Source organism: Flavobacterium chungbukense (genome assembly GCF_020805785.1).
GTDB classification, from domain to species: Bacteria; Bacteroidota; Bacteroidia; order Flavobacteriales; family Flavobacteriaceae; genus Flavobacterium; species Flavobacterium chungbukense.
This window is the reverse complement of sequence record NZ_JAJGZV010000012.1, coordinates 57,672-104,402: the sequence shown is the minus strand read 5'-3', so window position 1 is coordinate 104,402 and position 46,731 is coordinate 57,672. Positions and strand designations below refer to the sequence as shown.

The following is a 46,731-nucleotide window of genomic DNA, read 5'->3' as shown; positions in this document are numbered from 1 at the left end:
CAGAGAAGTTAAGCCCGCCTGCGCAGATGGTACTGCAGTTATGTGGGAGAGTATGTCGTCGCCTTTCTTTTTAGAATCCTTCCCGATTTGTCGGGAGGGATTTTTTGTTTTATAGTGATTTTGAAGATTTAGCTGACTGACTTGTCAGTTTTAGAGTGTATAATCTTAATAAAAAAAATAAGAATAAAAATCTTTAGTGTGGCATTTTTTAAGAATTAATCTATTTTACTCAAATAGCTTTTTTTACGTAATAATCTTTTAGCATTTAACATAAAAAATGTTTAATATTGCGTTTTTCATACTCATCCGTTTAATTAATGTCTGTTTATAGCAACTATGCTGATAATGTTTTACTAAATCTTCTTAAGGAAGATGATCAGTTGGCTTATACAGAAATTTTTGAAAGATATTCTAGAATTCTTGTGAATCATGCTTATAAAATTTTAGGCAGTAGTGATGAAGCAAATGATGCGGTTCAGGAAGTTTTTTTATCAATTTGGAATAAACGCCATGAATTAATTATTACGGGCTCTCTTTCTTCTTACTTGTATAAAGCAACAAAGAATAAAATACTTAATCATATCGCTCACGAAAAAGTGGTTTCACGATATGCTGAATCTATCTCAAGTTTTATCGAAAATGATTATGTTTTTGCCGATTCTAATTTGAGAGAAAAAGAATTAGAAGCCATTATTGCGAAAGAGATTGCTTTACTTCCAGAAAAAATGCGAGAAGTTTTTCTATTAAGAAAAGTTGAAGAGCTTTCTTATGATGAAATTGCACTTCAATTAAATATCACCGATAAAACAGCTAAACAACAAGTGTATAATTCACTTAAAATTCTTCGGGAAAAGCTTAAATCTATGGTGAATCTTTTCGTCTATTGAATTATTTTTATGCTTTTTGTTAATTTATTTAAAAATATTTTTGTTTTATAACTTATTCATTAGCAAATGGAAAGCTAAAATCTTGTCATATTTCTTAAAGATATAATAATGATTTTTTAATTTTTTTTTGTCACTGCCTATGACAAAAGTCCCTTTTAACTGTCTTACTTATATACAAGACAAAATTGCGTTATTGTTATTATGAATAAAACCCAAATCTCAGAATTACTTAAACAATATCAAGAAGGAACTTTATCTGATGAAGATAAAGATAAAGTTGATGCCTGGTATCTGCAAAAAGCTTTGGACAGCAAGTTACAACTTAACGAATATGAGCTGGAAGATAGTTACCAATATCTGAAATCTACATTACCAGTTCAGCACGAAAGAAAGGTCCTTAGTCTTTGGCCGCGTATAGCTGTGGCAGCATCTATTGCTTTATTATTAGGTTCAGGAATATTTTATTTTATCCAACCCAAAGAGCAAAACGTTCAGGTCACTGTAAAACCACAGGAAATTGCCCCTGGAGGAACTAGAGGTGTATTGACACTTTCAAATGGAAAACAAATTGTTCTTTCGGATATTTCAGCAAAAGATACTATTGCGAAGGAGGGTGAAGAAGACGAGGTTACGATTAAAATGAATGCCAATGGAGAAATTACCTATGTAATCAATCCAAATGCAGAAGGCTCTAAAGATGATAATTCTTTCAATACACTTTCGACACCAACAGGCGGACAATACAATATTATTTTGGCAGACGGAACCAAAGTCTATTTAAATGCTGTTTCATCTATTAAATACCCAACTCAGTTTAACGGAGATAAGAGAATTGTTGAATTGGATGGGGAAGCTTATTTTGAAGTAGCCAAAAATAAGAGCAAACCTTTCGTCGTAAAATCAGATAAGCAGTCTATTGAAGTATTGGGGACACATTTTAATGTTCATTCGTATAACAATGAATCGGTTATTAAAACTACTTTGTTAGAAGGAAGCGTAGCTGTTACTTACAAAAATCAAAAATCAATTTTGAAACCAGGACAGCAGTCTGATGTTTCTGATAATTTTTCTAAAATAAAAGTAAGAGAAGTAGATACTGAAGAAGCAGTTGCGTGGAAAAACGGTCGTTTTAAGTTTGATAACGCTGATTTAAAAAATGTAATGCGACAATTGGAACGCTGGTACGGAATAAAAGTTGAGTACCGAGGTGATGTCTCTGACGTTCGCTTTAATGGAGGTACGTTTAGAAATAAAAATTTATCTGAAGTATTAAAAGTACTTGAGCTTAGTAATATAAAATTTAAGGTCGAAGGAAAAACAGTTATTGTTTATCCGTGATTTTAAATTTACCTAAATATACTGATCTATAAACTAAAAAACCAGAAGCAGTTGCGATGCTTCTGGTTGTTATAAAAGTTTATAGCCAGTATAAGTTGTCCACCTATTGTTTAACTATAACCAATGTAAATGTATGAAATTAAATTTACAACCAAAAAAACCTTACAAAAATCTTGGGAAAAAGATTCCGAGATTTAATTTTTCTACTTATTTAAGTGTGTTTAGTGTATTGTTTATGCTGTTTTTCAGTTATTCGGCACAAGCACAAAATGTTACTATTAATTTTAAAGAGGCACCACTTGAAACGGTTCTGAAAGAAGTGGCGAAGCAGGCTAATTACGAAGTTTTGTACACTCAAAAAATGCTTAAAGATGCTAAACCAGTCACAATTAGCGTAAAAAATTCTTCTTTAAAAGAAACTTTAAATAAAATTTTTAACGGTCAAAATTTAAAGTACAATCTTGCTAACCAAACTATTGTTGTAACGTCATCTAAAGAAAAAGCAGAAAACTTGGGAAACGAGCTAATCCGCGTAAGCGGAAAAGTTACAAACAATAAAAATGAACCTTTCCCGGGTGTGACTGTAACTTTATCGGGTACTAATAAAACGAGTATTACTGATTTTGATGGAAGTTTTGTTTTTGAAAGCGTACCTTCTAATGGAATTTTAGAATGTTCTGGCTTAACAATCGAAACAAAATCTATTGGTATTAGCGGCCGAAATACATTAACCATTATAGTTGAAGACAAAGTTGCGGCTATGAAAGAAGTGGTAATTACTGGGTATCAAACTTTGGAAAGGAGTCATTCTACCGGAGCCATCGCTACTATCAACGAAAAAACTTTAAACGAAAACATCAATAGTGATTTATCCAGTGCATTAGAAGGTCGTGTGGCAGGTTTAATGTTTCAGAAAAATCCAAACGGATCATCGGCTGATAAACCGATTTTACGTGGTATGGGAACTTTTTCTAACAATATAGGATATAGCCCGCTTATTGTAATTGATGGTCTGCCAACAGAATTGGCTTTAGAAGATATCAATCCTTATGATGTGGAAAGCATTAACGTTCTTAAAGATGCCGCTGCAGCTTCTATTTATGGTTCAAGAGCGGCAAACGGAATCATTGTCATTGTTACTAAAAAAGGAAACGGTAAATTAAAAGTGAGTATCAACTCTGATTTTTTTGTTTCGACAAAACCTAATTTAAGAGACATGAACTATGCTTCAACAAGTGATTTGATTGATTTTGAGCAGGATGTTTATGATAGAGAAAGAGCTAGATTTGCTAATACAGCAACAATGTTCAGCAGTTATGGAGATATTGGAAACAGCAGTATGAAATACTACAGTCCGCTTTACCAATTAAACAGAAACTTAGAAGAAGGAAAAATCACCAGTACAGACTACGATAGTACAATAGCGCAGTGGAGAAAGAACGATTATTATAAAGATTATCGTGATAATGTATGGCAGAATGAGTTCAGACAGCGTTATAATGTTGCTTTTTCAGGAAGTACTAGTAAACAAAATACGTATGTGTCGCTTAATTATGACGAGTCTAAAAACCGAATTAAATTCAATCAAAGCAGATCCTTTAATTTGTATGCAAAAAGCAGTTTTCAAATTAATAACTGGTTAAATGCAACATTTGGAGTAAACGGAACTTACGATCAGGATGATGTTACAGATGGAGATTTTGGCAACTACGATATTCAAAAAAGATACGAACGTATCACAGATGACAACGGTAATTTAGTAATTTCTCCATTTGTTGGAATCAAAGACGGATTTACTTCAAGCGGTGTTATTAATCCTGCAGTAGCTCAGAAATTAGCTGGTTTAAGTGGTTTTAAACCAATGACTTTTAATGTGTTGAATGCACTTCAGGAAGGTATAACTAAAGAAGAGTCATTAAGTTTAAGAGCGTTTGCAAATCTTCGCGCTAAAATTTGGAGAGGATTAAGTGTAAGTTCACAATTTCAATACGAAGTTAGAAAAAATGATAATGAGCAGTATTACGATATTAACTCATACAAAATGCGTTATGCTATAAATGCTTTAACAGCTTACAACCCGACTACAAACGCTTATACTTATGTAGATGGTTTTTCTACAGGAGGACGTTACAAACAATTAAGCAGTCAGACAAGTAATTATTCTTTTAGAAATCAATTAGATTATAACGAAGAATTTGGCGGCGGAAAACACGCTATTAATGCTTTAGCAGGTTTTGAAATGCGCGAAACTTTTGTTCCAAGAACAATCGAACAATTAAGATATGGTTATGATCCTCTTACACTTACTTCTGCAGTAATAAACAGTTTGGCATTAAGCCAGACAGGGACAGCAAGTTATATGTTTGGAAATAACAGAACTTTAGGGGCTTTATCTAGAACACAGACAGAAATTCTACACCGTTATTTCTCTGTATTCAGTACAGTCGGTTATACTTTTTTATCTAAATATAACGTAACAGGAAGTTATAGAGTTGACCGAGCAGATTTATTTGGAGTAGATCCTAAATATAAAAATCGTCCTTTATGGTCTGCAGGTTTAGGATGGAATGCAAGTAACGAAGAATTCATGAAAGAATTTAAATGGATTACGGCATTAAAACTAAGAGCTACTTATGGTGTTAACGGAAATATCGATCAATCTACAACTCCATACATTACCGCTACAAGAAGAAACGATAACTTATATCAATCTTTACAATATACCAATATCACAGCACAACCAAATCCAATGTTAAGATGGGAAAAAACACAAAGTACCAACTTGGGAGTTGATTATAGCTTGTTTAGAGCTAAATTGAACGGTAGTATCGATATCTATCGTAAATACAGCAGCGATTTATTGGCGACAACCGACTTAGATCCGACTGTTGGAGCTTTATCTAGAAGAATTAATGCAGGAGCATTATTGAATAAAGGAGTTGAGTTTAGTATTGGCTCTGACTGGTACAACAACGGCAGTTTCCGTATTGGTTCAAATGTAATTTTAGGATTTAACAAAACAACTGTGAAAAAAGTTACTAGAGCACAATCTTCAGCTTCAGTATATGTTAGTTCGCCAATTGATTATTTCTTAGAAAATGAAACTTACAACAGTTTGTATGCTTATCAATATGGAGGAACAACAAACGGATATCCTTATGTTTTAGATGAAAATGGAAATCCTTCAATCACTTTTGATGCCAATGGAAATCCAGTAGCGACTACAATAAAAACCGTTACAAATCCTGATGCTTTAGTAAATATGGGAAGTTTAACTCCAACTTACACGGGTTCGTTATCACAGAGATTTTCATACAAACAATTCGATCTGAATCTGTTATTTGTTTTCTCAGGTGGAAATGTGATGCGTAAAGAAACTATTGACATGAGCTCAGATGCAGTAAATCTTTCAGGTATTACAGATCGTTATACAGATGCAAATCCAAACGGAAATACACGTTTATATGTAGATTTAGACGAAAGTGTTAGAAATTATGCAGCAACAATAAGCAGTCAATGGAGAAACTCAAGCGCCAATGTTGTAGATGGAGATTATATTAAACTAAGAAACATTTCATTAGGATATAATTTACCAAAAGCTTTCGCAAATAGAATGAATATATCATCGGCTAAATTTACTTTCCAGATGAATAATATCTGGTACTGGAGTGCTGCAGGAAACAGAATTGATCCAGAGGTTTATTCTGTTAATTCAGGTACACGTAATTTACCATTGCCAAAAACGTATTTATTTGGCTTTAATCTTACCCTTTAAACTATGAAAAAGTTATATATAACAATACTTTCACTAGTGATGTTTTCGGTAACATCTTGTGAAGATTATACAGACGTAACACCAAAAGGATCTTTAGTAATTGAAACTGCAGACCAGTTTTTAGAATTGGTATCGCTTCCTGGACGTGGTTACCCAATTAATAACTTTCAATACTTATCAGACGATCAATGGATGAGAGAGGCAAATGTAATTGGAAGAACTCCGAACATCGATATTCTTAATTTTACTTTTGACGAAACTGTTGATCGAGTTGCGTTGATGACAGGGTCAAGTTTTTATAATCAAGCTTATACTTATATTAATAGATGGAACACGATTATTTCATTAGTTGATAATAGTAAAGGAGATGAAAATACAAAACGAATAGCAAAAGCAGAAGCTAAAATTTACAGAGCTTACGATCACTTTTTATTAATAAATACTTATGCAAAAGGATATGATCCGAACACTGCGGCTACAGATGGAGGAATTTGTATTATGGATAAGTTTGATTTAGAAGCACAACCTTCGAAATCGACAGTTGCTCAGGTTTATGATTTTATTCAGAAAGATATAGAAGAAGCTTTACCGTATATTCAAGAAAAACCTGTTGATGTTTACCATCCATCATTAGCATTTGCTTACGCATTCAAAGCAAAAGTGCATTTGTTTAAACGTGAAATTGCTAAAGCACAAGAAGCAGCAGAAAAGTCATTAAGCTATAACAATCAAATATTTGATATGGTAGCTTATAACGCTCAAGGCGGACCAACAGCTGTTGCCGTTCCTGCAGCCAACAATGTAGAAGTATTAAGTTACATGTACATGACAGGATATAATGAAATGAACTTCGGGCAGCTTTATATCATAAGTCCAGAACTGAGAACTTTATTTGGTACTAATGATGCACGTTTTAATTTATTCTTCAATTCAACAAGCACAACCAATTTAGATCAAGGTTCCAATACTGCTTATTGGGGAACGCAATACACAAGATTTTTCTATCCAACTGTTGGTATGAAAACAACAGAAGTGTATTTAATGCAAGCAGAATGCTTGGCTAGACAGGAGAAATTGAATGAAGCAGTTGCTATTTTAAATACTTTAAGGGCAAAACGTATTCTTTCTGGTACTGTAAATTTAACCGTTCCAGCTACTAGAAAAGAAACAATGGCATTGGTTATTAATGAAAGAAGAAAAGAATTGCTTTTAGGCTTTAATCGTTTCTTTGATTTGAAGAGATTAAATACGGAAACCGACTACGCAAAAACGGTTACAAGAGTATTTCCATTGGTTAACAAAACCGTTCCTCAAAAAACGTATACTTTACAGCCAAACTCTAGATTATATATAATACCGTTTCCATTATCGGCTTTGCAGAAAAATCCGAAATTGACATTAAATACCGACGAAAAACTTCCATTTTAATTAGATGAAGAAATTATTTATTTTACTAATCATGCTGTCTTTCGGACAGCATGGTTTTGCTCAAACTCCAGAAAAAAAAGCCGATAGTACCAGCACACAGCCAAAAGGAATGCAGGCTTACAATAAAGTGATTTCAGACAAGGCCAAAAACAAGTCGGGTCTTTTTATGGTAAGTCAAGTCGATACAAAATACTATTTTCAGATTCCGGACAGTTTATTTAATAGATATATGCTGGTAGTAACCCGATATCTTTCAACTCCGGAAGGAATGGGAACATTTGGCGGTGAAAAGGCCAACGAGCAAACTATTTATTTTGAAAAAGGGGCAAATAATATCGTTTTTTTAAGATCGTTACAATACAGACAAGATGTTCGTTCTGCTGATTCTATGCTAGCAAAAGCATTGGCAGGAAGCAATGAAAATCCGATTGTGGCCGCTTTTCCAATCAAAACAACCAATCCAGATAATGGAAATGTTGTTATTGATGTAACTGATGTTTTTAAGAAGGATAATGCAATGTTTGCCATAGAAAGCAAAGAGAAAACTGAGAAAAAACTGACTTCTCTTGCCGACGATAAGTCTTTTATTGAAGCTATAGATACCTATCCGATTAATATAGAAGTCAAAACAACAAAAACATACACAAGTTCTACTGCAAGCAGCGGAACTATAACACTGCGATTAAATACTTCAATTGTATTGCTTCCAAAAACGCCAATGCGTAAACGTTTCTTTGATGAAAGAGTCGGTTATTTTGCCAATAAATATGTTTTGTTTGATGATGATGAACAAAGCGTGCAGAAAAAATTTATTGTACAGCGTTACCGTTTAGAGCCTAAAGGTAAAGACATCAAAAAATATCTAAGAGGAGAATTGGTTGAACCAAAACAACAAATCGTTTATTACATCGATCCTGCAACGCCAAAAAAATGGAGACCGTACTTAATTGCAGGAATCAACGATTGGCAGAAAGCTTTTGAAGCAGCTGGTTTTAAAAACGCTATTGTTGGTAAAGAATGGCCAGAAGACGATAAAACAATGAGTTTGGAAGATGCAAGATATTCTGTTGTACGATATCTCGCTTCTGAAACGCCAAATGCTTATGGTCCGAGAATTAGTGATCCAAGAAGCGGAGAGATTATGGAAAGCCATGTTGGCTGGTATCATAATGTGATGAAATTAGTACAAAGATGGTACATGATTCAGGCTGGACCTTTAGATGTAAGAGCCAGAAAAATGCATTTAGATGATGAATTAATGGGACAATTAATTCGTTTTGTTTCTTCGCATGAAATAGGGCACACAATCGGTTTGCGCCATAATATGGGAGCAAGCAGCGCAACACCTGTAGAAAAACTTCGCGATAAAAAATGGGTGGAAGAAAACGGACATACTGTTTCTATTATGGATTATGCACGTTTTAATTATGTAGCACAACCGGAAGATAATATTAGCCCAAAAGGAATTTACCCAAGAATTGGAGCATACGACAAATGGGCTGTAAAATGGGGTTATACCTATTATCCAAATGCTAAAGATGAGTTTGAAGAAGAAAAGACTCTTGCCAAATTAACAACAGATAGCTTAACAGCTAATCCTAAATTGTGGTTTGGTGGAGAAGGAAAAGATGAAGATCCACGCAGTCAATCTGAAGATTTGGGAGACGATTCAGTAAAGGCAAGTGATTACGGAATTAAAAATCTAAAAAGAGTAGTTCCAAATCTTATTCAATGGACTTATCAGCCGAATGATGCTTATGACAATCTATCGGATATGCATAAAGCAGTTGTATCGCAATATAGCCGCTATTTGTATCATGTATTGAAAAATATTGGTAATAACTATGTTACCAAAAGAACTGTTGACGAAAAAGGTATAGTGTATCAGCCAATTCCGAAAGCAAAAGTAAAAGCTGCGGTAGATTATGTTGGAAGACAGTTGTTTGTAGCGCCTTTATGGATGTATCCTAAAGAAATTGAGCAGCTTATTCCATTAAAAACTGCCGACCAAATAGCAGATCAGCAGAATCAGGTTTTAAATATGCTTTTGAGTTCTGGAATGCTTTATAACATAAACCTTAAATCAATACAATTTGAAGGATCGTATACCGTTCCTGAGTTTTTAGATGATTTACAGCAGACGGTTTGGGTAAAATTCAGCGGTGACGAAAAACAAGATTTTTACAGAAGAAGTTTGCAGCGCGGTTATGTTGAAAAATTAGGAATGCTTTTATTACCAAAAGAATTAGAGCCTGGAAAAGCAGCAAATGCGGCGCAACGAAGCGATGTGAGATTGTACGGCAAACAACATCTTTTAAAATTAAAAACTGATGTTGCAAAGCTTATGAATGGAACTACAGGCTTAAGCAAAGATCATTTCGAAAGCATTTTGATAGAAATAGATAAGATTATTACAAAATTAGATAAAGCAACAATATGAAAAAATTAGTAGTTCTAGCATTCCTTTTCTTAAGCAGTTTTGCACAAGCGCAACTAACATCAAAAGAGGAAGTAACTCCTGAATTGGTAGAAAAAAGAGAAGCGCAGAAAAAAGAGATAACTCAAAATTATCTGGCTTTAAAAAATAGTTTTTTACTTTCAGACAGTCTTGCTGTTGCTAAAAACGCAGAAGCATTGAAAAATTCCTTAAAGAATTTTAGATTTAAAAAATTGAGCCTTGAAAAAATGAACGAGGCAACAACATCTAGAAAACAAATTATAGAATTAGCCGATCAGCTTATATCAAATAAAAATATCAATAAACAGCGCAAAGTTTTTGAAACGCTTTCTGTGAAATATTGGGAGCAGGCATCAAAATTTAAAGCGGCCGATGCAACATTGTATTTACAGATTTGCCCAATGACAGGTGCCGTTTGGACAAGTGACAGCAAAGAAATTAAAAACCCATATTACCCAAAAAATATGCTGACTTGCGGTGAAGTAAAAGCAAGTTTATAAAAGTTAGAATTTGAATTAGTTTGATAAATACGGTATTCTGAGCAAGGAGCCGTATTTGTCATTTCTAATTGATTTTGATTAATACGTTAATTATGAATCAGAAAAAAAGCTGTCTAAAATAATAGACAGCTTTTTTTATATTTTGTCTTTAAGATTAGCATCGTTTCATATACTTTTGAGCTGATCTATTAAATTGTTTTTAAAATTCATTTTTATTTAGGATACCTATTTATATGAATTATCTTTTGGTTGAAGATATAAAAAATGTGGAAAAATTGAATCTTTTTCAGTTTCGTTTATTTTTTTTACCCACTGTGGAAATTTATAATTCACTTTTATAACAGAATCATTCACTAAAGTATACTCGCAAAAACTGTCTCCGTTTTTGGGATACTGTTTAATACCGTTTGATTGTTTTAAAAATTTCATGTCTAGTAAACAATCACTTTTATAAGTCCAAAGAAGTTCTATTTTGTCAGTTTTAGTATGATAATGATTGGTGAAAAAATAATATATGCATTGGCCATGAAATTGATAAACTGCAAATTCTTTCTGAAAAACTATTCTTATCCAATATTTAGCGGTGTCACTTTGTTTGGATGACCAAATAAAATCTTGCTCATCAGATACATAATTGCCAATTTTTTTAGGAGTTTGTTCTGGAGAACTTTCTTTAGGTTTTGGTTTTTCTACAACATTTTCTTTTCTGCAGCTTATTGAAAAAACGATAAGAAATAGGAGTACAATTTTTTTCATTTGAAATTGTTTAAGGTTGTCCGAATTCTTTCGCTATCGGCAGTTGTTTTTATTCATCTTTGATTCTGGTAGAATGTAACATTTCTAATTTCCATCCGTTTTTTGTTAAAATTGCGGTTGCACTTTCTAGCCAATACACTTTTTTAGTTCTTTTATCGTCAAATGAAAATACAGCTTGGTTTTTGTATGCAATCCAAGCCATTTTGTTTAAGATCTTAATTTCAATAACTTCAATGGAGTTCACTCGATTTGGAATCGGTTTTTCTAGTAAAGCCTTGTCTAAATAATTTGCTATAGAGTCATTGTTCCATATTTCTCCATTTTCTAAAAGAAGAAAATCTTTTGTGTAGTATTTATCAATATTTTTAGAATCTAATTTAGACCAAATTTCATCAAAAGATTCAGTAATTAATTGTTTTAGTTGCAATTTATCAGTCTTGGTTGCGCTTTGTCCAAATGATAATGTTGTAAAGCATATCATAAGAATTATGGTATTGAGTTTTTCCATTTTTTGTTCTTTTGGGTATTAATGATATCTGCTTTTTCTTATGTTAAGTGATAGATTATTAAGGTTTAGTTTTCTAATCTTAAATAACCCAATAATATTCCTTTCGGTTCTCCTTTGTCATAGTACATTATAGTTAAATCTACTTTCGTTTTTTCAAATAGGCTTTGAATTTTACTTTTACTTATTTCTAATTCGTTACTATTTTCATAATCAAATTGTATTAAAACTTTTTCTCCTTTCAATAATGTAATTTTTTGTTTTCCATATGATTTTGTATCACGGAAAAAAACAATTTTTAATGATTTAAAAGTATCGTTCTTTTTTAATACTCCAGTTAGTTTGTAACATTCATGCTCATTGCTACGAAATAACACTTTTGAATCTTTGAATATCTGCCAATTTGTAATCGTATCTATTTTTGTTTTTGCCCAAAAAAATTGAGAAAAAACAAATAAATAAAATAGTAGGAATGTTTTTATGTATTTCATCTAAACAATATTTGTTTGCATTATTACCTCGTATCTATTGCTCATGATTTTGTTTTTTCCGTTTTTATTGCTTTATTTTTTTAATTCTGTCACATAATCAAAGCCAAGTTTTCCTTTCAACAGACATAGTTTTATTTCTTCTCCCTCTTTGAAATTATTATATTTTGTTTTCCCTACAGAAAACCTTTCTTTATGACCATTTTCCATTTTCAAATAGAAAAAGTATTCAGTAGATCTACCACCGCTAATACTTTTGCTTTCTATTTTAAAATTTTTACAAAAAGTTGTTGGGTTAGCAAAATAATGGTTTACAAAACTTGCTAAAGCTGTAGCTATTAAAAAGAATCCTATAAAAAGTCCAAGATGAACAGTATATCTTCTTTTACTTTCATAATACACGCTTGGATTTGTTAATTTTAAGATTGTTGTTGTAATAATTGCTACCAGAATTCCGAAAACACCAGCTGTCCAAAAGAGTTTTGTTCCATGTATTGTGTTACCAAAATTCCTGATTTCAAACAAGAGAGCGATCAAGCTAATAAAAAAGAGTGTATTGGAGAAATAGTAAACTAATTTGTCAATTGGTTTAGTTTTTTTTTCGTAGGATATCTTTGGAGGAAAAAAGTCGTCTACAATAAACTGTGAAATTGCAACAATTTGTATTAATTGATACATTCCATATAGAAAGAATGGTAAAGGAACAAGTCTAAATGTTCCTTTATTGTCAGCAAATAAAACAATCGGAATTATGCATAATCCTATGATTATAAGTTTTTTGTAAAATTCTTTCCTTATAAAAGAAGCCTCTTTGTTTTTACGACTATGGTTGTTTTTCTTATTCAAAATTGAGGAAATAAGCGAAGGTTGTTTTTCTTTTGTTTTCTCAAATATATTTATTTTTTCTTACAATTTTAATTCACTAAACAAAAAAGCCATCCGAATAAGGACAGCTTTTTTTATTTCAATTTCTAAAAAAATAGTGTGATTAGATTTTGTCACCAATATATTTCGCCACTTCAGCAAGTCGGTTTGAGAATCCCCATTCGTTATCGTACCAAGTTGCAACAGAAAGTAAATTTCCTTCTTTTGCAGTAAGTGGCAAATCGATAATGGAAGAATGCGGGTCGGCTACAATTCTTGCCGATGTCCATTGCTCTTCTAGAACGTCTAAAACTCCTTTTAATTCGCCTTCTTTAGCTGCTTTTCTAAAAGCATCATTCACTTCTTGCACAGAACAATCTTTGGTGGTAACCAAATTTAATTCGGCAATACTTCCCGTTTTGGTCGGAACTCTGTATGCTTTTCCTGTAATTTTTAAATCATTCCAAATGAACTGCAATGCTTTTGCCGCTCCAGATGAAGACGGAATAATATTTTCTGCCGCCGCCCAAGAATCACGTCTGTCTTTCATAGGCTGATCAGTCAATGATTGTGTATTGGTATAAGAATGCACAGTAGAAAAAAGACCATATTCGATTCCGAAATTTTCTTTAATCACTTTTACCACAGAAGCTAATGCATTTGTAGTACAGCTTCCCATACTGATGATTTTATGGTTTGAAGCATCAAATTCATCTAAATTAATTCCTTTCAAAAGAACAGCATCGCAATCGGCTAGAGATTTACTTGGTGCGCTTACTAAAACATATTTTGCACCTTTATCAATGTGTTTTTGTGCAAAATCTCTTGTAGTAGCACGTCCTGTACAATCTACAACCAAATCAATTCCCAATGCTTTCCAATCTGGAATGTCTAGTTTTGAATTTTTGTACGGAATTTTTCTGTCTCCAATACTAAAATTTTCATCTGCTGTTTTTACTTCTTCGTGCCATCTTCCATAATTGGTGTCTACACTAAAAAGCGCTCCAAGCAAATCTATATCTTGAATGTCAGCAATGACTTCAGGAACAAAAAGATTGTTTTTTAAAGCCACGCGAAGAAATTGTCTCCCAATTCGGCCAAATCCGTATAATGCTATTTTTGCCATGATATATTAATTTAAATGATTATTTATTTGCAGAATGAAATTGGAGCACGTAAAAACATATTTTATAAATTTAATATTAAAATGTTGATTGTCAATTTTTTAACTTTAAATAATTTTTAAATGTTTCTACCTGCTCCAATATTTTATGAATTAGTTTATTTTAACCAAATGATCCTCGATAGCTTTTCTTTGTGATTCGTATTCTGCTGGAAGTTTTAAGTTTTTACCTAATTCTTCTAAGCTTTCATCAACTGTAAATCCAGGATTATCGGTTGCAATTTCAAATAAAACTCCGCCTGGTTCTCTGAAATAAAGAGAATGGAAATATTGTCTATCGATTTGTGGCGTAATGGACAATCCGTAATCTTCGATTTTTTCACGGAAGTGCATTAAAATTTCATCATTTTTTACTCGGAAAGCTACGTGGTGAACTGTTCCATTGGCATTTAAACCACGTTTCTCATCTGTTAATTCAACTAAGTCAACAATTGCGGCATTTTCTACTGCATCTGTTGCATAACGGTAACGGTTTACGTCTTGATCGATTAATTTGTAGCCAAATATTTCAGTTAAGATAGCAGCCGTTGGTTTAATATCGTTTAGAGTCAAAGTAATGTTATGAAAACCTTTTGTAGCAACATCTGCTTTTACTTCTTCAGTTTCCCAAGCTTTTCTGTTGTCGTCTGTTTTAGATTCGATTAACTCTAGTTTTAATCCGTCTGGATCTAAGAAAGTTAAATATTTCTCTCCGAATTTTTCAGCAGGTTTGTTGTAGATTACATTGTATTTGTCAAAACGTTTCTGCCAAAAATCTAAGCTTCCTTTAGGAACAGAATATCCAATTTCAGTTGCCATTCCAGAACCTTTTCTTCCTTGCTGAATTCCTTCTCCCCAAGGAAAAAATGTCAAAATTGTTCCTGCGCTTCCAACTTCATCACCAAAGTAAAAGTGGTATGTTCCAGGATCGTCAAAATTCACTGTTTTTTTGATGAATCGTAATCCTAATATGTTAGAGTAAAAGTTAAAATTACGTTTAGCGTCACCTGCGATTGCAGTAATATGGTGTAAGCCTAAAATTTTATTTTCCATGGTATTTGTTATATTAAATTGTTATTTGATTTTTCTTTTACAAATTTACGTCCGTTATGGCTGTGCATCGATTAACCTAGATTAAGAAATAAAAAACAGTTAATTTCTGGCGTGCCATGATATATCCAAATAATATTCCATTTAGGCTAATGTGTTGTTTAATAAGGGGGTTTGAAAGAAAATAACTTTTCGATTATACGATATATCGTAATTTTATGAATCTAATATCTCATATTTAGAAAATCGATAGTTATTTAATAAAGGCTATTTCTTAAATTTACGCTACCACGCATAAAAAATATCACAAGAATTACCATTATGGAAAAATCAACAGATAAAACTGCAATCCTGATGAAACGATTGCAGGAAACAGAACAAGAACAAATGTTGATTTTATCTATCTGTACGGCACTTTCTTCAATTGTAAATAAAGAGGAATTTGATGCTGTTGTAAACGGAACAGTAAAAGATAACTTTCTGTTTGATGATTTTATCTTGACTTCTTCAAATGAAGACGAATCGGAATATCAAATTTTCTATCAATCTTCAAATAAAAATACCGACTTAAAAGACTATGTTTTAAACGACGGATTTTTTAATCTCTGTTTGGATTCTGCCGATACGGTTTTTTTCGATTTGACTAAAGATCAAAAAAATCCAGATTACATTCAAAACATACATAAAAAAGGTTTTAAAAATGCCATCGGAATTTGTCTTCCTCATACTAAAGGAAACCGAAATGCACTTTTCCTTTTTTTTAAAAATGCCAAAACTTTTACCAGAGAATCCAATCGTGTTTTGAGAGGAATTGCAGCACAGCTTTCTATTACGATTAGAAATATTAAAATGACCGAAGAATATGAAAGTAATCTTGTTGAATTAAAAAAACTCAAAAGCAATTCTTCAACAAATAATCAAGATAGAACCGAAATTAAAAATGATGGTTTTTATGGAATTGTCGGAAACAGCGACGCAATGCAAGAAGTATACGAATTGATTTCGCAAGTAGCTTCTTCAAATGCCACGGTTTTAATTTTTGGTGAAACAGGAACAGGAAAAGAACTAGTAGCAAATGCAATTCATCATCTATCCCAAGTTTCTAATAATAGAATGGTGAAAGTAAATTGCGCTTCAATTCCAGAAAACTTAATTGAAAGCGAATTGTTCGGACATGAAAAAGGCGCTTTTACAGGAGCAACCGAACAAAGAATAGGTAAGTTTGAACAAGCAGAAAACAGCACTATTTTTTTAGATGAAATTGGAGAACTGCCTTTAGAATTGCAGGGAAAACTGCTTCGTGTTTTACAAGAAAAAGAAATTGAAAGAATTGGCGGAAATAAAAGCATTAAAATAAATGCAAGAGTAATTGCAGCAACCAATAAATCGCTTCACAAAGAAGTTGCCGAAGAACGATTTAGAAGTGATTTGTATTATCGTCTAAATGTTTATCCGATTCCGATTCCGGCTTTGCGCGACCGTAGAGGAGATATCGAGGTTCTGGGAAATTTTTTCTTAGAAAAACACTCAGAAAAAATTGGAAAGAAGATAAATGGTTTCTCTAAAAAAATACTAAACGAAATGATGGCAAACGCATGGCCGGGAAATGTTAGAGAGTTGGAAAATATGGTAGAAAGAAGTGTTTTGTTTGCAAAAGAAGATAGGATTAGAGAAATGACTTTTCCTGAGATTTTTATCAAAACATCGGAAACTTCCAAAACAGAATTTCAAATTAAAACGTTGCAAGAAGTGGAGAAAGCACATATTTTAAAAGTCATAAAAAAATGCAACGGAAGGATTTCTGGTCCGCAAGGAGCTGCCTTTTTACTGGGTTTGCCATCTACCACTTTAACATCTAGAATGCAAAAACTAGGAATAAAAAAAGAACATTTTTTAGACTAATTTAGTGTTGATTCATATTTATTTTTCCCGATGAAATAGCCCAGTAAATCAATAAAAGCATACTGATTGTTAAGGCAATAGCTGGGTATTGAAATGAGATTGCAAATGCAATTAAATAGGTTGGAAATCCGTATAAATAATTATTTCTAATTTTTTTGATTGCCGAATCTGTAATTTCTGGACGCAATAATTTCTTGTTATGACTGGCAATAAACCATAGTAAATTATAAGAAATATTAATCAGTACAAAAATTCCAGTATAAATCGCTACAGCAATAGTTGAAGCTTCACCTTCAAAAAAACGAGCCAATAAAGCTGTAGGATAAGAAACGGCTGTAACTAGAAAAAGAATCAATCCGTTTGAAAACATGATAGCGGTATTTCGGCTGTAAATCTGCTTAAAAATCTTGTGGTGGTTGACCCACATGATAAAAATACTGAAAAAAGAAAGCGTAAAAGCCAAATATGTTGTCCATTCACTTTTTAAAAATGCTAATAATTCTGTACCATTTTTTACTGTATTTATTTCTGGCGCATGAAGATCTAAAACCAAAAGTGTAATGGCAATGGCAAATACGGCATCGCTGAAGTTTTCTATTCTTACGGTTTCTTTTTCCATTTTTATGATTTTGTAATTGATGTTAATTGTTAACCGCAAAGCTCGCAAGGATTTACGCAAGGTTCGCAAAGTTTTTAAACAAAGCTTTGCGAACTTTATATTTAGAATGCTATAAATAGTATGAAAAAATCTTTGCATGCTTTGCGGTTAAATTTTTTCTTGATCTAGTATCTAAATTAAAATTTTATAAATATTGATTTTCGAAGTTTGGGCTCAATATTTTTTGTTTTGTGTCCTTTTCCTGTGGTGTCTTCAACCAATAAAATCGAACCAGTAGGGAATGTTCTTTTTTCTCCTAAAGAAGTTTCTATTTCTACACCGCCTTCCAATAAAACAATATATTGACGGTCTGGTGCATTATGAAAATCGTAATCATAAGAAGGACTAACTTCTCTAAAAACGATAGATTTGACAGGTTCATCATCAGATAAAAAACCGATATCGCCATTGTTTTTTAATGGAACTTCAAAATCTTCAAAATGACTTTCTCCGTTTTTATCGCTGTAAACTCGCGTTATCGTAATCATTATTTTTTATTGAAAACCAATGCATTTGCGCAATCTACCTCATCTTGACTGATGGTATGTCCCATATTTGGATAGATTTTTTTAGTTACATCTGCGCCTAATTTTGTCATCAGCGTTTCAGTGTCATTTACTCTTTCTACAGGAACATGAAAATCGGGATCACTGGTTCCGATAAAAACGGGAGTATTTTCGAAATTTCCAGAATAATGGTTTTCATAAACCTGATCACCAATTAATCCGCCTGTAAAAGCTACGATTCCGCCATATTTTGCCGCATTTCTTGATGTGAATTCCAAAGCAAGACATGCGCCTTGAGAAAATCCTAAGAAATAAATATTTTCTTTTTCGATACCATTTTGCTGAATAGCGACCACAACCTGATGAATTGCTTCAAGTGATTTTGAAAATGAAGGTTCATTTTCGTTAAGAGGCGCTAAAAACGAATATGGATACCAAGTTCTATTTTCTGCCTGAGGCGCAACCAAAGCAAAATCTTGTACCTTAAGATGTTTCGCAATCGAAAGAATATCATGTGCGCCCGCACCACGTCCGTGAATCATGATGAGTGCTTTTTTGGCTTCATTTAAAGGTAGGCCGTCTGTTATTATTTCTGTATTCATAATATATTTTTTTGAATGTCTTATAAAAGTTTTTTGTCACGCAGATTTCACACAATCTTGTCATTTCGACGAAGGAGAAATCTCCACGAGAAGCTCGACAAAGATTGGTGATTCTGCATGCGGAGTTTCTAGTGTGATTTCTCCTTCGTCGAAATGACAAACTTTGGAGAAATTCGGGGTCAAGAAAAATTATTTTTTCCAAATGTCTTCATATTCATCCGGATGCCTTTTGAATTGGGCATGCACATAAGGACAAAGTGTTAAAACTTTCAAATTATTAGCACGAACATACGCCACCATTTCTTCTAAAAGTTTTTTTGCATATCCTTTTCCTTCCGCTTCTGGTTCAACGCCAGTGTGGTAAACTGTTAGTAAATCGGGTTTTAGACTTACCGTCATTTCTCCTAGTTTTTTATCATCAACATAAAGATTGAATGCGCCGTGTTTTTTTTCGTCTAATTCTAATTTTATTGTTTCCATGTTTATTTTTTTATGTCTTGGTTTATAACCACAAAGTTCGTTAAACTAACAGTTAAGTCTACTTAATGTAGATTAATTATATCCTTGTTTTATACCTAATTTTTTCATTTTTGAATACAAAGTCTGTGGTTGCATTTTCAGCATTTCTGCAGCGCCGCCAAGACCAGAAACTTTTCCGTCACAAAGCTGCAGTGCATTCATAATATGTTCTTTTTCCATTTCTTCCATAGATTTCATTTTTCCTGTAGAAGCGACTTCAAACGGAGCAGAAGTATTTGACGGAAGATCAAAATTTTCAATTTCAGTTGTTTTCGCAAGCAGCACATTTCTTTCTATTAAATGTTCTAATTCACGAATATTTCCTGGCCAATCGTATTTTTTTAATTGTGCTAAAGCGTTTGGACTAATACTGTTGACATTTCTTTTTGAGCTTGCGGCATATTTCTTTAGAAAATGATTGGCCAAAGCTTCAATATCTTCTTTTCGTTCTTTTAAGGTTGGCAATTGTATCGGAAAGACATTTAAACGATAATATAAATCAAGTCTGAAACGTCCTTCTGCAACTTCTTTTTCTAAAGATCTATTGGTTGCGGCTACAATACGAACATTGATTTTAATCGTTTTATTGCCTCCAAGTCTTTGAATCTCTTTTTCTTGCAAAACGCGCAATAATTTTACTTGAGAATCTAATGGTAATTCTCCGATTTCATCTAAGAAAATAGTTCCGTTATTGGCTTGTTCAAACTTTCCTATTCGTACTGAATTGGCTCCAGTAAAAGCTCCTTTTTCATGACCAAAAAGTTCCGATTCGATTAAAGATTGTGGTAAAGCAGCACAATTTACAATTACAATCGGATTGGATGAATGTTCCGAAAGATCATGTATAGAATGCGCAACTCTTTCTTTTCCCGTTCCGCTTTCACCCAAAATCAAAACAGAAGTTTCAGCTGGGGCGACAATTTTTATTTTTTCAATTACCTCTTTCAAAAGCGGACTATTGCCGACAATTCCTTCAATTTCCTGAATTTGCGAATCGATTTTAACTTCGCCCAAACTTCCATTTTCTTCATTAAATCTATATTTGGCAATGTCGAGCATTACAATAAGATCTCTTTCCCTAAAAGGTTTTACCATAAAACCATAGGGATGTGTTGCTTTTACGGCTTCAAGCGTACTTTGATTGGTGTTTGCCGAAATATATAAAAAGGGCAGATGCATTTCTCGTAATTCCCAAGCTAGATCAATTCCAGTTAAATCGCCTTTTAACATAATATCCAGCAAGATCCATTCTGGTTTTTTATCTTCTATTAATTTTCGAGCTTGAACCACAGAAGAAGCAATACCCACCACTTGATATCCTGCTTTTTGTAACATGATTTTTAAATCGTTTGCCACAATAAATTCATCTTCAACAATTAAAATTTTCTCCTTCATTCTTTGATTTATATCCTGTTAAGAATTCTCTGCAGTAACTTCAAATTCTGTGTTTCTTGTAAAAGTAATTGTGATTTTCAATCCGTTATCGTTCTTCATTTCAAAAGTTCCATCAATTTGATCACTTAATCCCATCATTAAATTCATACCTAAAGAATCTCTTTCGGTATTTTCGAAATCTTCTGGAAGACCAACTCCATTATCTGCAATTTGCAGTTCGTAATTGCTTTCTCCAATATTTTTAAGAACGATGATAACTTCTCCTTTTCGGTTTTCAGGAAAAGCATATTTGATTGCGTTATTTATCGCTTCATTTATAATTAATCCAAGTGGAACCGCTTGTGCAACATCAAGATACGTTTTTTCGACTTCTAAAACAAAATTGATATTTCGATCGGTATCAAAACATTCTTTCATGTAATTGATTAATTCATAAACGTACCAGGACATATCAATATTGGCCAGATTATCAGATTGATACAATTTCTGATGAATCAGTGACATGGCATGCATTCTGTGCTGGCTGTTTTGAATTGCCATTAAAGCATCTTCGTTATCCAAATAAGCCGATTGTGTATTTAATAAACTGATAACAATTTGAAGATTATTTTTAACACGATGATGAATTTCTTTTAAAAGCCATTCTTTTTCAATAAGCATTTTTTTGTTCAATTCATTTTGTTCATTTATCTGCTGACGCTGTATTTCTAGTTCTTCGTTCTTTTTCTTTTTTAATCTAAAACTGTTGTACAGAAGTCCAAGAAAAAGTATCAATACAATTACACTTCCAATAAAAACATATTTTACAACCGTATCTTTCTGAATTTGAATTTGCTGTACTTTTGCCTGTTCTTGAAGCAAATTGATGTTTTTATCTTTTTTCTCGCTTTCAAATTCGATTTGAAGACTGTTGATCTGTTTGCTTTTTTCTCCTTTAAAAACCGAATCAGAAAGACTTTTGTACAGCTGATAATGGTTTATCGCACTGATATAATCGCCCCGAGATGAATCGGCTTTAAACCAAATCAGGTGACTTTCAGATCTTATATTGTTATTTCCGATTGCCGCAGAAACCGAATCTAATTTTTTAATTATCGGGTAAAATGCGGTAAAGTTTTTAACTTGATAATGGTAGGAAGCAAAACTTCTTAAAACAGCAAAAGTGTTTCCGTTTCTGTCCGCATTTTCACCATAATGAGCAACCATTTTTTTATAATAGAAAGTTGCTTTGGCATTGTTTTTTTGTATTCTATAGATATTAAATAAAAGATAATTCTCGGTCATTATTCTCTCCATATTTGAAGTAGGATAATTGTCCTGCATTTCTTTTATAAGTTTTAGAGCTTCGTTTTCTTTCTTCTGACGAATATATAAGGAGCTAAGATTATCAGCAATGGTTCTTATGTATTCTGCATCATCATAATCTTTGGCAATTTTTAATGCTTTATTCCAATATTCTTCGGTTTTTTCATTCTGGCGTAAGTAATAGTAAACCAGTGCAACATGATTGTAAATAGAACTTAACTGCAAAGTATTATCATGGAGTTCCAAAGCGATTTTTTCTGCAAGAAGCCCGCATTTTAAGGCTTCTGAAAAATTGCCCTTTTGTGTGTAGACTTCAGAAAGAATATTATAAAGCCCTTGCAAACTTTTAAATTTTATTGCTTTATAAATTTCAAGAGATTCTTTTAAAAAAGGTTCAGCTTTATCAGGTTGTTCATTGCTGCTGTATAGTTCACCAAGATCTTTTAGAACAGTGGCTTGTTGTTCTTTGGCGCCAGCTTTTTTATAAAGCAGAATTGCCATTTGTTTATACTTCGCTTTCTGTTCCAGTTCTGCATCATAAATGGATAATTCAGCGTAACCGCTTGCTTGTAATTCTGTTAGATTATTTTTTTTAGAATATACGATCGCGTTTTTTGTTTTTTCTAAAGCATTTTCTGAATCGCCTTTTTCTCTATAAATCTGTGCTCCTAAAAGAATTGATTTTCCTTTTCCGAGTTTATATTTTAATCGGTCGCTTAATAAGCTTGCTTGTGTATTTATACGATCTGCGTTATCAAGATCAGATTTATCTTCTCCAGTTTTTGTCAGATAATAATCGCTTAAAGCCAAAAGTAATTCGACCTTTTTAGGATCGCTTTCAGCTTTAGCAATTTTATTTTTTAAGACATCAGGGTTTTCTTTGGATTGCGCCGAAGTTCCATAATTTACAACTAAAAATAAAGTCATTGCAAATAAGGCGCGTACGTGGTTTTTGACAGAAATAATAGGGATGAAATTCATTTTTTAAAGATACTATATTATCAGAAATCTGCAATCCAAAATCCGTGTTTGTCTAGCTTTCTCGATGGTATAAATAACAAATAATCATTGCCGCTCCAGGGAGAATTAAAGTTCCTAATCCGAAAAACTTTCCAGCCACCGCACCCAGAAAACAACCCACAAGAAATCCGATTATGGTAACTAATTGTTTCTTAAAACTTAAAAGAACATCTGCGTCTTTCAATCCGTTTTTTAATAAGTTTCCTAAATCAAGAGAAGCTTGTGTCACATTTCCCGTCATCATAGTTGTTGGACCGTGAGTCTCTTTCGCGTAAAGCTTTCCAAAAGCATTCTGAAGTCCCATTGCAAATACAGTTGTCATTGCAACGGCATACATGGTCCATTCGGAGAAGTTTTCTAAATAACCGAAAACATAAGAAGCAATGCCACTCAAAACCAATAATAGGCCTTCCCAAAATAAAATGGTATAACGATTGGTCGCTTTCAAAGCAATTCTTCCACCGGTAATTACAGCTATTATAAAAATTGGAAAAGTCAGCAGCTTTATCCACGCATGCAGATCTGAACCTTTGATAATTTGATAAGCAAAGACAATAAAGTTTCCCGTAACGTGCGCCGAAAATATCGAATCGGCTGCGACAAATGTTACGGTATCGCAATATCCTGCTATTATGGTAAGCAATAGGGTTACGTACCAGATATTTTTTTGTTGTAGTTCCATATATTTTATTTTAAATGTGCACGAAGCATCCAAGCCATTTTTTCATGAGTTTCTACCAATCCCGTGATAAAATCACTTGTTCCCGCATCTTGCAGTTCGTTTGCTATACTGTTAATGTTTTCGCGCAGATAAATAACAATACTTTCATGGTCTAAAAGCAATTCTTTTATAAAACCGTTTGCATCATTTTTCTCCTGTAATTCTTCTGTAAGATGTGTCACCGCTAAAAAATCTTTTAAAGTTGCAGGCGTATAATGACCTAAAGATCGAATTCTTTCTGCAACAGTATCAACAATTTCGTCAATAGCATCGTATTGTTGTTCGAAGAAAAGATGTTTGTTATAGAAATCTGGACCTTCAACATTCCAGTGTGCTCTTTTTGTTTTGGTATAAAGTACAAATTCGTCTGCAAGAATTTTAATTAAAACGTCTACTACTTTTGAGATGTTTTCTTGTTTAATTCCGATGTTAGTTTTCATTTTAAATTAGGTTTAATGAGTAATATTTTAAGTAATCAAACACATAGAGACATAGATTTTCTTTGACTTTGAAAAAGGATATCGAAAGAAACTAGTTTCTCACACATAGCTCTTTGTGAGAACTTTGTCAAAGTTGACGAAGCTATGTTTCTATGTGTTTAAATTAATTGTTTATAAGCGTTAATAAATAAGCATCAAGTGAATAAGTTCCGGCACCAAGTGCGAGAAGCAGTAAAAGCGATAAAGTGTACATGTAAGGAACATCGCGTACTTCGAGCGAATCTTTTCTGTGTACCACAAAATATCCTACAGCTGTCACTCCAATTGTAGGAAGAACAGCAAGGCGTGTTCCAAGTCCCAGAATGATAAAAAACGGCACAACAGTATCAGAAAATGTAGCAACTAACCCGTTTAGTTTTTCAGGCAGATGAAGCGGATTCGGAACGTGTTCTTTCTGTCCATTTTCAACTCTGAATTTCTTCATTCCATGTACTCTGAAAAGTTCAATAGCAAGTAAAATTCTAAAGACTAAAAGCGCTCCATTATTAAAAGAACTTCCTAAATCGGAATTCAATATTTGTTTTATAATTTCGATCATTTTTATAAAATTTAAAAGGCAAAACAAGAACAGCCCAAAGCGCCCCAGAATGCATTATAATTATTGACAGGAACATTACTCATTCTAGCAATATCGTGACTGTGAGCATGAACATCACAACTTCCGCTACAACTGTGAATCTGCGAAGTCAGTTTTGGTTTGGCATCTGCTTTTGTATTTTTTTCAATCGCACTCTGCAAACTGCTTCTTACTGGATAACCGTTGTAAATATTTGTTGGCGACCAGTCCGGCAAAATCGGAATATGAGGCGGCGAAAAAGAAGAAAAATCTCCATTGGCATAGACAATTTTTCCATCAACAATCGTTAAATCAGCTTCTATTTTTTTAATGTCTTCATCATCAATAGTAAAATAATCGCGATCTAAAACGACTAAATCGGCAAACATTCCCACTTTAATATCTCCTTTTTTATTTTGTTCCTGCGAAAACCAAGCGCTTCCTCGAGTGTACAACTCTAAAGCAGTTTGTCTGTTCAATCTCGTTTCAGTGTATAATTGTAAACCTCCAACTGTTTTTCCAACTGTCATCCAATACATCGAAACCCACGGATTGTAACTGCTCACGCGTGTAGCATCTGAACCCGCGCCAACAGGAACTTCCATTTCCAGCATTTTTTTAATTGGCGGTGTGTTTTCAGCAGCTTTTGCTCCGTAACGATCGGTGAAATATTCTCCTTGATACGCCATTCTGCTTTGTACAGCAATTCCGCCGCCTAAAGCTTTTACACGTTCGATGTTTCTTTCATCAATCGTTTCAGCGTGATCGAATATCCACGGAAGACCATTGAAAGGAACGTCTTGATTGATTTTTTCAAAAACATTTAAAAATCGTGTAATGCTTTCGTTGTAAGTGGCATGAAGTCTAAACGGCCAGCGGTTTTCTACCAACAGGCGAACTACTTTTTCTAGTTCTGCTTCCATGTTTTCTGGAAGATCTGGTCTTGGTTGCAAGAAATCTTCAAAATCGGCGGCAGAAAAAACCAGCATTTCTCCAGCTCCGTTATGACGGTACATATCGTCTCCCTGATATAATTTTACGGTATCAATCCAATCGTTAAAATCTTCAAATTCGTGTTTTGGTTTTTGTGTAAAAAGATTGTAAGCAATTCTTACCGTTAATTGTTTCTTTTCATTCAATTCATTTACGACTTTATAATCATCTGGAAAATTCTGAAATCCACCGCCAGCATCAATAACACTCGTTATTCCGAAACGGTTCAATTCTTTCATAAAATGACGTGTCGAATTGATTTGATGCTCATAAGAAAGCGTCGGACCTTTAGCCAAAGTCGAATACAAAATCATTGCATTTGGAGTAGCAATAATAAGTCCGGTTGGTTCGCCGTTTGAATCTCGTTCAATTTGGCCACCTGGAGGAGCAGGCGTATTTTTGTTGTAACCAACTGCTCTTAAAGCCGCTCTGTTCATGATTGCTCTGTCATATAAATGCAAAATAAACACTGGAGTATCAGGCGCAATAGCATTGATTTCTTCTAAAGTGGGCATTCTGCGTTCAGCAAATTGAAACTCAGACCAGCCGCCAACCACACGAACCCATTGCGGATTTGGTGTACGATCTACTTGCTCTTTCAGCATTCGAAGCGCATCAGCCAAAGAAGGCACGCCATCCCAACGTAATTCTAAATTGTAATTTAATCCACCGCGAATCAGGTGAATGTGAGAATCGTTAATTCCAGGAACAACTCTTTTGTTCTGAAGGTCGATTATTTTGGTTTCCTCATAAGCAAAACTCATAATATCGCTATCATTTCCAACTGCAATAAATTTTCCGTCTTTTATGGCAACCGCAGTAATATTAGGAGTTTCAGCATTGAAACTATGAATTTTTCCGTTGAATAAAATTAAATCTGCTTTCATCATTTCGTTATTTAGAGTTCAATTTTGCTATGGCTTCTTTAATTCCTTCTCCTGCAACATTGTAAAATGCAGGTCCTGCAAGCAGTATCACTTTTGTTAAAGGTTTATAGCTGGCTAATTTTTTTTCCTTTAAATAGGTTTGCGTTCTATAGGCTTCAAACGAACCTAAAACGACATTTTCAGCAACCAAAGCTGTTGGAGAATCGATTCCAGCATCTTTAATATCACTTGCAAAAGAGTAATTGGAAACGCCTAAACGTAAGGCTTCGCGCATTGCAGTACTTCCAACGCTAATCATTAAATCTGGGTTGAATTTATTTCGATCTCCTAATCCGATTAATAATAATTGTTTGGATGCTAAAGTTCCTTTTGAAGGTGTAATCAATAAGGTTTCAAGCGAATGACCTGTAAATTTTCCGCTTTTTCTTAATTCTGTAATAATACCTTTTAAAGCATCGTCTAAATGTACCATTCCGTTGAGGTTTGCAGGAAGAGCAGGAGGGTTGAAAATATCGCCTTCCGTATATTCGAAAACACAGGCAACTTGTAAATCTGCTTCTGCGGCAGATGGTCCTTGAACCAATCCGTTGATGGCAATTCCGTCTACTTTTCCCCAAGTAACTGTAGAACCGATTGAAGCAGTTTGTGCAAATGCATTAAAGGTTATGATTAAGAGAATCAGATACGAATATCTAAATCTGTATGTTGAAGTGTTTGTTTTCATTGTAAAGTTTTTTGTGGTGAGAAATATTTAAACACATAGAGACATGTTTTTTAAATTGATAATTAACAATTGTTAATGTTCTTATCTGCTTTTTCTAAGTAGAGAAAAAACTATGTTTCTATGTGTTTAAAAAATTAATTGTTTAGTTTTAAAATTTGAATCCCAATCGGGCGTTAAAGAAAACACCGTCTTTAGAGTTCGGAATTATGTCATTGATAAAAGCACCTGTTTTAAAGTACTGTATACCGCTAACAACCGAAATATATTTGTTTACGCTATACGTAAAGTTGGCTAAATAAGCTGTTCCAATGTATTTTTCGTCAGAAGCGCTTCCGCGAAGGTTCAGCATTCCGCTTGGTCTATAAACTCCGTCTTGAGTTGAATATCTCCAGTTTAAAACCACATCGACCTGCATCTTTAAGTTCGAAAGTAAATCCATCGTCGCATACGGATGAATATCGATAAGGTTTACCGGACCAACTTGCGGACTGAAACCAAAATATCCTCCTTTTGGATACAACGGATTGAACGTTTGAAGATTTCCGTTGCCTTGATTTTTATCTCCTGAGATATAATCATTTCGAAGATTTATCGTTGGCTTGAATTTTATGTTTTCAAAAGAATATCCAATGTCAATAGATCCTGTCCAAGCGTTAATTTTTCCTGATCCGAAAGTTCCAAATTGATAAGCCGCTTCTAAGTTGTAAATAAAACCTCCGCCATATTTCCAAAGTCTTGTACCAATTGTATGTCTTCTTTCTGGCGCAATTCCTTCTTCAAAAAGCGATTCATCTCTTCTTATTCCGAGATAATAGAGATCAAGATTTCCAGCTTTCGGAAAAATTATTTTAGAATACGCTCCCCATAGATTCAATTGTTTTGACATTTTATTATCAAAAACGCCTTTATAAACTGTGTCTGCCATCATGGCAAAGGCATCAACCGAAACTCTTGCAGAAGAATACATTACTTTTCCTCCTGTAAAATACAATCTCGCATTCGGACCTTCCCGCACAGAAATCAGTCTTCCAGAACCATAATCTAATTCTTGTCTTCCAGCGCGAACAGTTATTTTTTTTTCTTTTTGCTGCCAGACATTTACATCCAAAAATAAATTCTGCACATTCAGCTGATCTTCATCAATACCTCTTGGACCGTTAATTCGGCCATCTTGCAAGGCACTTCTCAATTGAGCAAATACTCTAAAAGTTTTTCCTAAATGAATATCGGCATGAAGATCATAGCGCTGGAGCAAGAAATTGTTGTGACCAATATTTAATCTGCCCCAATCTTCATTGTTGAAATCAACGTATTCATATCTTGCTTCGCCTCCAAAAGACAGGTAAAAATTTTTCTCTTTGTTTAAAGGAATAAATTTTAAATTCTCATAAAAGTTTCTGGAAGAGTCTTTTAAGAATTCGTAATTTTCGTCATAACGCAAAAGTTTGAAGTTTTGCGCCAATGCTAGATTCCCGATGAAGAGAAAAAGAACAAGTAACTTGACGTTTTTCGATATGGATTTTGATGATTCCAACATAATGAGGGGTAAGGAATTTATAATAGATTGAATTAGTCAGATTAGTGTTTTATCATGTTGTGTGCGTAATGAATACCTAATCCGTAAGAACCACCGTATTTTTTCATTAAGTTGGTTACAGGAACATAAGTTTCTTCACGAGCCCAATCTCTTTGAAGTTCTAATAAATATTGGATAGAAGTAATAGGTTGCACTCCAACTTGAATCATTCTTTGAACTGCACGTTCATGAGCTTCGTCGCTTACATCACCGCAGGCATCTGTAATTACATAAACTTCGTAACCTTCTTCGATAGCTGATAAAGCTGGTCCAACGATACAAACTCCTGTCCATAATCCGGCAAGAACTATTTTCTTCTTATTTTTTGCTACAATAGCTTTATAAGCATTTTCGTCTTCCCAAGTATTCATTGTTGTTCTGTCAATATATCCAGAAGTTGCAATAGGATAAAATTCTTCTAATTCAGGAAAAACTGGGCCAGAAAAACTTTCTTCGGCAACCGTTGTTACAACTGTAGCCACATTAAAGATTTTAGAAGCTCCAGAAATGATCGCCACATTGGTACGCAATTCGCTCAACGGAATATTACTTGTAGCAAAAGCCATTTGTCCTTCAAAATCGATTAATACTAAAGCGTGATTGTCTGGTGATAATAAGTTAACTGATGGTTTCATAATATTTATTTTTTAAGATTTATAATGAGTTAAGCCAATGAAATGCCAAACTTTTAATTTGTTGTTGAATAAGGTTTTAGGTTTTTAAGGGCTAAAAAAGGTTTACGATATATCGTAATTTTATTAAGCCATTATGCCGTTTTTAAGAATGAGTAGAAAGTTTTTTAATCATTTCGGTAGAAACCGTGTCGGCATAGATTCCAAAAGCGCTAGTTAAAACGCCTTTTAGATTGTAAGTTTCAGAAGTAATGCCGTATACAATATCTTCGTCTCCTGGATCGGTATCGCCTTCAAATCGGAATAAATATTCAATTTTGAATTCTTCCGGCGACATACTTTGGGTGTTATTGTTGTAACGAATACAATTGGTATCGAGATTAAAGTTTTCTGTAAAACCTTGCGTACTCAGCCATTGTAAAGCTTCGGTAACGGTGTCAAAAGAGGGTTGTTGAAATAAACTCATAATTTGAAGAGATTAAAACTGCCCGAAAAGAAACCTTTGCAGGCAGTTATGATTAATTATTTTATGAAAGAAAGAATATCGTTGTTGATTGTTTCGGCCTCTGTAGTTGGCATTCCATGAGGAAATCCAGGATATGAAATCAATTTTCCGTTTTTAAGTAGTTTTGCCGCTCTAGGCGCTTGAGCGTAAGGAACAATTTGATCGTCTTCTCCGTGTAAAACTAAAACTGGAATATCTAAACTTTTCAAATCTTCTGTAAAATCAGATTCAGAAAATGCTTTAATTCCGTCATGATGCGCTAAAACAGAACCCATCATTCCCTGACGCCACCAATTGTGTTTGATACCTTCTTGAACAGTTTGTCCTTCGCGATTCCATCCGTAAAAAGGAATTGGAAAATCGTAAAAATATTGTGCTCTGTTAAAAGCGGTTCCTTGTCTGATTTCATCAAAAACGGATAATGGCACACCTTCAGGATTCGATTCGTTTAAAATCATGATTGGAGTTACTGCACTAATAATTACCGCTTTTGCAACACGGCCTTTTCCGTATTTTGCAGCGTAACGAATTACTTCACCGCCACCAGTAGAATGTCCTACGTGAATAGCATCTTTTAAATCTAAAGCTGCCGTTAATTCAGCGATATCAGATGCGTAAGTTTCCATGTTGTTTCCTTCAGAACTTTGACCAGAACGACCGTGTCCGCGTCTGTCGTGAGCAATAACTCTATAACCTTGTTTTAAGAAAAACATCATTTGTGCATCCCAATCGTCACTTGATAAAGGCCAACCGTGATGAAAAACAATTGGTTGTCCATTTCCCCAATCTTTGTAATAAATTTCTGTTCCGTCTTTTACTGTAAATGTGCTCATGATTTTGATTTTTAGATTAATATTATTTTATCTTTTTAGTTAAATGTTTTAATAAAGTTTAAAATTTGAATTATTTTATTGTTAGATTGTTTGTTTTTGTATTAGTATGATGCAAATGTATTGGAGAATGAAACCTGCATCGATTAACCTAGATTAAGAAGTGAAAATTTCCTCTATTTTTTTATTCTGGATGTGTTTTCATGTTTAGCATTTTTTAAGTTTGAATGTAGATGCCAAACAATAGCCAATTAATATGCCTTAATCCTTAAAGCCTTTGTTTTAAAGGGATTTCTAAATTTTAGAAACTTTTTCATTTACGATATTTCGTTATTTTATGAAATGCTCGTTGTATTTTATATGAAATAGATGAAGAGCTGAGGTAATTTCGACTTAAACACAGTAAATATGAAAAAGACCATTTTTATTACAGGAGCTTCATCAGGATTAGGAAAAGCTGCGGCTAGATTATTTCAAGAAAAAGGTTGGAGTGTTATCGCAACCATGCGTCAGCCAGAAAAGGAAACAGAATTAACAAGTTTAGAAAATGTAAAAGTTATTGCGCTAGACGTAACTAATTCATTACAGATAAAACAAACCATAAATCAAGTTCTAGCAACAGAAAATGTTGATGTTGTTTTGAATAATGCAGGATATGGTTTGATTGGCCCTTTAGAATCTTTTAGCGAAGAACAAATTGAGAACCAGCTTCAGACGAATCTTTTTGGCGTAATCAATGTTTCAAGGGCTTTTGTGCCTTATTTTAGAGAAAGAAAAAGCGGAACTTTCATTAATATTACCTCAACATTTGGCTTATTAGGTTATCCAACCTGTTCAATTTACAACGCTTCAAAGTTTGCCGTTGACGGATTTTCTGAAGGTTTGGCTTATGAATTAGCGCAATTCGGAATCAAAGTAAAAGTGGTCGCGCCGGGCGGAATGCAGACCGATTTTGCTGGAAGATCTTTACAAGGCGGATTGCATGTAGCGTATAAGCAGTTAATTAAGAAAGTAAGCGAAGGTTACAGCGAAGAACAAATTGCCAATTATACAAAAGCTGAAACAGTAGCACAGATTATTTATGACGCCGCTACAGATGAAAAAAATCAATTGCGATATATCGCTGGAAAAGATGCTAATGAGTTGTATAACGAACGTTTGTCTGTAACGCCAGAAAATCAATTTCAAAAAATGCGTACTCAATTTTTAATGTAACTCAAAAGACTTCTAAGCATCAGAAATGATTAAATTTGTTAGAAATGAAAAAACAACCCGTTATATTCAATTCATTATCTCAATTGCACAAAGCAATGGGACTTCCAGCGCCGCTTCATCCGCTTATTAGTATCATAAACTATGGAGAAGCCAAATTTGATCCAGCCGATTTGGAGGGAGGAATTATTCTGAATTTTTATAAAATCTCTTTTAAAACTAAATTTTCTGGAAAACTAAAATACGGTCAAGGATTTTATGATTTTGAAGAAGGCGGAATGTCTTTTGTTGCGCCAGGACAATTATTGCGCATGCAGGAAGAAGAAGCCAATTACGAAGGAATGTCATTGCATATTCATCCTGATTTACTTCGTTCGTATGCATTAGATTCACAAATAAAGCAATATGGCTTTTTTAGTTATTCTGCTGCCGAAGCACTTTATCTTTCTGAAAAAGAAAAAACAACCATTTTAAGTATTTATCAATTTATTCAAGACGAATTGAATGAACGAATTGATAAATTCAGTCAAGATGTTATTATTTCGCAGATCGAATTACTGCTGAATTATGCCAATCGTTTTTACGATCGCCAGTTTATTACGCGAAAAGCGGTAAATAATGATCTTTTATCTAAGTTAGAAGAACAATTAGAAACTTATTTTATAGAAAATAAAGCGGTAATGAAAGGGTTGCCTTCGGTAAATGTTATGGCAGAAAGTCTAAACGTAACGCCTCGTTATCTAAGCGATTTACTTCGAAATTTAATTGGGTTAAATACACAGCAGTTTATCCATGAAAAAGTAATCGAAAAAGCCAAAGAATTTCTGGCACAAGACGAAATGACAACAGCTGAAATTGCGTATCATTTGGGGTTTGAACATCCGCAGTCTTTTAATAAGCTTTTTAAAAGCAAAACCAATCTATCTCCTTCAGATTACAAAAAAAGCCTATTGAATTAGGTTAAATTATTTAAAGAAAATACAATGAACATACATCATTTTATAAACGAGTGGCTTATTGCCAGCAATAACTTTGATGCCGAAAAGTATCTTGAGTTTTATAGTTCCGATGCAATTTTAGACGATCCTTCAGTCGGAAGAAAATTTATTGGTCATAAGGGAATTAAGGATTATTTTGAGAGCTATTTTATTGGTTATAATACCAATACACAATTGGTAAATTTGGATATAAAAGATGAAGAAAACGTTCATCTAGAAGTCGAATTTACAGGAGATTTTTCAGAAGGAAAATTAGGAGGAATCTTTGATTTAAAATTTAAAAACGAAAAAATAATCTTCGCGATAGCAGATTTAATTCATTAAAAAAAGAAATTATGAGCACAACATTTGACGAGATTATTGAGCGTTCTCTGGAAATCAGAAAAAAATATCATGAATTGGAACTGCATCATCACGGAAGTAAATGGAATGTAGAGGAAGATGCTTTGGCTTACTTGACTGATGCCGGATTAATTGGCAGAAATGTAATGTCACAACAAGAACGCTGGCCCAAACTAGATTCTGAAACTGAGCTGAAACATAAATTGGGTGAAAATATTTGGTGGCTTATTGTCATCGCAGAAAGATCTGGAATTGACATCAAAGAAGCTGTGAATAGTTTTTTGACCAAAACAGAAGGACTTTTGTAATAACTCTTTTATTTATTAAAGGAAGCTGAACAATATCGTTCAGCTTTTTTTATAAAAATAAAATGCTTTTTAAAATAAATGTTAAAAGATTTTTTATTTTAGACCGTTCGGTCTATATTTGTCCTGTCAAAATGAGAAGACCATGAGTAAAGCAGAAAGAACACGACAATTTATTATTGAAGCAGCGGCTCCCATTATCAATAAAAAGGGAATGGCGGGAACTTCGATGAGTGATATTATGGAAGCTACTAAATTGGCTAAAGGTGGAATTTACGGCAACTTCGAAAGCAAAGAAGAAATCTGTATGGAAGCTTTTTTATACCTCAGAGGTCAATTGGCTAATAAATTAGATATGGCAGTTGCGCAAGGAAAATCGGCTCAAGAAAAGCTTTTTAATTTGCTTGATGTTTATAAAAACGATCAATGTATGATGGAAGGCTGTCCGATTCTAAATTTTGGTACAGAGGCAGATGATACGAATCCGTTGATGAAAGAACATGTAAAGAAAGCGGCATTTTCTGCTCAAAAAAGATATTTTACCATTCTAGAAGAAGGAATTAAAAATAAAGAATTGTCACCAGATTTGAATGTCGATGAATTTAGCGTAAAAATCTTTGCTTTGGTTGAAGGAGCAATTCTATGCGGCAAAATAGTAGGAACGCAACAAATGGATGTAGTGTTAGAAAGCATTAAAAACGATTTTAAAAGATATGTGATCTAACATATTTTTTTTGTTCAATTTTAGACCGTTCGGTCTTTTTTAAAATAAAAATTCAATAATTTAAATATAGAAAACAATGTCAAAAGTAATTTTAATAACAGGAGCCACAAAAGGATTTGGAAGAATCTGGGCAGAAGCTTTTTTAAAACGTGGTGATAGAGTAGTAGCGACCGGAAGAAATACAGCAGCGCTGCAAGATCTAAAAAAAGAATTTGGAGATTTAGTTCTTCCGATTCAGTTAGATGTTAATGACCGTAAAGCTGCTTTTGAAGCGGTAAATCAGGCAAAAGAACATTTTGGAAGAATTGATGTTTTAATCAACAATGCAGGTTATGGTTTGTTTGGAGCCGTTGAAGAAACTTCTGAAGAAGAAGCAAGAAATCAAATGGAAACTAATTTCTTTGGTGTTCTTTGGTTGTCACAAGCGGTATTGCCGATTATGCGCGAACAAAAAAGCGGTCATATTATTCAGGTTTCAAGTTTCTTAGGTTTGGTTACATTACCCGTTTTAGGACTTTACAATGCATCGAAATTTGCGGTTGAAGGTTTGAGCGAAACCTTAGCTTCAGAAGTAAAAGATTTTGGAATTAATGTTACTTTGATTGAGCCAAATGGTTATACTACAGATTGGTCTGGAGAATCGGCTTTTCAGACTAAAAGTTTGCCCGCTTATGATGCAGTTAAAGCAGGTTTTAATGAAGCTGTTTCAACACCAGGTATTTTCGGAAATCCGCAAGCAACGGCAAATGTGGTTCTCAACTTAGTCGACAATGCTAATCCGCCATTGCGATTATTATTCGGATCGTTTGCTTATCCTGCGGTTAAAAAAGTATACGAAGAACGTCTTGCAAGTTTTGCTGAATGGAAATCGGTTTCCGATGAAGCTCATGGAGCATAATTTTACCAAAAATGAAAATTTTACAAGAAAACCACAAGGGCTTTAGTACATTATTAGCCCTTGCCTTGATTCCTTTGTCTGGCTTTGCCACCGATATTTATTTGCCGTCTCTTCCTGCAATGGCAAATGATCTGCAGGTTTCGCCTGCGGCGGTGCAGCTTTCTCTAGTTTTATTTATGTTTAGCGTTGGAGTCAGCCAGTTTTTTATCGGAAGTATTTTGGATAGTTTTGGGCGTTATAAAATAAGTTTGGCTTCTCTTGCGATATTTTCTGTCACAAGTTTTGTTATTGCTTTGGTGCCGAATATTTATGTTATTTATGCCATGCGAATTATTCAAGGAATTACAATTGCTTTAATTGTAGTCGGGAAACGCGCTTATTTTGTAGACTTATTTACGGGAGAAAAACTAAAAGGCTATATAAGTTTATTTTCGATCATTTGGGCTTGTGCACCGATTATGGCTCCGTTTTTAGGGGGTTATTTACAAAACAGTTTTGGCTGGAGATCGAACTTTTATTTTCTCGGCGGACTTTCATTAGTATTCCTGATTTTAGAATTGATTTACAGCGGAGAATCTTTAAAACATTATCAGCCTTTTAAACTTAAAACAATTGCCAAAACCTATACAGATATGCTAAAAACTCCCGACTTTACTTTAGGTTTGCTTATGATCGGAATTTGTTTTGGAATCGTGCTTGTTTACAGTTTATCAAGTCCGTTTATTATAGAACGCGTTTTCGGTCATTCTGCCATTACAACAGGATATAGTTCGCTATTGTCTGGTTTTTCTTTAATGACGGGAGGAATAATTGCAAAATCGATGATTAAAAAACCTTTGGTGCAAAAAGTAGGAACTGCATTTGCCATACAGATTATTTTAGTTTTACTGATGATTTCTACAGCTTCTACAGCAAGCAATCTGTATACTTTAGTTGGTTTTATTATTGGAATTCATATCGCAGGCGGATTTATCTTTAACATCATTTATGGTTATTGTCTGACTCGTTTTACCAAAAATGCTGGAGTAGCAAGCGGATTAACTGGTGGCGTGATGTACATGATTAGTTCTGTCTTTAGCTACGGATTTGCAAATTTATTTGAAGTAAAATCACAGCTTTTACTGGGTGTTGCAGATTTATCACTGCTTGTAATTGTTTCGATTCTATTTGTAATTTTCATTAAATACAGGTTAAGAGATATTGTTGCAAAACCTGTTCTCGAATAAAAAAAATGCTGTCTTTATGGACAGCATTTTTTTTTGTTTTTATAAATTAATCGATCTTATAACCGTCATCGCTAAATGTTTCTGGCTCGCGATCATTTTCATCGTAACGTTCCACTAGATCGTCATCCATATCGTTTTCATCCAAATCTTCGATATCATCATCTAAATCGCTTTCTGGCGTATTTTGCTCGAAATCAAAATCATCGTCTTTGTTCTGCGTATCTGAAAATTCTTTATTCAAATAATCATTATCGCTGGATTGTTTTTCTTCGAAAAGAAATTTTTCATCGAATGGATCTTTATATTGTTCTGAAAAGTTTTGATTTTCATCTTCGAAATTGGTGTATCTATCTGCTATCATAATGAATTTCTTTTAATTAATAAATCTGAAAACTTATAGTATTAAAATTAAAAATTAGCTTTAGAGTTATTTTATACGATTCTCATTTACAGTTGCTAAATTTTCATTACAACCTTAAAATGAAGTTTTCTAAAGCTTTTGCTTTTCAGAAGTAAATTGATACTTTATCTTTGCCATTCGAAGTAATTTTACTTTTTAATTTATAGTAATAACGAATGACAATACAAGATTTAGTTGGAAATTATGCTATTTCAGGAAGCAATCAAGATGAGAGTAATGAGATTACTTATAAAGGCCTTTTGACTTTGGCTTTAGATCAAAATAATAGAATTAAAGCAGAATGGATTATCAATAACTCGCAAATACAAAAAGGAACTGGTTTTTTTAAAGACAATATTCTAGTCATTAATTTTAGGTACAAAGGAGATGATCATAAAACGTATAAAGGAGTTGCGGTTTACAGATGTATCAACAAAGATATTCTAGACGGATTTTGGTCTGAAAAACATGGCAATCCACTTTATTTGGGAAGTGAATATTGTTTGCGAACAGAAACTAAGGAAAGATTGAATTAAATAACTATTAAAAATAAAAACTGCGCAAAGCCAATTAGAACTTTACGCAGTTTTTCATTTATTTTTAAAATATTAATTTGTCTGACTTACTAGCGCTTTAGTTTTTTTATCATAAATAATAATGAAACTAATCCAAATGGCTAATAAAGCTAGGATTATAAGTAATTCTGTTTCGTGAACGCCTTTTACAAAGAAATTGTTTAAAGAATGCACTCCAGCAACAGCCAATAACGAACCAGTTTTTGTGTATACTTTTCCTATTCCCCACGCGCCAAAAAAGATAATTACTAAGAAAATTAAATTGTTTGAAGTCATTTCTAAATTAAGATGCCACGCAAACCAAAGAATGGCAATAATTGCTGTAGAGTAGAATGTAGGAAGCGATTTTAATTGGTTTTGTAAAAATCCACGCCAGCCAATTTCTTCCAATAAACCATAAACTACAATAGTAAACATTAATAAAATTGGAAATTTACCCAACGTAAAATAATAAACGCTAGAAATTAAAACAACAGGAAGTATCCAATAAACAGCGAACGGAACAAGAACCGTTTTATAAATTCCTTTTAAAGAAAGCGGATTATTAAGCGCAAATAATTTTATAGCAGCAAAAGCACCAATTGCTGGACCAACGCCACGAAGTAGAATTTTTAAATACTCACTTTCGACTCCTGCCAATAAATCGGTTTTTACAGCAACGTATCTGCAAATAATTGCAATTACGTAATAAACTATAATGGCTCCAAAGTTGATTTTATTTTTCATCGGTTATTTTGTTTGATTTAGTAAAGCAAACTTAGCGAGCCAAAATGAAAACAAAATTGACTTTGGGTAAGAAATCATTTTTCGGTAACTCTTTTTCGAATTCGGCTTAAACTTTCTGCCGTTAATCCGAGGTAAGAAGCAATGATTTTTAAGGGTGTTCTCTGAAAAATTTCGGGTCTAGATTCAATAAGTTTTATATAACGTTCTTGAGGCGAAAGCGTTAAAAGATTGATCTGTTCTTGTTGTTTGCGCACATAAAGCATTTCAGAAATGGCTTTTCCAATTCGCAAACCTGTTTCCGATCTTTGATACAATTCGGTTAAATCCTGATGATAAATGGACCATAAAGTAATGTCTTCCAAAGCTTCAGTCTTAATAACAGATGGTTGCTGATTTAGAAAAGACATATAATCACTTATAAAACTATTTTCATATAATAAGTTGATGCAAATGTCCCTTTTTCCATCCCAAACAAATAATCCCGCAGATCCTTTTATGACAATGTTGAGGTATTTTTCAACGCCGTGGTAATCTTTTATAATTTCAGATTTTTGAAATTCACGCACTTTAATTTTCTCTGAGAAACCTTTCCAGATATTCATGTCGGCAGTAAAATAAGTTTCGAAAATTTTCTTTACATCTTCTGGAGAAGGACTTTGTGGCATTTTATAAAAGTATCGGTTTGAATTGCCAATTTAAGTTTTATCTGTCAAAAATAAAAATAACTGTATTACCTCGTTATTTTATTTTTTTAAACACATAGAAACATAGATTTTTCTTTCTTGAAAAAGGTGATGGAAAGAAACTAGTTTCTAACACATAGCTTTATGTAAACTTTGACATCAACTTTGACACTCCTAAAACTATGTTTGTTTAAATAAGTGAAATGCCTCTTTTTAAGTATAATATTCTATATTTCTATGTGTTTAAATAATGACAACAATGAATTTAGTACTAAACCTTACTTCAAACAAGGCAATTGTAAAACATTAGCATTCAAAGGCTGTTCAATCTTTCTTTCTAACTTTTCGCTATTTACAGTGATATAAATTTCCATAGAACCCGTTCCAACTTTAAGCGCCAAAATATGTCCGCCGTAAGCATCAAATTTATCATCTGTTGCCACCCCGTGCATGTGTATAGAAGGTTTTTCGCCACTCCAGGCAATAGAACCTGTAATGCTTCCCATTTCGACTTTATTGAAAGTTTTGGGGTGAAATTTCTTTTCTCCAAAATCATAAAAACCAAAAGTCGCATCTTGCGCAAAACCAATTCCAGTAAAGTTTGCTGACGGAATATTTTGTTCTTTGGCTAAATTTTCAATTTGAGAAAGCACATTATCGCCTTCGCGAAGAACCATCAGATAACCATAATTAGTTTTGGTATAGCGACATTTTTCTTTATCGTTTTGCTGTGCGTTAGCTAAATTAAAAGTCAGCAAAAATAATAATGCAATGAAGATTTTACGGATTTGAATTTTCATAATTATTTAAATTAAAATTGTAATTAATCTGTTGAATGTATTGCAAGAAAAGATTTTAAACACATAGAAACATAGGTTTTTCTTTCTTGGAAAAGGTGATGGAAAGAAACTAGTTTCTAAAACATAGCTTTATGTAAGCTTTGAGATCAACTTTGTCAAAGTTTTGAACTTTGACAAAGTTTGACACTCCCAAAACTATGTTTGTTAATGCAAGTGAAACGCCTTTTAGCGCAAAGAAAATCTATGTTTCTATGTGTTTAATTTAATTATATCGTGGAAAAAAAAACATTAAACTACAGAATTGGGCTGTAACTCATTATTATATTTTTCAGGATCTGATGCTGCATATTCATTTTCTGGTTCTGGAATAACATGAATTTTAGAATCGCTAATCGAAATTACCGCAGAACAAACATAAATTCCAACTTTTCCTTCGTTATATTTAAAATCTAACAAAGTCAGTTTTACAATATCATTAATCGAAAGTTCGTAGTAATTTCCGTAGCGGATAATCTTAAAAGAAATCTGTTTTTCTTCTCCGATTTCAAACTGATTGGTTTGGATATTTTCAAAGATAAAATTGTTCTTAACATCTTTTTCATTAAATCCCCAGGCTCTAAACTGAACGAAACCATTCATAAAATCAATCGAAATGTAATACCCAGTTCCTTCCTTATCGCATTCAATTACAAAACCGGTTTTTCCCATTCCTTCTACAGATAGCGTTCCTTCCCAAACAAAATCACTTGAAGGTTTTTCGAAACCATAAATTTCGTAACCGCTTCGACAGCCAAAACGCCATTTATTTTCATTTTCTAAAACAAATTCGGCAGTAGGATTTCCTAAAATAGGCATTGGCTGAGGCAGATCTTTTTGAAGAATCGTTTTTTGATATAGCTTTTGCCAGTAATAGTAACTTTTTAAAAGAAGTCTGCCGCTTTTATCTGTTTCCAATTCTTTTGGAGGTGGAATAACTCGGTGGGTGTTGACATTTCCGTCAGCAAAATAAAAATTATAAACCAGAAAATGTTTTCCGTCTTTTACCACTCTTGCGGCATAATTTCCTTGTGGCAATAAAACATTATTATGAAAAGCCGAATATTCACCTTTAAATTCAGAAGAAGACCAATAACGGACTTTAATATCTTCTCGAATGGAACCCAATAAATAATGCGATCCTTTAATTTCAAAAACACACGGACATTCTACATCATCATATACATACGGAATATGAAGCGGTTTTTGCAGCACATAACCCTCTTTTTCTCTTTTAGCAACTCCAATGCAACCTCTTCGATAAGTTGGTCCAGAAGCACTTCTAGCGCAGATTAGCAAGTAATCTTCATTTTTATATTGGTATTTAAACGGATCTCTAAAACTAATCCATTCTCTTGGATTATTGTTTTTTCCTTCATAATGTGGTGGTTCACTTTTGAACGGAAGTCCGTATAAATTTTCTTTTTTCCAATTAATTAAATCGGTCGAAATGGCTCTTCCCACTTTCTGTTCAATTCCTTTATCTTGACGTTTAAGTCCTGTATAATACATTTCATAACCTTCTCCTTCCGATTTTTTGCTAATATGCATGGTCCATAACATATCATCATCCCATTCTCCCGGATCCCCTACAAATAGAGCATTTTTTACTCTTTTCCAAGAAAGACCATCTTTTGAAACTGCATGTGCAATATAATCATGATTAGGGATGATTAAATGAAACAAATGATGAACACCTTTTTCGTCTATAAATACATCAACATCTCCAATTTCCCAATTACTAAATCCTGATCCTGAATACATTTTATTACTTATTTAATCGTTACTATTTTTAATTTTTAAACACATAGAATCATAGATTTTCTTTCCATTGAAAAGGTGTTTCACTTGCATTAACAAACATAGTTTTTTGAGTGTCAAACTTTGTCAAAGTTCAAAACTTTGACAAAGTTGATCTCAAAGCTTACATAAAGCTATGTGTTAGAAACTAGTTTATTTCCATCACCTTTTCCAAGTAAGAAAAACCTATGTTTCTATGTGTTTAAATTTTATTTAATTACTTTATAATGTTTTAATCCTTCTAAAATTCCTTCTGATGCCGAAGTTTTAGCGACATAAATACTTTTTGTTGTTTCGTAATCGGCTAATTCTGCACTTCTGTTTCCTACGATAATTCCTTTTACGGGGCCTCTAAACATATCTACGTCATTTCCTGAATCTCCGGCGGCAATTACATTTCTTAAAGGAATAGACCATTTTCTGCATAAAAATTTAATTGCATTTCCTTTTGAAGCTCTTTTTGGAATAAAATCCAGAAACTGCCCATGACTCGGAATAATATTGACTTTATACCAGTTTGTTCCTAAAACGCGAATTAATTCTTCATGATCGTAATGTTCCTTTTCATAATAATAAGAGATTTTATAAGGATTTTGAGCCTCTTCTTCTTGCAATTTTATCCATTTGATGGTTTTTAGACGAGTCACAATATCATCTCTTTTCCATCTTCCAGAGAGAAATTTTGCCCAGCCTTTATCTAAAATATAATCCTTTCCGTTCGTATAATAAATTTCGGTTCCGACAGAGCAAATAATAAAATCGGGAAGAGAAAATTCTTCCTCATCAATTACTTTTTTAACGAGCTCTAGATTTCGTCCAGAAGCCATTGCAAAAGCCATTTTATCGGTACGATTGACCAGATGGGTTTTTAATTCCTTCAAACCTGGATTAGAAAGTTTAGGTTCAATTAAAGTTCCGTCAATATCCGAAACTAACAAATGATCGATTTTTCTTTTTAAACGGTCAATGTTGATATTGGGATAATGCTGTTTTTTAATTCCAGCAGAAGAAACCGATAAATTCTCATTTATTAAGTCAACATATTGGTTTACGTGACTTACCCAACTGTAATGTTTTTGAATATTGATCGCGCCATTATTCGAATAATATTTCCATTGATTTTCGTCGGTTAAAATATTGCGAAGCGCTTTTTTAATTTGACCTTCTTCTTGAGGATTAACCAATTCTCCATTTTGGCAAACGGGAATAATTTCTGAAGGGCCACCATTTTTTGTTACCACAACCGGAAGTCCAGAACTAGCAGATTCGATAACAGTTAAGCCGAAGTTTTCATGTAAAGCCAAATTCACAAAAACACCTCTTTTTTCTGCGGCATAACGATAAATAATTGAAACTTCATTCTCTACATCGTGCTTTTTAGGGATCGCCATTTTTCCATACAAATCGTATTTGTCCATTAAAAGCAACAAATCAGTCAAAACGTTTTTCTCCGATTCCGGCATTTTAGCAATGTCTTTACGGATTCCGGCAAAAATTACCAGATTGGCAAGACTCTGAAGTTCTTTGTCTTTTCCGTAAACTTCAATCAAAGTGTTGAGGTTTTTATGACGATCTGGTCTAGAAAGTGCCAGAATAATAGGTTTGTGCGGATTGGTAAGAAATTTTGAAATACTTTCTTGAACCCAATATTTTCGTTGTATTTCTTCCATATTTTTATCAGAATCATTTTCCTGAAAATAATAGGGTATAAACTTTCGGGTATCAATTCCGGGAGAAATAGCGTGGTATTTTCCTAACTCGAAATTTTTATAGGCTTTGTAAGTCTCAATTTCTTGTTCGGTAGAGGTTACAATAAATTCTGCGAGTTCAAGTGTTTTTTCTTCGGCGGCAATTCGGGCTTTAAATTTGAATTTTTTTTCGATTTCTTCTTCGATTTCTCCGCCCTCCAATAATTTTTTCTTTTTATAAAAGCCTAATGAATGTCCGGTGTGCGCAAAAGGAATATTTAAAACTGCTGACAATTCTGCTGCGGCATAACCAGCGTCAGCGTAGTGAGAATGAATCCAATCTGGAAAAATATTATGTTGTTTGATGTGCTGCATTGCACCATTCACGAAAGTGTCCAGACCTTCCCAAAGCTGTTCTTTAGCTTTGTATTTTTTTCCGAGAAAAGGGATTCGTCTTATATCTAATTTCTCGTTGATAACTTCAATCGGAACTGCATATTCTGGAGAAAGAGCAGGGTCGTCTATTAATCTCGTAAAAAGATGCACGTGTTCTACATCTTCATGCTGGGATAAAAATTCTGCTAATTCGTAGATATATTTGGTCTGGCCTCCGTTGTCGGCATCTCGTCCAATTTCAAGACCAGAACCTTTTAAAAGTCCGTGTATATTGATAAGTGAAATTCGTAATTTTTTCATCATTCTTCATTAAATATTTTCAAAACGCAAGTTACAGCGCCTGTCGCGATCTCGAAGAAATAATTACGTTTTAAATTTACATAGTTCCCATGTTTGAAAGTAAAAACAGATGTTTTAACTATAAAAAAAGCCTGATTTTCAAATCAGGCTTTGGATATTTTTTATATAATGTATTTAATTTTTATTGATAAGATTTTCAATATCAATTTTCGAAATTTCAGGATTTGCCCCAGCCGATCCAGCGACCAAAGCACCAGTTGCGCAAGCAAAGTTTAAAGCATCTTGCGGTTCTGTATCTGTTAAAAGGGATGTGACTAAAGCACCTAAAAAAGAATCTCCAGCACCAACAGTATCTTCAACTTTTACGTTATAACCCTTATTTTCGTAAAGATGTTTATCCCACAATAAAACAGCGCCGTCTTTTCCTCTTGTAACACATATTGCAGTTGCATTGGTCAGCGAACAGATAAAATTTATATTTTCTTCTAAAGTAGTATAAGGAGAATCTAAAGCGGAACTAATTTCTGCCAGTTCTTCATCATTAAATTTGATAAAATTGGCAAACTGCATTAATTCGAGCAAAAGTTCATAATCGTAATGCGGTTTTCTTAGATTAACATCAAAAACTTTATATGTATGGGTATTGAGTAATTCTTCTAAAGCACTTCTCGAAACTTCATCTCTGCAAACCAAACTGCCATAAATTAAGACATCTGAAGTAACAACTAATTCTCTGGCATCTTCGTTTAAAACGATTTTGTCCCAGGCAGATGGATAAAGAATTTCATAAGTAGCAGATTTGCTTTCGTCTAAAGTAACATGTACTAATCCAGTAGGAAAGTCGTTAGCTTTAAGAATGGTGTCTGTTTGTAAACCTAATTTTTTTACTTCTTTTATAATGGTTTCACCATCTTCATCATTGCCAACGCAGCTAATCATATTAGAGTCTGCGCCAAGAGCTTTCATGCGCAATGCTACATTGAGCGGAGCTCCGCCAATTCTCTTTTCGTTACCAAAAATATCATACAATACTTCGCCAAAAGCGACGGCTTTAAGTTGCTTGTTACTCATTTAATTTTCTTTTTAATTTAGTATTTGGGGCTTGTAATATCTTTCTTAATTGGATAAAAATAAAAAACATTAGTGGTCTGTGCAACCAAATGATAAGAAAGACAAAGTTTTATTAACTTAAAAATATCCGAAATTTCAGTATATATTTGTTTCGAGGAACTTTTTTTAAAATGAAATATCTTAAAAAAAATGATAAAATGGATAAAAATTTTAGCAAGCTGTTTCGCTTTTATTGTCCTGATTTATGAAGCGAATTTTTATATCACCCATAAAGCTAATTCTTATTTATCAGTTCATGGAGGACCTTTAAACCATTATAAACAAGATTTTCTTTTACGGCTAAACGATAAGAAAATAGGCGACAGCATTAATGTAAATATTCCAACTCCATTTTCTCAAGGTGTCAATCTTTCTTTAGGAAAAAACACAATTATGCTTAGTAGCACAGATTCTAAAATCAGTTTTGAAAAAGAGATTTATTTTTACGGAATTTTCTCTTTTAATAGTATTGAAATTACTTCTGACGAATTTATATTTAGTCGAAGTTTTACAGTTCCTGTTTTAGAATAATAAATTCCCTTATCGATTTTAATTAATTTTTAAGAAAATTTTAATCTTTCTATAAGATTTCATTTCTCGTTTATATATTTGTAATCAGTCTAAATAAGAATAAATTACAAATTTTATATGAAAACAATTTTTAAAACACTTAAAAACAATGTTTTAACTCAAGTGTTTCTAACGTTTTTGATCCTTTTTATCTGTTCAGAAACTGCCTTTTCTCAATCTAATATGGGTACAATTTCAGGTAAAGTCATCCTCAAAGACGGAAATTCTTTACAAGGTGCCAGAGTAAAAATTTCAGAATTAAATAAAACAGCAACAACAGATTCAGAAGGTTTTTATCAATTAAAAAATATTCCGTTCGGAATCTATTTGGTTGAAATAAATCTAAATGGTTACGATGCCATGCCAGCTTCTGTTTCTATTGATCAAAATAGTGCCGATGTAAAAGTTGATTTTGAATTGACGTATACTTCTCAAAAATTAGAAGAAGTAATTATTAGTTCTGGAGGAAACCGCTTTGCTAGAAAAGAAAGTGAAGAGGTTTCTAAAATGAAACTGAAAAACATGGAAAATCCGCAGGTTTATACCATTGTAAGCAAGGAATTGATGAAAGAGCAGGTTATTACAGATTACAATAGTGCTTTTAAAAACGTTCCCGGAGCAGGTATTGCTGAGGTTAGAAATCAAGGAAGAACAACCAATATTTCGAGAGGTTTTGCAACGCCGCAATTAGTAAGGAATGGGGTTGGAAGTTTTACTTACACGACAATTGATCCGTCTAACTTAGAGCGTATTGAGGTGATTAAAGGGCCATCGGCAACTTTATTCGGAAGTACGATTTCTTCTTTTGGAGGTTTATTTAATCGTGTCACAAAAAAGCCTTTTAATTTCTTCAAAGGAGAGGTTTCCTTTTCTGCTGGAGATTGGGATTTGAATCGATTA

At 33.3% G+C, this 46,731-nt stretch carries 45 protein-coding genes (1 of these 45 cut by a window edge); 17 read left to right on the top strand and 28 right to left on the bottom strand.

Features of this window, described 5'->3' with window-relative positions:
* Positions 1-317: 317 nt before the first annotated feature.
* From LL966_RS22240 to LL966_RS22215, 6 genes are all read left to right on the top strand, one after another.
* The gene (locus tag LL966_RS22240; RefSeq protein WP_229356360.1) at positions 318-887 is read left to right on the top strand and encodes an RNA polymerase sigma factor; all 570 of its coding nucleotides are present in this window, start codon (positions 318-320) and stop codon (positions 885-887) included.
* 201 nt (positions 888-1,088) lie between these two features.
* On the top strand, positions 1,089-2,225 hold the full coding sequence (locus LL966_RS22235; RefSeq protein ID WP_229356358.1) for a FecR family protein: 1,137 nt from the start codon (positions 1,089-1,091) through the stop codon (positions 2,223-2,225).
* Positions 2,226-2,358: 133 nt separating this feature from the next.
* Positions 2,359-6,000 (top strand): SusC/RagA family TonB-linked outer membrane protein, encoded by a 3,642-nt coding sequence (locus LL966_RS22230; RefSeq protein ID WP_229356356.1) that lies wholly within the window; start codon positions 2,359-2,361, stop codon positions 5,998-6,000.
* Positions 6,001-6,003: 3 nt separating this feature from the next.
* The gene (locus tag LL966_RS22225; RefSeq protein WP_229356353.1) at positions 6,004-7,428 is read left to right on the top strand and encodes a RagB/SusD family nutrient uptake outer membrane protein; all 1,425 of its coding nucleotides are present in this window, start codon (positions 6,004-6,006) and stop codon (positions 7,426-7,428) included.
* Between the two features lie 4 nt (positions 7,429-7,432).
* Complete coding sequence (locus LL966_RS22220; RefSeq protein ID WP_229356352.1) at positions 7,433-9,868, top strand: zinc-dependent metalloprotease; 2,436 nt, start codon at positions 7,433-7,435, stop codon at positions 9,866-9,868.
* Complete coding sequence (locus LL966_RS22215; protein WP_229356350.1) at positions 9,865-10,386, top strand: DUF3347 domain-containing protein; 522 nt, start codon at positions 9,865-9,867, stop codon at positions 10,384-10,386. Before LL966_RS22220 ends, LL966_RS22215 begins: the two co-directional genes overlap by 4 nt.
* Positions 10,387-10,611: 225 nt before the next feature.
* Here the strand turns inward: LL966_RS22215 and LL966_RS22210 are convergent, their stop codons facing one another.
* The 6 genes from LL966_RS22210 to LL966_RS22185 all read right to left on the bottom strand — a co-directional run bounded on the left by LL966_RS22210 (position 10,612) and on the right by LL966_RS22185 (position 15,214).
* On the bottom strand, positions 10,612-11,142 hold the full coding sequence (locus LL966_RS22210) for a hypothetical protein (RefSeq protein ID WP_229356349.1): 531 nt from the start codon (positions 11,140-11,142) through the stop codon (positions 10,612-10,614).
* Positions 11,143-11,191: 49 nt separating this feature from the next.
* Entirely contained in the window at positions 11,192-11,650 is a 459-nt protein-coding gene (locus tag LL966_RS22205) for a DUF4440 domain-containing protein (RefSeq protein WP_229356348.1), read from the bottom strand.
* A gap of 65 nt (positions 11,651-11,715) precedes the next feature.
* The gene (locus tag LL966_RS22200) at positions 11,716-12,138 is read right to left on the bottom strand and encodes a hypothetical protein (protein WP_229356347.1); all 423 of its coding nucleotides are present in this window, start codon (positions 12,136-12,138) and stop codon (positions 11,716-11,718) included.
* 72 nt (positions 12,139-12,210) lie between these two features.
* Positions 12,211-12,981, bottom strand: a complete 771-nt coding sequence (locus tag LL966_RS22195; protein WP_229356346.1) for a hypothetical protein — start codon at positions 12,979-12,981, stop codon at positions 12,211-12,213.
* A gap of 142 nt (positions 12,982-13,123) precedes the next feature.
* Positions 13,124-14,125: a type I glyceraldehyde-3-phosphate dehydrogenase gene (locus LL966_RS22190; protein WP_229356345.1), complete on the bottom strand. Its 1,002-nt coding sequence runs from the start codon at positions 14,123-14,125 to the stop codon at positions 13,124-13,126.
* A gap of 150 nt (positions 14,126-14,275) precedes the next feature.
* The gene (locus LL966_RS22185; protein ID WP_229356344.1) at positions 14,276-15,214 is read right to left on the bottom strand and encodes a ring-cleaving dioxygenase; all 939 of its coding nucleotides are present in this window, start codon (positions 15,212-15,214) and stop codon (positions 14,276-14,278) included.
* Positions 15,215-15,532: 318 nt separating this feature from the next.
* Here LL966_RS22185 and LL966_RS22180 point away from each other — a divergent pair, with 318 nt between their 5' ends.
* Positions 15,533-17,113: a sigma-54 interaction domain-containing protein gene (locus LL966_RS22180; RefSeq protein WP_229356342.1), complete on the top strand. Its 1,581-nt coding sequence runs from the start codon at positions 15,533-15,535 to the stop codon at positions 17,111-17,113.
* Between the two features lies 1 nt (position 17,114).
* On the opposite strand, the gene LL966_RS22175 is transcribed toward LL966_RS22180, so the two are convergent.
* The 15 genes from LL966_RS22175 to LL966_RS22105 form a co-directional block, all read right to left on the bottom strand.
* Positions 17,115-17,732: a TMEM175 family protein gene (locus LL966_RS22175; protein WP_229356340.1), complete on the bottom strand. Its 618-nt coding sequence runs from the start codon at positions 17,730-17,732 to the stop codon at positions 17,115-17,117.
* Between the two features lie 176 nt (positions 17,733-17,908).
* The gene (locus tag LL966_RS22170; RefSeq protein ID WP_229356338.1) at positions 17,909-18,259 is read right to left on the bottom strand and encodes a cupin domain-containing protein; all 351 of its coding nucleotides are present in this window, start codon (positions 18,257-18,259) and stop codon (positions 17,909-17,911) included.
* A complete protein-coding gene (locus LL966_RS22165) occupies positions 18,259-18,879 on the bottom strand; it encodes an alpha/beta hydrolase (RefSeq protein WP_229356337.1) in 621 nt (206 codons plus the stop codon). The genes LL966_RS22170 and LL966_RS22165 overlap by 1 nt, the downstream gene beginning before the upstream one ends.
* Positions 18,880-19,068: 189 nt before the next feature.
* Entirely contained in the window at positions 19,069-19,359 is a 291-nt protein-coding gene (locus LL966_RS22160) for a GNAT family N-acetyltransferase (protein WP_229356336.1), read from the bottom strand.
* Between the two features lie 72 nt (positions 19,360-19,431).
* Positions 19,432-20,793, bottom strand: coding sequence for a sigma-54-dependent transcriptional regulator (locus tag LL966_RS22155; RefSeq protein ID WP_229356333.1), 1,362 nt, complete (start codon positions 20,791-20,793; stop codon positions 19,432-19,434).
* Positions 20,794-20,811: 18 nt separating this feature from the next.
* The gene (locus LL966_RS22150; RefSeq protein ID WP_229356331.1) at positions 20,812-23,079 is read right to left on the bottom strand and encodes a tetratricopeptide repeat-containing sensor histidine kinase; all 2,268 of its coding nucleotides are present in this window, start codon (positions 23,077-23,079) and stop codon (positions 20,812-20,814) included.
* Positions 23,080-23,131: 52 nt separating this feature from the next.
* Positions 23,132-23,800 carry a YoaK family protein gene (locus LL966_RS22145; RefSeq protein ID WP_229356329.1) on the bottom strand — a complete coding sequence of 223 codons (669 nt, stop codon included), beginning with the start codon at positions 23,798-23,800 and terminating at the stop codon, positions 23,132-23,134.
* 5 nt (positions 23,801-23,805) lie between these two features.
* Positions 23,806-24,279 (bottom strand): Dps family protein, encoded by a 474-nt coding sequence (locus tag LL966_RS22140; RefSeq protein ID WP_229356327.1) that lies wholly within the window; start codon positions 24,277-24,279, stop codon positions 23,806-23,808.
* A gap of 163 nt (positions 24,280-24,442) precedes the next feature.
* Positions 24,443-24,877 carry a DoxX family protein gene (locus LL966_RS22135; RefSeq protein ID WP_229356325.1) on the bottom strand — a complete coding sequence of 145 codons (435 nt, stop codon included), beginning with the start codon at positions 24,875-24,877 and terminating at the stop codon, positions 24,443-24,445.
* An 11-nt stretch (positions 24,878-24,888) separates the two neighbouring features.
* Positions 24,889-26,775: an amidohydrolase gene (locus LL966_RS22130; protein ID WP_229356323.1), complete on the bottom strand. Its 1,887-nt coding sequence runs from the start codon at positions 26,773-26,775 to the stop codon at positions 24,889-24,891.
* Between the two features lie 7 nt (positions 26,776-26,782).
* Positions 26,783-27,499 (bottom strand): M17 family peptidase N-terminal domain-containing protein, encoded by a 717-nt coding sequence (locus LL966_RS22125; RefSeq protein ID WP_229356322.1) that lies wholly within the window; start codon positions 27,497-27,499, stop codon positions 26,783-26,785.
* Between the two features lie 148 nt (positions 27,500-27,647).
* On the bottom strand, positions 27,648-28,940 hold the full coding sequence (locus tag LL966_RS22120) for an alginate export family protein (RefSeq protein ID WP_229356321.1): 1,293 nt from the start codon (positions 28,938-28,940) through the stop codon (positions 27,648-27,650).
* Positions 28,941-29,077: 137 nt separating this feature from the next.
* Positions 29,078-29,710 (bottom strand): hydrolase, encoded by a 633-nt coding sequence (locus LL966_RS22115; RefSeq protein ID WP_229356320.1) that lies wholly within the window; start codon positions 29,708-29,710, stop codon positions 29,078-29,080.
* Positions 29,711-29,852: 142 nt separating this feature from the next.
* Positions 29,853-30,173 carry a phosphoribosylpyrophosphate synthetase gene (locus tag LL966_RS22110; RefSeq protein ID WP_229356319.1) on the bottom strand — a complete coding sequence of 107 codons (321 nt, stop codon included), beginning with the start codon at positions 30,171-30,173 and terminating at the stop codon, positions 29,853-29,855.
* 56 nt (positions 30,174-30,229) lie between these two features.
* A complete protein-coding gene (locus tag LL966_RS22105) occupies positions 30,230-31,045 on the bottom strand; it encodes an alpha/beta fold hydrolase (RefSeq protein WP_229356318.1) in 816 nt (271 codons plus the stop codon).
* A gap of 405 nt (positions 31,046-31,450) precedes the next feature.
* Between LL966_RS22105 and LL966_RS22100 the strand changes: the two genes are divergently transcribed.
* The 7 genes from LL966_RS22100 (at position 31,451) to LL966_RS22070 (ending at position 36,747) form a co-directional block, all read left to right on the top strand.
* Positions 31,451-32,257: an SDR family oxidoreductase gene (locus tag LL966_RS22100; RefSeq protein WP_229356317.1), complete on the top strand. Its 807-nt coding sequence runs from the start codon at positions 31,451-31,453 to the stop codon at positions 32,255-32,257.
* A 44-nt stretch (positions 32,258-32,301) separates the two neighbouring features.
* Entirely contained in the window at positions 32,302-33,213 is a 912-nt protein-coding gene (locus LL966_RS22095) for a helix-turn-helix domain-containing protein (protein ID WP_229356316.1), read from the top strand.
* A 24-nt stretch (positions 33,214-33,237) separates the two neighbouring features.
* Complete coding sequence (locus LL966_RS22090; protein ID WP_229356315.1) at positions 33,238-33,576, top strand: nuclear transport factor 2 family protein; 339 nt, start codon at positions 33,238-33,240, stop codon at positions 33,574-33,576.
* Between the two features lie 11 nt (positions 33,577-33,587).
* Positions 33,588-33,902, top strand: coding sequence for a nucleoside triphosphate pyrophosphohydrolase family protein (locus tag LL966_RS22085; protein ID WP_229356313.1), 315 nt, complete (start codon positions 33,588-33,590; stop codon positions 33,900-33,902).
* A gap of 142 nt (positions 33,903-34,044) precedes the next feature.
* The gene (locus LL966_RS22080) at positions 34,045-34,623 is read left to right on the top strand and encodes a TetR/AcrR family transcriptional regulator (protein WP_229356310.1); all 579 of its coding nucleotides are present in this window, start codon (positions 34,045-34,047) and stop codon (positions 34,621-34,623) included.
* Positions 34,624-34,699: 76 nt separating this feature from the next.
* Entirely contained in the window at positions 34,700-35,521 is an 822-nt protein-coding gene (locus LL966_RS22075; protein ID WP_229356308.1) for an SDR family NAD(P)-dependent oxidoreductase, read from the top strand.
* Positions 35,522-35,532: 11 nt separating this feature from the next.
* On the top strand, positions 35,533-36,747 hold the full coding sequence (locus tag LL966_RS22070; RefSeq protein WP_229356306.1) for an MFS transporter: 1,215 nt from the start codon (positions 35,533-35,535) through the stop codon (positions 36,745-36,747).
* Between the two features lie 46 nt (positions 36,748-36,793).
* On the opposite strand, the gene LL966_RS22065 is transcribed toward LL966_RS22070, so the two are convergent.
* A complete protein-coding gene (locus LL966_RS22065) occupies positions 36,794-37,108 on the bottom strand; it encodes a hypothetical protein (RefSeq protein WP_229356304.1) in 315 nt (104 codons plus the stop codon).
* Positions 37,109-37,323: 215 nt separating this feature from the next.
* Here LL966_RS22065 and LL966_RS22060 point away from each other — a divergent pair, with 215 nt between their 5' ends.
* Entirely contained in the window at positions 37,324-37,683 is a 360-nt protein-coding gene (locus tag LL966_RS22060) for a hypothetical protein (RefSeq protein ID WP_229356302.1), read from the top strand.
* 72 nt (positions 37,684-37,755) lie between these two features.
* On the opposite strand, the gene LL966_RS22055 is transcribed toward LL966_RS22060, so the two are convergent.
* The 6 genes from LL966_RS22055 to LL966_RS22030 form a co-directional block, all read right to left on the bottom strand.
* The gene (locus tag LL966_RS22055) at positions 37,756-38,448 is read right to left on the bottom strand and encodes a CPBP family intramembrane glutamic endopeptidase (protein ID WP_229356301.1); all 693 of its coding nucleotides are present in this window, start codon (positions 38,446-38,448) and stop codon (positions 37,756-37,758) included.
* Between the two features lie 74 nt (positions 38,449-38,522).
* Complete coding sequence (locus tag LL966_RS22050; protein ID WP_229356300.1) at positions 38,523-39,113, bottom strand: Crp/Fnr family transcriptional regulator; 591 nt, start codon at positions 39,111-39,113, stop codon at positions 38,523-38,525.
* A gap of 296 nt (positions 39,114-39,409) precedes the next feature.
* On the bottom strand, positions 39,410-39,931 hold the full coding sequence (locus LL966_RS22045; protein WP_229356299.1) for a PPC domain-containing DNA-binding protein: 522 nt from the start codon (positions 39,929-39,931) through the stop codon (positions 39,410-39,412).
* Positions 39,932-40,219: 288 nt separating this feature from the next.
* Positions 40,220-41,731: a glycoside hydrolase family protein gene (locus tag LL966_RS22040; RefSeq protein ID WP_229356298.1), complete on the bottom strand. Its 1,512-nt coding sequence runs from the start codon at positions 41,729-41,731 to the stop codon at positions 40,220-40,222.
* Positions 41,732-41,976: 245 nt separating this feature from the next.
* Positions 41,977-44,154 carry an HAD-IIB family hydrolase gene (locus LL966_RS22035; protein WP_229356297.1) on the bottom strand — a complete coding sequence of 726 codons (2,178 nt, stop codon included), beginning with the start codon at positions 44,152-44,154 and terminating at the stop codon, positions 41,977-41,979.
* Positions 44,155-44,325: 171 nt separating this feature from the next.
* On the bottom strand, positions 44,326-45,222 hold the full coding sequence (locus LL966_RS22030; protein WP_229356296.1) for a carbohydrate kinase family protein: 897 nt from the start codon (positions 45,220-45,222) through the stop codon (positions 44,326-44,328).
* A 189-nt stretch (positions 45,223-45,411) separates the two neighbouring features.
* On the opposite strand from LL966_RS22030, the gene LL966_RS22025 reads away from it, so the two are divergent.
* Positions 45,412-45,792 (top strand): hypothetical protein, encoded by a 381-nt coding sequence (locus tag LL966_RS22025; RefSeq protein WP_229356294.1) that lies wholly within the window; start codon positions 45,412-45,414, stop codon positions 45,790-45,792.
* 117 nt (positions 45,793-45,909) lie between these two features.
* Positions 45,910-46,731, top strand: the start of a protein-coding gene (locus tag LL966_RS22020) for a TonB-dependent siderophore receptor (RefSeq protein ID WP_229356292.1). The gene runs 1,554 nt beyond the window's last position; only the first 822 of its 2,376 coding nucleotides appear in the window; its start codon is at positions 45,910-45,912; its stop codon lies off the right edge, out of view.

Bases quoted from the DNA above. Each gene is read 5' to 3' on its own strand.
- LL966_RS22060 (WP_229356302.1), top strand. From the start codon at position 37,324: ATGACAATACAAGATTTAGTTGGAAATTATGCTATTTCAGGAAGCAAT.
- LL966_RS22190 (WP_229356345.1), bottom strand. From the start codon at position 14,125: ATGGCAAAAATAGCATTATACGGATTTGGCCGAATTGGGAGACAATTT.
- LL966_RS22130 (WP_229356323.1), bottom strand. From the start codon at position 26,775: ATGAAAGCAGATTTAATTTTATTCAACGGAAAAATTCATAGTTTCAAT.
- LL966_RS22025 (WP_229356294.1), top strand. From the start codon at position 45,412: ATGATAAAATGGATAAAAATTTTAGCAAGCTGTTTCGCTTTTATTGTC.
- LL966_RS22150 (WP_229356331.1), bottom strand. From the start codon at position 23,079: ATGAATTTCATCCCTATTATTTCTGTCAAAAACCACGTACGCGCCTTA.
- LL966_RS22225 (WP_229356353.1), top strand. From the start codon at position 6,004: ATGAAAAAGTTATATATAACAATACTTTCACTAGTGATGTTTTCGGTA.
- LL966_RS22155 (WP_229356333.1), bottom strand. From the start codon at position 20,793: ATGAAGGAGAAAATTTTAATTGTTGAAGATGAATTTATTGTGGCAAAC.
- LL966_RS22215 (WP_229356350.1), top strand. From the start codon at position 9,865: ATGAAAAAATTAGTAGTTCTAGCATTCCTTTTCTTAAGCAGTTTTGCA.
- LL966_RS22110 (WP_229356319.1), bottom strand. From the start codon at position 30,173: ATGAGTTTATTTCAACAACCCTCTTTTGACACCGTTACCGAAGCTTTA.
- LL966_RS22030 (WP_229356296.1), bottom strand. From the start codon at position 45,222: ATGAGTAACAAGCAACTTAAAGCCGTCGCTTTTGGCGAAGTATTGTAT.
- LL966_RS22115 (WP_229356320.1), bottom strand. From the start codon at position 29,710: ATGAAACCATCAGTTAACTTATTATCACCAGACAATCACGCTTTAGTA.
- LL966_RS22140 (WP_229356327.1), bottom strand. From the start codon at position 24,279: ATGAAAACTAACATCGGAATTAAACAAGAAAACATCTCAAAAGTAGTA.
- LL966_RS22075 (WP_229356308.1), top strand. From the start codon at position 34,700: ATGTCAAAAGTAATTTTAATAACAGGAGCCACAAAAGGATTTGGAAGA.
- LL966_RS22235 (WP_229356358.1), top strand. From the start codon at position 1,089: ATGAATAAAACCCAAATCTCAGAATTACTTAAACAATATCAAGAAGGA.
- LL966_RS22135 (WP_229356325.1), bottom strand. From the start codon at position 24,877: ATGATCGAAATTATAAAACAAATATTGAATTCCGATTTAGGAAGTTCT.
- LL966_RS22065 (WP_229356304.1), bottom strand. From the start codon at position 37,108: ATGATAGCAGATAGATACACCAATTTCGAAGATGAAAATCAAAACTTT.
- LL966_RS22170 (WP_229356338.1), bottom strand. From the start codon at position 18,259: ATGATTACGATAACGCGAGTTTACAGCGATAAAAACGGAGAAAGTCAT.
- LL966_RS22240 (WP_229356360.1), top strand. From the start codon at position 318: ATGTCTGTTTATAGCAACTATGCTGATAATGTTTTACTAAATCTTCTT.
- LL966_RS22095 (WP_229356316.1), top strand. From the start codon at position 32,302: ATGAAAAAACAACCCGTTATATTCAATTCATTATCTCAATTGCACAAA.
- LL966_RS22085 (WP_229356313.1), top strand. From the start codon at position 33,588: ATGAGCACAACATTTGACGAGATTATTGAGCGTTCTCTGGAAATCAGA.
- LL966_RS22180 (WP_229356342.1), top strand. From the start codon at position 15,533: ATGGAAAAATCAACAGATAAAACTGCAATCCTGATGAAACGATTGCAG.
- LL966_RS22105 (WP_229356318.1), bottom strand. From the start codon at position 31,045: ATGAGCACATTTACAGTAAAAGACGGAACAGAAATTTATTACAAAGAT.
- LL966_RS22055 (WP_229356301.1), bottom strand. From the start codon at position 38,448: ATGAAAAATAAAATCAACTTTGGAGCCATTATAGTTTATTACGTAATT.
- LL966_RS22090 (WP_229356315.1), top strand. From the start codon at position 33,238: ATGAACATACATCATTTTATAAACGAGTGGCTTATTGCCAGCAATAAC.
- LL966_RS22220 (WP_229356352.1), top strand. From the start codon at position 7,433: ATGAAGAAATTATTTATTTTACTAATCATGCTGTCTTTCGGACAGCAT.
- LL966_RS22175 (WP_229356340.1), bottom strand. From the start codon at position 17,732: ATGGAAAAAGAAACCGTAAGAATAGAAAACTTCAGCGATGCCGTATTT.
- LL966_RS22205 (WP_229356348.1), bottom strand. From the start codon at position 11,650: ATGGAAAAACTCAATACCATAATTCTTATGATATGCTTTACAACATTA.
- LL966_RS22125 (WP_229356322.1), bottom strand. From the start codon at position 27,499: ATGAAAACAAACACTTCAACATACAGATTTAGATATTCGTATCTGATT.
- LL966_RS22040 (WP_229356298.1), bottom strand. From the start codon at position 41,731: ATGTATTCAGGATCAGGATTTAGTAATTGGGAAATTGGAGATGTTGAT.
- LL966_RS22210 (WP_229356349.1), bottom strand. From the start codon at position 11,142: ATGAAAAAAATTGTACTCCTATTTCTTATCGTTTTTTCAATAAGCTGC.
- LL966_RS22230 (WP_229356356.1), top strand. From the start codon at position 2,359: ATGAAATTAAATTTACAACCAAAAAAACCTTACAAAAATCTTGGGAAA.
- LL966_RS22160 (WP_229356336.1), bottom strand. From the start codon at position 19,359: ATGGAAACAATAAAATTAGAATTAGACGAAAAAAAACACGGCGCATTC.
- LL966_RS22145 (WP_229356329.1), bottom strand. From the start codon at position 23,800: ATGGAACTACAACAAAAAAATATCTGGTACGTAACCCTATTGCTTACC.
- LL966_RS22200 (WP_229356347.1), bottom strand. From the start codon at position 12,138: ATGAAATACATAAAAACATTCCTACTATTTTATTTATTTGTTTTTTCT.
- LL966_RS22035 (WP_229356297.1), bottom strand. From the start codon at position 44,154: ATGATGAAAAAATTACGAATTTCACTTATCAATATACACGGACTTTTA.
- LL966_RS22070 (WP_229356306.1), top strand. From the start codon at position 35,533: ATGAAAATTTTACAAGAAAACCACAAGGGCTTTAGTACATTATTAGCC.
- LL966_RS22080 (WP_229356310.1), top strand. From the start codon at position 34,045: ATGAGTAAAGCAGAAAGAACACGACAATTTATTATTGAAGCAGCGGCT.
- LL966_RS22165 (WP_229356337.1), bottom strand. From the start codon at position 18,879: ATGAATACAGAAATAATAACAGACGGCCTACCTTTAAATGAAGCCAAA.
- LL966_RS22050 (WP_229356300.1), bottom strand. From the start codon at position 39,113: ATGCCACAAAGTCCTTCTCCAGAAGATGTAAAGAAAATTTTCGAAACT.
- LL966_RS22185 (WP_229356344.1), bottom strand. From the start codon at position 15,214: ATGGAAAATAAAATTTTAGGCTTACACCATATTACTGCAATCGCAGGT.
- LL966_RS22100 (WP_229356317.1), top strand. From the start codon at position 31,451: ATGAAAAAGACCATTTTTATTACAGGAGCTTCATCAGGATTAGGAAAA.
- LL966_RS22045 (WP_229356299.1), bottom strand. From the start codon at position 39,931: ATGAAAATTCAAATCCGTAAAATCTTCATTGCATTATTATTTTTGCTG.